50 protein-coding genes (1 of these 50 running past the window's edge) are annotated in these 56,869 nt (G+C 72.3%); 34 read left to right on the top strand and 16 right to left on the bottom strand.

The genetic code is table 11. From position 1 onward, the window contains the following. Positions 1-2,545, bottom strand: the 5' portion of a protein-coding gene (locus J2X63_RS06770; RefSeq protein WP_309975404.1) for a phosphatidylglycerol lysyltransferase domain-containing protein. The gene continues 11 nt to the left of window position 1, outside the view; 2,545 of the gene's 2,556 nt are visible here — the first part of the coding sequence; its start codon is at positions 2,543-2,545; the stop codon falls past the left edge of the window. Beyond that, positions 2,542-3,843, bottom strand: a complete 1,302-nt coding sequence (locus tag J2X63_RS06765) for an alpha/beta hydrolase-fold protein (RefSeq protein ID WP_309975402.1) — start codon at positions 3,841-3,843, stop codon at positions 2,542-2,544. Before J2X63_RS06765 ends, J2X63_RS06770 begins: the two co-directional genes overlap by 4 nt. 174 nt (positions 3,844-4,017) lie before the next feature. Between J2X63_RS06765 and J2X63_RS06760 the strand changes: the two genes are divergently transcribed. Continuing rightward, on the top strand, positions 4,018-5,403 hold the full coding sequence (locus J2X63_RS06760) for a glycine--tRNA ligase (RefSeq protein ID WP_309975400.1): 1,386 nt from the start codon (positions 4,018-4,020) through the stop codon (positions 5,401-5,403). Positions 5,404-5,621: 218 nt separating this feature from the next. Here the strand turns inward: J2X63_RS06760 and J2X63_RS06755 are convergent, their stop codons facing one another. Then, entirely contained in the window at positions 5,622-6,692 is a 1,071-nt protein-coding gene (locus J2X63_RS06755) for a LacI family DNA-binding transcriptional regulator (RefSeq protein ID WP_309975398.1), read from the bottom strand. Positions 6,693-6,899: 207 nt separating this feature from the next. Between J2X63_RS06755 and J2X63_RS06750 the strand changes: the two genes are divergently transcribed. From J2X63_RS06750 to J2X63_RS06730, 5 genes are all read left to right on the top strand, one after another. Next, complete coding sequence (locus J2X63_RS06750; RefSeq protein WP_309975396.1) at positions 6,900-8,186, top strand: extracellular solute-binding protein; 1,287 nt, start codon at positions 6,900-6,902, stop codon at positions 8,184-8,186. 85 nt (positions 8,187-8,271) lie between these two features. Further along, positions 8,272-9,312, top strand: a complete 1,041-nt coding sequence (locus tag J2X63_RS06745; protein ID WP_309975394.1) for a sugar ABC transporter permease — start codon at positions 8,272-8,274, stop codon at positions 9,310-9,312. Continuing rightward, positions 9,309-10,220, top strand: coding sequence for a carbohydrate ABC transporter permease (locus J2X63_RS06740; protein WP_309975392.1), 912 nt, complete (start codon positions 9,309-9,311; stop codon positions 10,218-10,220). Before J2X63_RS06745 ends, J2X63_RS06740 begins: the two co-directional genes overlap by 4 nt. Next, positions 10,217-12,148, top strand: a complete 1,932-nt coding sequence (locus J2X63_RS06735) for a beta-galactosidase (protein WP_309975390.1) — start codon at positions 10,217-10,219, stop codon at positions 12,146-12,148. The genes J2X63_RS06740 and J2X63_RS06735 overlap by 4 nt, the downstream gene beginning before the upstream one ends. Before the next feature lie 61 nt (positions 12,149-12,209). Continuing rightward, complete coding sequence (locus J2X63_RS06730) at positions 12,210-16,574, top strand: endo-alpha-N-acetylgalactosaminidase family protein (protein WP_309975388.1); 4,365 nt, start codon at positions 12,210-12,212, stop codon at positions 16,572-16,574. A 324-nt stretch (positions 16,575-16,898) separates the two neighbouring features. On the opposite strand, the gene J2X63_RS06725 is transcribed toward J2X63_RS06730, so the two are convergent. From J2X63_RS06725 to J2X63_RS06710, 4 genes are all read right to left on the bottom strand, one after another. After that, entirely contained in the window at positions 16,899-17,570 is a 672-nt protein-coding gene (locus J2X63_RS06725; RefSeq protein WP_309975386.1) for a GNAT family protein, read from the bottom strand. Further along, positions 17,567-18,958, bottom strand: coding sequence for a glutamyl-tRNA reductase (locus tag J2X63_RS06720; RefSeq protein WP_309975385.1), 1,392 nt, complete (start codon positions 18,956-18,958; stop codon positions 17,567-17,569). The genes J2X63_RS06725 and J2X63_RS06720 overlap by 4 nt, the downstream gene beginning before the upstream one ends. 63 nt (positions 18,959-19,021) lie before the next feature. Continuing rightward, entirely contained in the window at positions 19,022-19,747 is a 726-nt protein-coding gene (locus J2X63_RS06715; RefSeq protein ID WP_309975383.1) for a hypothetical protein, read from the bottom strand. 235 nt (positions 19,748-19,982) lie between these two features. Then, positions 19,983-20,474 carry a MarR family transcriptional regulator gene (locus tag J2X63_RS06710; RefSeq protein WP_309975381.1) on the bottom strand — a complete coding sequence of 164 codons (492 nt, stop codon included), beginning with the start codon at positions 20,472-20,474 and terminating at the stop codon, positions 19,983-19,985. A 52-nt stretch (positions 20,475-20,526) separates the two neighbouring features. Here J2X63_RS06710 and J2X63_RS06705 point away from each other — a divergent pair, with 52 nt between their 5' ends. The 19 genes from J2X63_RS06705 (at position 20,527) to J2X63_RS06615 (ending at position 38,367) form a co-directional block, all read left to right on the top strand. Further along, a complete protein-coding gene (locus tag J2X63_RS06705) occupies positions 20,527-21,306 on the top strand; it encodes an SDR family NAD(P)-dependent oxidoreductase (protein WP_309975380.1) in 780 nt (259 codons plus the stop codon). Further along, entirely contained in the window at positions 21,303-22,025 is a 723-nt protein-coding gene (locus J2X63_RS06700; RefSeq protein ID WP_309975377.1) for a hypothetical protein, read from the top strand. Before J2X63_RS06705 ends, J2X63_RS06700 begins: the two co-directional genes overlap by 4 nt. Beyond that, positions 22,022-22,849 carry a GDSL-type esterase/lipase family protein gene (locus tag J2X63_RS06695; RefSeq protein WP_309975375.1) on the top strand — a complete coding sequence of 276 codons (828 nt, stop codon included), beginning with the start codon at positions 22,022-22,024 and terminating at the stop codon, positions 22,847-22,849. The genes J2X63_RS06700 and J2X63_RS06695 overlap by 4 nt, the downstream gene beginning before the upstream one ends. An 81-nt stretch (positions 22,850-22,930) precedes the next feature. Then, complete coding sequence (gene hemE, locus J2X63_RS06690; RefSeq protein WP_309975374.1) at positions 22,931-24,079, top strand: uroporphyrinogen decarboxylase; 1,149 nt, start codon at positions 22,931-22,933, stop codon at positions 24,077-24,079. Next, complete coding sequence (locus J2X63_RS06685) at positions 24,076-25,641, top strand: FAD-dependent oxidoreductase (protein ID WP_309975372.1); 1,566 nt, start codon at positions 24,076-24,078, stop codon at positions 25,639-25,641. Before hemE ends, J2X63_RS06685 begins: the two co-directional genes overlap by 4 nt. Positions 25,642-25,740: 99 nt before the next feature. Beyond that, a complete protein-coding gene (locus J2X63_RS06680; protein WP_309975370.1) occupies positions 25,741-26,184 on the top strand; it encodes a hypothetical protein in 444 nt (147 codons plus the stop codon). A gap of 14 nt (positions 26,185-26,198) precedes the next feature. Further along, entirely contained in the window at positions 26,199-26,603 is a 405-nt protein-coding gene (locus tag J2X63_RS06675) for a phage holin family protein (protein WP_309975368.1), read from the top strand. Further along, positions 26,590-26,901, top strand: coding sequence for a DUF3618 domain-containing protein (locus J2X63_RS06670; RefSeq protein ID WP_309975366.1), 312 nt, complete (start codon positions 26,590-26,592; stop codon positions 26,899-26,901). The genes J2X63_RS06675 and J2X63_RS06670 overlap by 14 nt, the downstream gene beginning before the upstream one ends. 21 nt (positions 26,902-26,922) lie before the next feature. Beyond that, entirely contained in the window at positions 26,923-27,564 is a 642-nt protein-coding gene (locus tag J2X63_RS06665) for a GntR family transcriptional regulator (RefSeq protein ID WP_309975364.1), read from the top strand. Between the two features lie 46 nt (positions 27,565-27,610). Then, positions 27,611-28,699 carry a class I SAM-dependent methyltransferase gene (locus J2X63_RS06660; RefSeq protein ID WP_309975362.1) on the top strand — a complete coding sequence of 363 codons (1,089 nt, stop codon included), beginning with the start codon at positions 27,611-27,613 and terminating at the stop codon, positions 28,697-28,699. Positions 28,700-28,775: 76 nt separating this feature from the next. Next, positions 28,776-29,513 carry a hydrogen peroxide-dependent heme synthase gene (hemQ, locus tag J2X63_RS06655; RefSeq protein ID WP_309975359.1) on the top strand — a complete coding sequence of 246 codons (738 nt, stop codon included), beginning with the start codon at positions 28,776-28,778 and terminating at the stop codon, positions 29,511-29,513. Positions 29,514-29,623: 110 nt separating this feature from the next. Next, positions 29,624-30,787 carry a ferrochelatase gene (locus J2X63_RS06650; protein ID WP_309977837.1) on the top strand — a complete coding sequence of 388 codons (1,164 nt, stop codon included), beginning with the start codon at positions 29,624-29,626 and terminating at the stop codon, positions 30,785-30,787. Next, complete coding sequence (gene hemC / locus J2X63_RS06645) at positions 30,784-31,779, top strand: hydroxymethylbilane synthase (protein ID WP_309975357.1); 996 nt, start codon at positions 30,784-30,786, stop codon at positions 31,777-31,779. Before J2X63_RS06650 ends, hemC begins: the two co-directional genes overlap by 4 nt. Next, on the top strand, positions 31,776-32,585 hold the full coding sequence (locus J2X63_RS06640; RefSeq protein WP_309975356.1) for a uroporphyrinogen-III synthase: 810 nt from the start codon (positions 31,776-31,778) through the stop codon (positions 32,583-32,585). Before hemC ends, J2X63_RS06640 begins: the two co-directional genes overlap by 4 nt. Positions 32,586-32,630: 45 nt before the next feature. After that, positions 32,631-33,629 (top strand): porphobilinogen synthase, encoded by a 999-nt coding sequence (hemB, locus tag J2X63_RS06635; protein WP_309975354.1) that lies wholly within the window; start codon positions 32,631-32,633, stop codon positions 33,627-33,629. Then, positions 33,626-34,987, top strand: a complete 1,362-nt coding sequence (gene hemL / locus J2X63_RS06630) for a glutamate-1-semialdehyde 2,1-aminomutase (protein WP_309975351.1) — start codon at positions 33,626-33,628, stop codon at positions 34,985-34,987. Before hemB ends, hemL begins: the two co-directional genes overlap by 4 nt. A 127-nt stretch (positions 34,988-35,114) precedes the next feature. After that, positions 35,115-35,498, top strand: coding sequence for a hypothetical protein (locus J2X63_RS06625; RefSeq protein WP_309975350.1), 384 nt, complete (start codon positions 35,115-35,117; stop codon positions 35,496-35,498). Between the two features lie 594 nt (positions 35,499-36,092). Beyond that, the gene (locus J2X63_RS06620; protein ID WP_309975348.1) at positions 36,093-37,172 is read left to right on the top strand and encodes a glycosyltransferase family 2 protein; all 1,080 of its coding nucleotides are present in this window, start codon (positions 36,093-36,095) and stop codon (positions 37,170-37,172) included. 22 nt (positions 37,173-37,194) lie between these two features. Next, positions 37,195-38,367, top strand: coding sequence for a DegT/DnrJ/EryC1/StrS family aminotransferase (locus J2X63_RS06615; RefSeq protein ID WP_309975345.1), 1,173 nt, complete (start codon positions 37,195-37,197; stop codon positions 38,365-38,367). Positions 38,368-38,817: 450 nt separating this feature from the next. Here the strand turns inward: J2X63_RS06615 and J2X63_RS06610 are convergent, their stop codons facing one another. The 6 genes from J2X63_RS06610 to J2X63_RS06585 all read right to left on the bottom strand — a co-directional run bounded on the left by J2X63_RS06610 (position 38,818) and on the right by J2X63_RS06585 (position 44,295). Beyond that, entirely contained in the window at positions 38,818-39,198 is a 381-nt protein-coding gene (locus J2X63_RS06610) for a DUF1304 domain-containing protein (protein WP_309975344.1), read from the bottom strand. A gap of 34 nt (positions 39,199-39,232) precedes the next feature. After that, the gene (locus J2X63_RS06605) at positions 39,233-40,375 is read right to left on the bottom strand and encodes a winged helix DNA-binding domain-containing protein (protein WP_309975342.1); all 1,143 of its coding nucleotides are present in this window, start codon (positions 40,373-40,375) and stop codon (positions 39,233-39,235) included. Positions 40,376-40,377: 2 nt separating this feature from the next. Continuing rightward, positions 40,378-41,199, bottom strand: coding sequence for an ABC transporter permease (locus J2X63_RS06600; RefSeq protein ID WP_309975341.1), 822 nt, complete (start codon positions 41,197-41,199; stop codon positions 40,378-40,380). Continuing rightward, positions 41,199-42,095, bottom strand: coding sequence for an ATP-binding cassette domain-containing protein (locus tag J2X63_RS06595; RefSeq protein ID WP_309975339.1), 897 nt, complete (start codon positions 42,093-42,095; stop codon positions 41,199-41,201). The genes J2X63_RS06600 and J2X63_RS06595 overlap by 1 nt, the downstream gene beginning before the upstream one ends. Before the next feature lie 144 nt (positions 42,096-42,239). Next, the gene (locus J2X63_RS06590; protein ID WP_309975337.1) at positions 42,240-43,013 is read right to left on the bottom strand and encodes an isocitrate lyase/phosphoenolpyruvate mutase family protein; all 774 of its coding nucleotides are present in this window, start codon (positions 43,011-43,013) and stop codon (positions 42,240-42,242) included. A gap of 70 nt (positions 43,014-43,083) precedes the next feature. After that, positions 43,084-44,295, bottom strand: coding sequence for a cysteine desulfurase-like protein (locus J2X63_RS06585; RefSeq protein ID WP_309975335.1), 1,212 nt, complete (start codon positions 44,293-44,295; stop codon positions 43,084-43,086). Between the two features lie 73 nt (positions 44,296-44,368). Here J2X63_RS06585 and J2X63_RS06580 point away from each other — a divergent pair, with 73 nt between their 5' ends. Both J2X63_RS06580 and J2X63_RS06575 read left to right on the top strand, forming a co-directional pair. Then, the gene (locus J2X63_RS06580; RefSeq protein ID WP_309975334.1) at positions 44,369-45,310 is read left to right on the top strand and encodes an LssY C-terminal domain-containing protein; all 942 of its coding nucleotides are present in this window, start codon (positions 44,369-44,371) and stop codon (positions 45,308-45,310) included. Continuing rightward, on the top strand, positions 45,307-45,840 hold the full coding sequence (locus J2X63_RS06575) for a hypothetical protein (protein WP_309975332.1): 534 nt from the start codon (positions 45,307-45,309) through the stop codon (positions 45,838-45,840). Before J2X63_RS06580 ends, J2X63_RS06575 begins: the two co-directional genes overlap by 4 nt. Before the next feature lie 25 nt (positions 45,841-45,865). Here the strand turns inward: J2X63_RS06575 and J2X63_RS06570 are convergent, their stop codons facing one another. Continuing rightward, positions 45,866-46,480 carry a TetR family transcriptional regulator C-terminal domain-containing protein gene (locus J2X63_RS06570; protein WP_309975330.1) on the bottom strand — a complete coding sequence of 205 codons (615 nt, stop codon included), beginning with the start codon at positions 46,478-46,480 and terminating at the stop codon, positions 45,866-45,868. Between the two features lie 164 nt (positions 46,481-46,644). Here J2X63_RS06570 and J2X63_RS06565 point away from each other — a divergent pair, with 164 nt between their 5' ends. Together J2X63_RS06565 and J2X63_RS06560 are read left to right on the top strand one after the other, a co-directional pair. Beyond that, entirely contained in the window at positions 46,645-48,267 is a 1,623-nt protein-coding gene (locus J2X63_RS06565) for an APC family permease (protein WP_309975328.1), read from the top strand. A gap of 2 nt (positions 48,268-48,269) precedes the next feature. Further along, a complete protein-coding gene (locus tag J2X63_RS06560) occupies positions 48,270-49,151 on the top strand; it encodes a carbon-nitrogen hydrolase family protein (RefSeq protein ID WP_309975326.1) in 882 nt (293 codons plus the stop codon). 81 nt (positions 49,152-49,232) lie between these two features. Here J2X63_RS06560 and J2X63_RS06555 read toward each other — a convergent pair whose 3' ends face one another. Further along, entirely contained in the window at positions 49,233-50,186 is a 954-nt protein-coding gene (locus J2X63_RS06555; RefSeq protein WP_309975323.1) for a rhodanese-related sulfurtransferase, read from the bottom strand. A gap of 199 nt (positions 50,187-50,385) precedes the next feature. On the opposite strand from J2X63_RS06555, the gene J2X63_RS06550 reads away from it, so the two are divergent. From J2X63_RS06550 to J2X63_RS06530, 5 genes are all read left to right on the top strand, one after another. Continuing rightward, positions 50,386-50,922, top strand: a complete 537-nt coding sequence (locus J2X63_RS06550) for a YbhB/YbcL family Raf kinase inhibitor-like protein (protein ID WP_309975320.1) — start codon at positions 50,386-50,388, stop codon at positions 50,920-50,922. Positions 50,923-50,990: 68 nt separating this feature from the next. Continuing rightward, complete coding sequence (locus tag J2X63_RS06545; protein WP_309975318.1) at positions 50,991-51,569, top strand: helix-turn-helix domain-containing protein; 579 nt, start codon at positions 50,991-50,993, stop codon at positions 51,567-51,569. Between the two features lie 188 nt (positions 51,570-51,757). Continuing rightward, positions 51,758-52,765, top strand: a complete 1,008-nt coding sequence (gene speB / locus J2X63_RS06540) for an agmatinase (RefSeq protein WP_309975316.1) — start codon at positions 51,758-51,760, stop codon at positions 52,763-52,765. A gap of 4 nt (positions 52,766-52,769) precedes the next feature. Further along, positions 52,770-54,497 carry a thiamine pyrophosphate-binding protein gene (locus J2X63_RS06535; RefSeq protein WP_309975315.1) on the top strand — a complete coding sequence of 576 codons (1,728 nt, stop codon included), beginning with the start codon at positions 52,770-52,772 and terminating at the stop codon, positions 54,495-54,497. Positions 54,498-54,548: 51 nt separating this feature from the next. Beyond that, positions 54,549-56,084, top strand: a complete 1,536-nt coding sequence (locus J2X63_RS06530; protein ID WP_309975314.1) for a sodium:solute symporter — start codon at positions 54,549-54,551, stop codon at positions 56,082-56,084. Between the two features lie 111 nt (positions 56,085-56,195). On the opposite strand, the gene J2X63_RS06525 is transcribed toward J2X63_RS06530, so the two are convergent. Further along, positions 56,196-56,834 (bottom strand): LysE family translocator, encoded by a 639-nt coding sequence (locus tag J2X63_RS06525; RefSeq protein WP_309975313.1) that lies wholly within the window; start codon positions 56,832-56,834, stop codon positions 56,196-56,198. Positions 56,835-56,869 lie beyond the last annotated feature (35 nt).

The following is a 56,869-nucleotide window of genomic DNA, read 5'->3' as shown; positions in this document are numbered from 1 at the left end:
GGGTGCGCGCGAGCGCCAGTGCCTCCTTCGGCGACACCTCGGGCAGGTACGCCCTGCCGATGGCGACGCCGATCGCAGGCAGCGCGAGCGGGTCGGGATACGCCATCGAGATGGTCTCGTAGTCGGGGTTGAACTTGGCCTTGAATCGGAACAGCGATGAGAAGCCGTAGGCCGGCTCGAGCGTGCGGGCGAGGAACTCCAGGAGGCGGGTCATCCCCGTCGGGTCGGGTGCCATCTCGCCCGGCGCCAACGGCTTCGATGCGAGCGGGGCGCCCGACAGACTCAGCACCTCCGCACCGATGTCCTTCATGTGCAGCGCCGCCGACGCGATCAGGAACTCCATGATCCCGTTCATGCTGTCGTCGGACCGGCGCATGAAGTCGATGGTCCAGCCGACGACCTCGCCGTCGCGGTACACCGGCAGCCAGCTGGTGATGGCCTGCACGCGCCCGTCGGGAGCCATAGCCAGCATCAGGCGCACGTCGGGATCCTTCAGCTCGGCCATCCCGCCGAGGGTGAACCCCATCTCGGGCAGCTCCTTCTCGGAGACCCACTCCTCGGAGATCGCGTTCACCTGCGCGACCGTGGCGAGCGGGAGGGCATCCCACGTGGTCCACACCGTGGTCATGCCCTCCTTGATGCCGCGGTTCAGGGCCTGCCGCACCTTCTGCCACGGCTTGCCCGTCAGTTCGAGCCCGGTGGTGCGCACGAGCGTCTCCTCGCCCACCGACATGTGCTGCCAGCCCAGCTCCTCGAACACGGGCAGCACCCGAGGATGCACGCTGTAGAAGACGGGTACCCAGCTGTTCGCGTCGCAGAACGCGGCGAACTCGCGAACCACCCGCCCCGCGGCATCCGCTGCGCAGATCGGGTCGGAGGTCGTGATCGCGACGCCGTTGATCACGCGATAGGCCACCACCGACTGCCGGTCGTCGCCGAACCAGTAGAGGTTGCCGGGCCACGTCGCCATGAAGCCGAGCGTTCCGCCGCCGTGACGGCGGATGAGCGCCCGAGCGCGGAGACGGTCGGCGAAGCCCATCTCGGCGTCGGCCTGGCGCATCAGGATCACCGCGGCGACGAGGAACACGGCCCAGAAGACGGGGCCGACCGCCTGGTAGAGCACGCTCGTGAGGTCGTGCCCCGGGAGCACGATGGGGTCGACCACGGCGAGGAAGTGGGGCGGCACGAAGCGCTTCACCGTGTCGATGAGCAGGTCTGCCGGTGACGCCGCCGGCCAGTACTCGTCGATGGTGATCAACCCGACCACGTAGTAGACGACGGCGAGCGACAGGAACGTCGCGCCGACCGTCACCACGAACCGGGCGACGGCCGCGCGTGGCGCGCGGATCCGGAAGTGCCGCCGGGTCACGACGAGCATCACGATGATGCCGACCGGCAGGGCGAGCACCGCGAGGGCCCAGACGACGAGCTCGCCGAGGTCGAACACCGTCCAGGTCCCGTCCTCGACGTCGGCCGTCGTGACCGTGACATCGAGCGCCGTGCGCGCGAAGACGATGATCGCCGCGTTCACCGCGATGGCCAGCCACCACGCGAAGCGCCGGCCGTTGTGCAGCCCCCAGGCGGCCAGGAGGAGGAGCAGCACGGGCACGAACGACAGCACGAACATGCCGGGGCCCTGTGCGCTGAGGATCGCGAGCTGCCGCACGCACGCATCGGCCGCCTCCGCCGTCGTCACGGTGCACTGCGAGATCACGGCGTCGAGGTCGACGGCGCCGTCGTCGAAGAGGTAGGAGCCGAACGCGAACGGGGTCAGGTCGCTGCGGTTCACGAATGCGACGACCGGGCCGATCGCCGTCACCGCCACCACGGCCGCCACGAGGGTCCGGGTCTCGGCGTGCGAGCTGCGCCGTGCCCGCAGCGTCGACGCGTCGCCGGTGAGCAGTGCGCCGAGGAACAGCCCGGCGACGGCCGCGATCAGCCGGTACGCGTTCGACGAGTCCCCGTCGTAGAGCACGAACACGAGGATCGCGGAGAACGTCACGATGCGGATGCGCCGACGCCAGAGCACCCCCATGAACGCGGTCGCCGTGATGAGTGCGCCGACGATGCCCGCCAGCGGATCGAGCGTCAGGTCGGCCGCGGTGCCGGCCGCCCACCACTCCCCGGCGAGGGAGCCGACCCACTGCAGGCAGGTGCCCAGTGCGACGCCCACGACGCCCGTCACGGCGAACGCGACGATCGCGCGCCAGGTGCCCATCCTGCGCTCCGCCACCCCGAGCAGCACGATCGACGCGATCACGCCGAAGACCAGCTGGAACGGGTCGAACGGGATGACCAGCGCGGTCGCGACCGTCCACCACCGCCCGCCGTCGAGCGTCGTGGTCACGCCCGCCGCCCACGCCTGCGCCGTGGCATCCGTCGCCGGTCCCGTGGCCGTCCCCGTCGCGATCGCCGTGACGACCAGCACCACCGCGAGCGCGATGCTGAAGGGCACGCGACGGATGAACGCGGCGATCGCCTCGCCCGTGGAGCGCAGGCGTCCTGCCGGCTCGACGTCCGTCGAGTCGTGAGAAGTCCCGGTCACGGCACCGCCAATCCGAGTCGTGGGTACAGCACCTCGAAGCCCGAGTCCAGCCCGCCGAGGAGCCCGCTGACGCCGTGGTCGGCGTCGGGCAGGCTGACGAAGGTGGTCGCCATGCCGGCCGCCGTCGCGGCATCCGCCAATCGCTGCGCGCCGGGGGCGAAGGTGCCGTCGTTCGCGCCGACCGTGAAGACGGCGGTCGTGTCGGGGTACGGCGCCTTCGAGGCCATGATGTTCGCGGGCTTCACCGCGTCGTACGCGGCCTGGTCGCCGCGGAAGATCGAGGTGAGCACCTCGTCGGGGCGCTCGGCGCCCGCGTACTCCACCGGCGAGACGGCGAGCACGTTGCCGAAGGCCTCGGGGTACTTCGCGCCGAAGTACGCCGCGCAGCCGCCGCCGTTGGAGTAGCCGGCGACCGTCGTGTACTTCGCACCCTGCAGCACGTCGAGGTGCTGCCTCGCCCACGGCAGCACGTCCTGCATGACGTACGTCTCCACCTTGCCGAGGTCGGTGTCGAGGCAGAGCGGGTCCTCGGCCGGATCGCCCAGCTGGTCGACGACGAGCGCGATCGGCGCCAGCCCGTTGTTCTTCGCCGCGTACTCGTCGAGCACCTGGCCGATGAATGAGGCGTCGGGATCGCCCGGCTGTCCCATCATCATGATCACGAGCGGCAGGCCCGGGGCGTCGTCGACGAGCGCCGCCGGCGGCAGGTAGAGCTGCGGCGGTCGCGCGTCGAAGCCCGAATTCGTGTTCGGGATGCCACCGGCCGGGGTGCCGATGCGTCCGGCCTCCGGCATGTCCGCCGGCGGCACCCAGGTGCTCGCGATCGGCTCCACCGGGTCGGGGCTCGGGGTCGCCTCAGGATCGTCGAGGTCGATCACGCCCGCCGTCGAGACGCCCATCAGCGAGCCGAGCGTGCGGTTCAGGCCGTACGACGCGTTGATGCCGAGCAGCGCCGTGATGGCGAACACCGGGATCGCGAGCAGCGCGATGAGCTTGCGCCACCACCGCGAGTACCAGAGGTTCCAGATCGCGAGCGTGCACGCGGCGAACGCCCCCGAGACCCACCACCAGGTCGCCTCGTTCACCGGGCCGCCGACCACATCGAGCACGTTCACCGCGGTCCACAGCGCCCCGGCGCCGACGATGGCACCCACGATGAGGAGCACGATCACCGTCAGCACCCACGACCAGCCGGGTCCGCGGCCGAGGAGGTAGAGGAACATCGCCGCGGCCAGCACGTACCACGTGATGAGGAACGGCCCCTCGATCACGTTGATGCGGAGCACGAGATCCCACATCCACGCCCCCTCCGCCCGCGGTCGGTTGCGCCACAGCGTAGCCCCGGCACGGCGGCCCACGCGGGTGCCCCGCTGCATCCGGTCGACGCGGATGCGGCAGGGCCGCGCCCGTAGGATGGAGGCACCGTTCTCGTTCCCGGGCGCTCGCCCGAATCACCGACCATTGGAGCCACCGTGGCCGCACCCAGCCGTCTCGAATCCGTCATCGCCCTCGCCCAGCACCGGGGCTTCGTCTTCCAAGCCGGCGAGATCTACGGCGGTTCGCGATCCGCATGGGACTACGGGCCCCTCGGCGTCGAGCTGAAGGAGAACATCAAGCGCCAGTGGTGGCGCTACATGGTCACGCGCCGCGACGACGTCGTCGGCCTCGACTCGAGCGTCATCCTGCCCAAGCAGGTGTGGGTGGCATCCGGTCACGTCGGCGTGTTCACCGACCCGCTCGTCGAGTGCCTGCACTGCCACAAGCGGTTCCGCGAAGACCACCTGCTCGAGGCGTTCGAGGAGAAGAAGGGCCGCGTGCCAGAGAACGGCATGGGCGACATCGTCTGCCCGAACTGCGGCACCCGCGGCCAGTGGACCCCGCCCCGCGACTTCAACATGATGCTGCAGACCTACCTCGGCCCCGTGCAGGACGAGTCCGGCTTGCACTACCTGCGCCCCGAGACCGCGCAGGGCATCTTCACGAACTTCGCCAACGTGCTGCAGGCCGCGCGCATGAAGCCCCCGTTCGGCATCGGCCAGATCGGCAAGTCGTTCCGCAACGAGATCACGCCCGGCAACTTCATCTTCCGCACGCGCGAGTTCGAGCAGATGGAGCTCGAGTTCTTCGTCGAGCCCGGCACCGACGACGAGTGGTTCCAGTACTGGGTCGACTACCGGTGGAACTGGTACATCGACCTCGGGGTCGACCCCGAGAACCTCCGGCTCTTCGAGCACCCCAAGGAGAAGCTCTCGCACTACTCGAAGCGCACGATCGACATCGAGTACCGCTTCGGCTTCACCGGTGGCGAGTGGGGCGAGCTCGAGGGCGTCGCGAACCGCACGGACTTCGACCTGTCGACGCACTCCGAGCACTCCGGCAAGGACCTGTCGTACTTCGACCAGTCGAAGAACGAGCGCTGGACCCCCTACGTGATCGAGCCCGCGGCGGGCCTCACCCGCTCGCTCATGGCGTTCCTCGTCGACGCGTACCACGTCGAGGAGGTGCCGAACGCGAAGGGCGGCACCGACTCCCGCACCGTGCTCAGGCTCGACCCGCGCCTCGCTCCCGTCAAGGCCGCGGTGCTCCCGCTCAGCCGCAACGAGCGCCTCTCGCCCCTCGCCCGCGAGGTCGCCGCGTCACTGCGCCAGCACTGGAACGTCGACTTCGACGACGCCGGGGCGATCGGCCGCCGCTACCGACGCCAGGACGAGATCGGCACCCCCTACTGCGTCACGGTCGACTTCGACTCGCTCGACGACAACGCCGTCACCGTGCGCGACCGCGACACCATGGGCCAGGAGCGCGTGCCGATCGCCGAGCTCGAGGGCTACCTCGCGTCGCGCCTGATCGGCGCGTAGCCCGCGCCGTCGCAGGTCGCCGGCTCGCGCCGGACGCGCGTTCGCGCCCGCTCCGCTCGCGCGGCATCCGCTCGAGGGCTGCTCAGGCGAACGGGCGCTATTCAGGACGGACGTCGCGATCAGTGCCTGAATCGCGGCCGAATGCCTGAATCGAGCCTGCTGGAGGTGGAGGTCGGCGCGGACAGGCGGGCCCGGACCATCGGCCCGGCTCGGCGACGCTATCGCGGTGCGGACTCGCCGGCCTCTGCGGCAGCGCCCGAGTACCGGGCCGTGCTCGCGCGGACCACCAGCTGGGCGGCGACGTCGGTCGACGTCGGTGCCGCCGTCGGGTCGTCGATGCGGCGGAGCAGGTGCTCGACCGCGAGCGCCGCGATCTCGCCGAACGGCTGCGCCACCGTGGTGAGCGCGGGGCTGCAGTACGCGGCCAGCGCGATGTCGTCGACGCCGACGACCGAGAGGTCCTCGGGCACCCGCCGGCCGAGTTCGTGCAGGGCGCGGATGACGCCGAACGCCATCTCGTCGCTCGCGACGAACACGGCGGTGGCCTCGGGGATGCGGCCGAGCAGCAGGCCGGCCTGGTATCCGGATTCGGGTGACCAGTCGCCGTGCAGCAGGGGCGGCGCATCGCGGCCGGCCGCGTCGAGCGCCGACCGCCATCCGGCGGTACGACCCGTCGAGTCGAGCCATTCGTCGGGGCCGGCGACGTGCCAGACGGTGGGATGGCCGAGCTCGAGCAGGTGCTCGGTCGCGAGGCGGCCGACCTCGAACTGGTCGATGGCGACGACCTCGCTCGAGTCCGTTCGCGAACCGTCGATGGTCACGGTCGGGATGCGGCGGGCGATGGCCTCGACGGCGTCGGTGCCGGTGGGAACGGGGACGACGAGCACGATGCCCTCGACCGACTGCTGCTCGAGACGGGTCATCGCCGCGGCGATCGCGGCCGGATCGGGTGAGCTCGCGGTCGAGATGTTCACGGCGTAGCCGGCGCGGCGGGCGGCCGATTCGACGCCGTGGGTGACGGCCGACCCCGAGTAGTCGATGGTCGGCAGCACGACCACGCCGATCGTGCGGGTGCGACCCGAGGAGAGGGCGCGCGCCGCGCTGTTCATGCGGTAGCCGAGCACGTCGACCGACGCCAGGACGCGGGCCCGGGTCGCGGGCTGCACGTTGGGGTGGCCGCTGAGCACGCGGGAGACCGTTTGCGCCGAGACCGCCGCGTGCGCCGCGACGTCGGCCATGCTCGGAGTGCGCTCGCGACCGGTCGCGTCGAGTCGACGGGTGTTGGACATGTCGATGCCTCCTCTCGCGGTGCTAGCGGAAACATGTTATCGCCATTCACCATTGATGTTGGCGCGGAAATCTTGGCAAGCCGGACTTGTTATCGCTAACAAGGTGTGGCACCATCGGAACGCGCCCCGCAGCCTCTGCACCCGAGACCGCGCCGGGCCTGGTTCGTTGCACGACGCATTCCGCGCTCATTCAAAGGAGAGGCAGCAGTGAAGAAGACAGTCATGCGCACCGTGGGGATCACCGGTGCCCTGGGCATCGGCCTGGCACTCGCCGGATGCTCCGGTGCCGCCGGGTCGGCGGACACCGGCCCGTCCGAGGTCACGTTCTGGGGCTGGGCCCCCGGTTACGCCGATGCGGTCGACGCGTACAACGCCGCCCAGGACGACGTCGTCGTCACCTACGAGGAGGTCTCCCCGGGCAGCCAGGGCGGCTACGACAAGATGCTCAACGCGGTCACCGCCGGCAACGCGCCGTGCCTCGCGCAGGTCGGGTACGAGACGCTCACGAGCTTCGCGGCGCAGGGCGCCCTCGAGGACGTGGCGGAGTTCGCCGCCGACAGCGAGGGCGAGTTCACGCCGGCGACGTGGTCGGCCGTGAGCATCGGCGACGCGGTCTACGGCGCTCCCGTCGACCAGGGTCCGATGGCCCTGTTCTACAACAAGGAGGTGTTCGACTCCCTCGGCATCGCCGTGCCGACCACGTGGTCCGAGTACCAGGCCGCCGGCGAGCAGCTCAAGGCTGCGGGCAAGTACCTCTCGGCGAGTTACCTGAACTACGACTACGCCGGGTTCGACTGGCAGGCCGAGGCGCCCTGGTTCGCGGTCGACGGCGACAGCTGGAACGTCTCGATCGACTCCGACGCGGGTCAGGAGGTCGCCGCCTACTGGCAGGGCCTCACCGACGCCGGCCTCATCAGCCCCGCCCCGATGTGGGACCAGTCCTGGTACACCGGCCTCGGTGACGGCTCCATCGCGACCCACGTCGGCGCGGTCTGGATCGCCGGCGTCCTGAAGGGCAGCGCCGCAGACGGCGCCGGCAAGTGGGCGGTCGCCCCGATGCCGCAGTGGAACGCCGGCGACGACAAGGTCGGCAACGTCGGCGGCTCGGCGACGGCCGTGCTCGAGGGCTGCGACGACCCGGCGGCGGCGTGGGACTTCGCGCACTGGATGAGCACGGATGCCGACGCGTACTCGGGTCTCGTCGAAGCCGCCGCGCTCTACCCGGCCGCGACCGACCTGCTCGACCTGCCGGCGCTGACGGAGCCCGACCCGTACTTCGGCGACCAGGTGATCTTCGACGTGTTCGCCGAGGCCTCCCCGCACGTGACCACCGGCTGGACCTGGGGTCCGAACATGCCCGAGGCGGTCGGCTTCCTCGACGACGGGCTCGGTAAGGCCTGGTCGGGCCAGGGCACGTTCGCCGATGCGCTGACCGGAACCCAGCAGCAGACCGTCGACGCCCTCGAGGCGCAGGGCCTCTCGGTCTCGGAGTAGCCTCCACGATCCTCCCGGGCCGGGGCGACGACCTCGCCGCTCCGGCCCGCACGAACCGCCACCATCCCACCCAGCGCAGGACGACATGGTCACCACATCCACACGGGCGGTCACGACCGCCGACACCGGGTACCGGACCCGCCCGCCCGGGAGCGCCCGCCGCCGTGGTGCGTCGCCCAGCGTTGCGACGCCCGGCGGCGTGACACCGGGCGGCGCGGCCCCCGGCGGCGCGGCTCGCGGGCGGGGCGCAGGCCGCTGGCGCACGCCGATGCTCTTCCTGCTGCCGTTCGGCGTGCTCTTCGTGGCGATGTACCTCGTGCCGATCGCATTCGCCTTCGTGCAGAGCCTGTTCACGCTGCAGCGCTCCGGCCTCGGTCTCGAGGCGCCGACGCTCGAGTTCACGCCGATCGCGAACTACACCCGGCTGCTCGGCGACGGCGAGTTCCTCGCCTCGTTCGGGCGGGTCGCGCTCTTCGGCCTCGTCCAGGTGCCGCTCATGCTCGGCATCGCGCTCGGGCTCGCACTCCTGCTCGACTCCCGCTCCGCCCGGGGCAAGGGCTTCTTCCGGCTCGCCGCGTTCCTGCCCTACGCCGTGCCGGGGGTCATCGCCGCGGTGATGTGGTCGTTCCTCTACTCGCCGGTGACGAGCCCGATCAACACCTTCCTCGAGAACACCTTCGGCGCCTCCATCCCGTTCTTCGCGCCCGAGCTCGTGCTCTGGTCGATCGCGAACATCGTGACGTGGGGATGGACGGGCTACAACATGCTCATCATCTACTCCTCGCTGCAGACCATCCCCGCCGAGACGATCGAGGCCGCCCGCCTCGACGGTGCCGGGCCGATGCGCATCGCGTGGAGCATCAAGATCCCCATGGTGCGACCGGCGCTGGTGCTCACCACCGTCTTCTCGATCATCGGCTCGGCGCAGCTCTACAACGAGCCGACCGTGCTGAAGGCCATCTCGGGCGGCGCCATCAGCAACACGTTCACCCCGCTCATGGCGGCCCAGGCGCAGGTGACAGCACAGAACTACCCGTATGCGGCGGCGCAGTCGGTCGTGCTCGCCCTCGTCGTGGGCGTGATCTCGTTCACGTTCTTCAAGCTCACGAATCGAGGCGAACGATGACCGCTCCGACCCTGGTGTCGGCCGATCGGCCGCCCCGGACGGATCAGGATGCCTCGCGCCAGCGCAGCTCGGACCGCGACGCGAACCTCGCGTCCAGGCTCGGCGTGTTCGCGCTGCTCGGCCTCTCGGCGCTCTACTTCATCGTGCCGATCTGGTGGCTCGTGGTCGCCGCGACGAAGCCGGCCGGCCGCCAGTTCTCGGAGCCGGGCCTCTGGTTCGACGGCTTCGGCCTGTTCGACAACATCGCGCTCGTGTTCGGCTCGGCCGACGGCATCTTCGGCCGGTGGATGCTCAACAGCGTGTTCTACGCGGGCGTCTCGGCGATCGTCGGCACGCTGCTGTCCGCCCTGGCGGGGTACGCCCTGGCGAAGTACGAGTTCCGCGGGCGCGGGGTCGTCTTCGGCGTCATCCTGGCCGCCGTCCTCATCCCGAAGGTGATGTTCACCCTGCCGCTGTTCCTGATGTTCAACCAGGTCGGGCTGCTCAACAACCCGCTCGCGGTGCTGCTGCCGAGTGTGGTGAGCCCCTTCGGCGTGTACCTCGCACGGGTCTTCGCCGCCCAATCGGTGCCCGACGAGCTCATCGAGGCCGGCCGAATCGACGGCGCGGGGGAGTTCCGCATCTTCTTCTCGATCGGCGTGCGAATCATGTCGCCGGCGCTCGTGACGATCTTCCTGTTCCAGTTCGTCGAGGTCTGGAACAACTTCCTGCTCCCGCTGATGGTGCTGAACGACAGCTCCCTGCAGCCGGTCACCGTCGGCCTCGTCACCTGGGCCGGCAGCAACGGCCAGGTGCCCGCCGGCACCGTGGTCGTCGCGGCCCTGCTGTCGGTCGTGCCGCTCATCATCGCCTTCCTCGGCCTGCAGCGGTTCTGGCGCGCGGGCCTCACGGCGGGGGCGGTGAAGTGAGCGAGACGATCGTCGAAGCCACCCCGACGAGCGCCCTGACCGTCGTCGACGGCGGCTTCCTCCGTCACGGCCGTCCCCACCGCATCCTCTCGGGCTCGGTCCACTACTTCCGGGTGCACCCCGACCTCTGGCGCGATCGGCTCGAGCGGCTTGCCGCGCTCGGCCTGAACACCGTCGACACCTACATCGCGTGGAACTTCCACGAGCGGCGCCGCGGCGAGCTCGACTGGACCGGATGGCGCGACCTCGCGCGCTTCCTCGAGATCGCGGCCGAGGTCGGCCTCGACGCGATCGTGCGTCCTGGCCCGTACATCTGCGCCGAGTGGGACAACGGCGGCTTCCCCGCCTGGCTGTCGGGTGCGCCCGGCATGCGGCTGCGGTCGAGCGATCCGGCCTACCTCGCCGCGGTGAGCACCTGGTTCGACCAGCTGCTCCCGCGCCTCGCACCACTGCAGGCGTCGAGCGGCGGGCCCGTCGTGGCCGTGCAGCTCGAGAACGAGTTCGGCAGCTACGGCGACGACGCCGACTACCTCTCGTGGCTGCACGACCGCCTCGTCGCGGGCGGCGTGACCGAGCTGATCTACACGGCCGACGGCCCGACCGACCTCATGCAGGACGGCGGAAGCGTTCCGGGCGTGCTCGCGACGGCGACCTTCGGCTCGCAGGCTCCGCGTGCAGCGGCGCTGCTGCGCGATCGTCGCGCCGGCGAGCCCTTCGTGTGCGCCGAGCTCTGGAACGGATGGTTCGACCACTGGGGCGATCCGCATCACGTGCGCACGCCCGAGGGCTCGGCGGCGGTCGTCTCGGACATCCTCGCCGCGGGCGGCTCGCTCAGCCTCTACATGGCGCACGGGGGCACCAACTTCGGCCTCTGGTCGGGCGCGAACCACGACGGCGCGCGCCTGCAGCCCACGCAGACGAGCTACGACTCGCACGCACCGGTCGCCGAGAACGGTGCGATCACCGAGAAGTTCCGCCGCATCCGCGACGTGCTCGTGCGCGAGACCGGCGCCCTGCCGCCCGCCGCGCCCCCGACTCCGCCGGTCCTCCCGGCCGCGTCCCTGGCGGTCGTGCCCCTCGCCGGACTCCTGCATGCGCTGCGGCGCGGGGGGGACGAGGTGCACGCGGCGCATCCGCCGACCTTCGAGGAGCTCGGCCTCGACGCCGGGCTCGCCCTCTACCGGTCTCGGCCGATCGTGCCGCGCGGTGGGGCCCTGCTCACTGTGCGGGGGCTGCGGGACCGCGCGACCGTGTTCGTCGACGGCATCCGCGTCGCCGTGCTCGACGCCGAGCAGGCGGCCGCCGGCGTGCGGATCCCGGGCGAAGGCGCCGCCGTCGAGCTCGAGCTCCTCGTCGAGAACCAGGGCCGCATCAACTACGGGCCGCTGCTCGGCGAGGGCAAGGGCATCCTCGGCGGGGTGCAGCTCGATCGCCGGCTCGTGCAGCGCTGGTCGACCCGCGCGCTCCCGCTCGACGAGTGGGGCGAGCAGGAGCTCGCACAGCTCGCGCGACGTGACGAGCGCAGGATGTCGCATCCGGCTCAGGACGACCTCGGGGATTCCGTCCTGACGAGCGGGCGTTCGCCTGAATCGGCGATGGGTGGGGGCGTCGGCGCCGGCGAGCACGCCGACACGGGTGCCGACGCATCCGCCGGACTGGCGACCGCGACCCTCGTGATCGACGAGCCCGCCGACACGTTCCTGGCGTTCCCCGGCTTCGGCAAGGGGTTCGCCTGGGTCAACGGGTTCCTCCTGGGCCGCTACTGGGAGATCGGGCCGCAGGCGACCTACTACGTGCCCGCCCCGCTCCTGCGTGCCGGCGAGAACACCATCACCGTGCTCGAGCTCGAGCGACTCGGCGATGCCGTCGAGCTGCGCGAGCGGGCCGAGCTCGGACCGGAGCAGGAGTACATCGAGACCTTCGACTGAACTGCGCCGTCGGCGCAGGTCGAACTGGACGCGTCGCTTCGACGCGGGAATGGAGACGAAGATGCCTTCATCACGCCCCCCGGGCCGCCTCTGGCGACTCGGACTCGCGTGCGCGGTCGCCGGCGGAGTGCTCGTGCCGCTTGCGGCGACGCCGGCCGTCGCGGCACCGGCCACGGCCGACCTGTTCACGACCCCTGCGCCGGGCGCCTCCTTCGGCCTGCGCAGCAGCGACCTCGCGGTCACGGCCGACGCCGCGTTCCCCCAGGTGGCGACGTACACCGACCGCGACTCCGGCTCGGTCATGCACGGCAACGACGTCACGATCTCGACGGTGACGATCAACGGCACCTCGCAGCCGGTCGACGTCGTCTCGCGCGCCGACGGCGACGGCGCCGCCGAGTACGTGCTGACGCCGACGGGCCTCGAGGGCGTGTCGATCGAGGTGCGGCTCTCGGTCGAGGGCAACGTCGTCACGATCGGGGTGACGAGGATCGTCGACCCCGACGGCGTCGTGAAGACGCTCCAGATCCCCGATCATCGACTCGTCACGGTCTCGTCGACCGAGGCCGGCGCGGCGGTCGCGGCGGCGAACCTCTCGGTCGACCGCAATGTGTCGGGCGACGTCTTCCTGCCCGTCACACCCGAGACGGCGGTCGACGCGGCTCCCAGGGGATCCAACGCGATCATCGCGAACACCGGCGAGCTCGCCGCGGCCTTCGCGACGAACGCGCTCTACGACGACTCGTCGGGGCCGAGCTCGAAGGACGCCGGCAACTTCTGGCGGCAGGCCGTCTCCGACGGCGACGGCGGGGTCGAGGTCGGCATCGCGAGCGGTCCCTGGCTCTACCGGGCGGCGCGGTCGGATGTCACCGAGGAGCTGCCCTGGGTCAAGGTGGCGATCACGGCCGACGCCAACGACGACGACCTCGTCGACTGGCAGGACGGCGCGATCGCGATGCGGGAGATCCGCGTCGCCCCCAACAAGGGCGACCAGACCCCCGAGAACGTCATCACGCACATCCCCTTCAACTTCGCGTCGCAGGCGACGCATCCGTTCCTGCACACCCTCGACGACGTGAAGCGCATCGCGCTGAACACCGACGGACTCGGCCAGGTCGCCATGCTCAAGGGGTTCACGAGCGAGGGCCACGACTCGGCCAACACCGACTACGGCGACAACTTCAACGAGCGCGCCGGGGGACTCGACGAGCTGAACGCGGCCGTGAAGGCGGGGAAGAAGTGGAACGCCTCGTTCGGCGTGCACCTGAATGCGACCGAGATCTACCCCGAGGCGAACGCGTTCAGCGACGAGCTCGCCGACGAGAAGGCCAAGGGCTGGAACTGGCTCGACCAGTCGTACTACATGGACCAGCGCTACGACGTGGTCTCGGGTGAGCTCGACCGGCGCATCGGCGAACTGGCCGACGCGACCGACGACAACCTCGACTTCGCGTACATCGACGTCTACTACCAGTACGGCTGGCTCGCGCAGCGCCTGCAGGACTCGCTCGTGGACCACGGATTCCGTGTCGGCTCCGAGTGGGCCGACAAGCTGTCCGAGAACAACACGTGGTCGCACTGGGCCAACGACGAGAACTACGGCGGCGCGACGAACAAGGGCGTGAACTCGCAGATCCTGCGGTTCGTGAACAACACGCAGGCCGACGTCTGGAACCCCGACGCCAGGCTCGGCACGAGCCACATCGTCGAGTTCGAAGGCTGGACCGGGCAGAACGACTTCCCGGCGTTCCTCGAGAACGTGTGGGTCGCCAACGTGCCGACCAAGTTCCTGCAGCACCACGAGATCCTGAGGTGGACGGCTGACCGCATCGACCTCGAGGACGGGGTGAGCGTCAGCGGCACCAGCGCCGAGGACCGGTCGATCACGGTCGACGGCACCGAGGTGCTGCGCGGCGGCGCCTACCTGCTGCCGTGGTCGTCGAAGCCGGGCAAGGACGCCGACAAGCTGTACCACTTCAACCCCGCGGGCGGGCAGACCACCTGGCACCTCACGGGCGACTTCGCCGAGGCGAGCAGCCTGCAGCTCTTCTCGCTCGGCGACGCCGGACGCACCAAGGTCGCCGACCTCCCGGTCGTCGACGGCGCCGTGACCATCGACGCCGCGGCCGGCCTGCCGTACGTGCTCGTCGCCGGGAAGAAGGCCACCACCGCCTCCGTGCTGCCCCAGAAGGCGTCGTTCGGCCAGGGCACGCCCGTGGTCGATCCCGGCTTCAACGCGACCGACCTGGGCGCGTGGAACCCCGACGGCGCGGCCACGATCGAACGCGACGACCTCGGCCGCCGAGCGGCGGTGCTCGGCGCGGGCGCGGCATCGATCAGCCAGCGCCTCGGCGAGCTCCAGCCCGGCACCTACGCCGTCTCGGCCGACATCGGCATCGCCTCTGGGGCGACGCGTGCGACGACCATCTCGGTCGACGTGCGCGGAGATGCCGGCGAGGATGCCGCGACGAGCGTCGACAGCTCGGGTGCGGCCAACCTCGTGGCATCCGACCCGTGGCACGGAACCAACCTGCAGCGGCTGCGCGCCTACGTCACGGTCACCGGGAACACCCGACCGACGGTCACGATCGCCGCGGGCGACGGCGATGCCGCGGTGCGCGTCGACAACGTGCGCGTGGTCGCGACCGACGACCCGGTCCCGGGCGACGGCGTGCTCGTCGACGAGGACTTCGAACAGGTCGACCAGGGCTGGGGGCCGTTCTTCAAGGGCGACGCCGGCGGATCGACCGACCCGCGCACCCACATCGCCAAGCGCAACGAGCCGTACACGCAGCAGGGCTGGAACGGCCGGGCGTTCGACATGGTGCTCGACGGCGACTTCTCGCTCATGGCGCACGAGGAGAACCGCGGGCTGGTCTACCGCACGTCCGAGTACACCGTGCCGTTCGAGGCGGGGCACCGCTACCGCGTCTCGTTCGACTACCAGAGCGGCGTGGCGGGTGCGTACTCCTTCGTGGCGGGCGTCGACCAGGCCGCCGACGGGGCGTCGAAGACCGTGGACCTCACCGCTGCCGAGTTCGGCGCCGTGCACGAGACGACCGAGTTCGCGCACGAGTTCGACGCCCCCGCGTGCGGCGACCCGTTCATCGGCATCCGCCGGAACGCGGTCGGCGGCACCGGCGCCGACCTCATCCTCGACGACCTCCGCATCGTCGACCTGGGCGAGGCCGAGACCCCGGGCGCGTGCGCCCGGCTCACGCTCGCGGCGCCGGCGAGCGGACTCGTCCCTGGCGAGGCGAACACGTTCACCACCAGCTTCACGAACCACGAGGGGGAGGCCGCGACCGGGGTCGAGACCACGCTCGCGGCGCCCGACGGGTGGACGGTCGCGCCGGTCGGTGCCGCCGGGTTCGAGTCGGTCGCGCCCGGCGCCACCGTCAAGACCACGTGGCGGGTCTCGGCACCCGCGGACATCGAGCAGGGCACGTACGACCTCTCGGCCGCGGCGGGATACGCGGTGGCCGACGGGACGCGTTCCGTCGAGGCATCCGTCGCCGTGCCGACCCTTCCCGCGGGGCTGATCCCGCAGTCGCGGCTCTCGATCGCGGGCGTCAGCGACAGCGAGCCGGGCACCGGCGACGGCAGCCCGCTGGCGGCGATCGACGGCAACGCGGCGACCATGTGGCACTCGGCCTGGTCGCAGGTGAACCCCGACACGCCCTACCCGCACTGGATCGCGCTCGACCTCGGCGACAGCTACGCCGTCGACGGGTTCGACTACCAGGTGCGGCGCGGCAACGGCTCCATCAAGCGGTACGAGCTGTACCTGAGCGCCGACGGCAGCAGCTGGGGCACCCCGGTGAAGGCCGGCGAGTTCGCGAGCACCACCGAGGTGCAGCACCTGTCGTTCGAGGCGACGGAAGCGCGGTACGTGAAGCTCGTCGGGCTCAGCGCGATCAACGGGGCCGCGTTCGCGGGCGCCAACGAGCTCAACGTGTGGGGCACCCGCCAGGCCGCCCCGACGCCGCTGCCGAAGGGAGCGATGTCGGTCGTCGACGTCGACTCCGAGGAGCTCGAGGGCGAGGACGGCGCGGCCGCCAACGTCATCGACGGCGACTCGTCGACCTGCTGGCACAGCGAGTGGCTCAACGACTCCCCGGCGTATCCGCACCACGTCTCGGTGGACCTCGGCGGGTCGCACGAGTTGCGCGGCATCTCGATCCAGCAGCGCCCGGGCTCGGAGCCCAACGGACGGATCAAGGGCTACGAGGTCTACGTGAGTGCCGATGGGTCCGACTGGGGTTCGCCGGTGGCCACGGGCGAACTCGGCGCCGGGACCGCCCCGCAGCCGGTCATGTTCGACGCGCCGATCACGGCGGGCTTCGTCAAGCTCGTCGCGACGAGCTCGCACAACGGCCGGCCGTGGGCCTCCGTCGCCGAGCTGGAGTTCTTCGGCACCGAATGACCGTTCGCGCAGGGACGGGCGGCCGCCCCGGCGCGAACACCCCGGATGCCCCCGCGATCCTCACCGCGGGGGCATCCGCCTGCCGGGAGGGGTCTCGGAATGCCGCACTCAGAGGCCGTCCCGGTCGTGCCAGTGCTCATGCCAGCGCCAGTCGATCGGCTCGGACGCCGCATCCGCTCGGCCGCCGCTGAGGCGATCGTGCTCGATTCAGGACGAGATCCGTGACTCCCGCCTGAATCGCGGCCGAACGCCTGAATCGAGCCTGCCGGAGATGGAGGTCAGCGCGGACAGGCGCGCCCGCACCATCGGCCCGGCCCGGGCGGATCAGCCCGCGCGCCGGGCCGCCCACTCGCGGCGGAGCACGCCGTAGATCGCGGTGTCCTGCCACTCGCCGTCGTTGTACTGCTCCTCGAGGATCGTCGCCTCGCGGCGCATCCCGAGGCGCTCGCAGAGGGCCGCGGATGCCGCGTTGCGGGCGTCGAGGAACGCCTGCACGCGGTGCGGCTGCAGCGTCTCGAACACGAAGTCGCGCACGGCCGCGGCCGCCTCGAGCGCATAGCCCCGGCCCTGGAAGTCGGGGTGCAGCACCCATCCGAGCTCGAGCTGGGCGTGCGTCGCGTTCGAGACGCGCACCATGAAGTCGCCGATCACCCGGTCGCGCGCCGGGTCATCGATCGAGGGCGTGCCGGGCAGGGTCGCCGCGAAGACGACGAAGTCGCCATCGGCCGCGAGCATGCGCCCGGCGGCGCGCTTCGCCGTGTGCTCTGCGGCCTCGGTGCGGTCGCGCTCGGGCCAGGGCAGGTAGCGGATCACCTCGGGCAGGCGCTGGTACTCGAAGACGTCGGCGGCGTCGGATGCCTCGAGCGGCCGCAGGACGAGCCGCTCAGTGCGGAGCGGGGTGACGGTGAGCGGGCGGGCGTCGTAGGGGAACCGGAGGGCGGGCGGCCCGTCCACCGCCGCGGCTGCAGCGCGCTCGGTCGCCGCGGAGTCGGTCACGAGGCGTCGGCCGCCGAGGCGCGGCGGGTGGCCTCCGTGCCCGAAGCCGCGCTCGCGGCATCCGTCGCCTGTGCGTCGCGCACCGCCTGGGCGGCCGCGTCGGGACGCACGCCGAACAGCGCTTCGAGTCCGTCGATCCACGCGGCCTGCTCGCCTGCACGGGCGAGCTCGCGGGACCGCACCATCGGCGTGTGCAACAGCACGCCGGCCATGTGGCGCAGCGCCCGCTCGGTCCGGCCGTCGTCGTCGCCACGGGACCGGGCGCGCTCGATCTCGCCGTCGAGGATGTCGTAGACATGCGTGCGCAGGGCGACGACCGCGGGTGCGAGGTCGCGCTCCTCGGTGGTGGCCCCGAACGCGCGCGCGTCGCGGGTCACGATCTCGCGCGCCGCATCCGTGGCCCCGAGCTCTTCGAGCGGGGCGTGGATCTTGATGGTCTCGAGGTCGAGCAGCTCGACGCCGGGCACGTCGACCACGTCGGGCGCGACGTTGCGGGGCAGGCCCAGGTCGATGACGAGCTGTCGCACGCGGGCGGCCTCGGGCGCCGGCGTGCCGGAGATGGTGACGACGGATGCCGCGAGCGACTCGCGCCCGACCGACAGGAGTGCGCGGTCGACCACGTGGTGCTCGGCGGTGGTGCAGGTGACGATGATGTCGACGTCGGCGGCGACGGCCGCGTACTCGCCCTGCGGCACGGAGGCGATGCCATGGTTGTGCGCGAACTTCGTGCCGCGGCCCGAGGGGGAGTAGACCCGCACGTCGGTGACGCCGCGGTCGCGCAGGGCGGCGAGCGACGCGCCGGCGAAACGGCCGGTGCCGACGAGGAGCACCCGGGTCTGCGCCCAGTCGGTGATGCGGCTCTCGGCGAGGTCGAGGGCGAGGCGCACGAGCGAGCGGCCCTCGCCGCCGATGCCGGTCTCGTTCTTGACCCGGCGCGAGGTCTGCGAGGCGCGCTGGAAGAGGCGCTCGAGCTCGGGGGTGGTGGTGCCGTCGGCGCGGGCCTGCTCGAGCGAGCGCCGCACCTGGCCGGCGATCTCGCCCTCGCCGACGACGACGGATTCGAGACCGGATGCCACGGAGAACAGGTGTCCGGCGACGGCATTGCCGTGCACGAAGCCGAAGGTGCTGCGCAGCTCGTCGGGCTCGAGGCCGGCGACGGAGCCCACGGCGCGGATCGCCTCGTGCACCGCGGTCACCGGCGAGGAGCCCTCGGGCGCCTCGAGGTCGAGGTAGGCCTCGAACCGGTTGCACGTGGCCACGACGACCGCGCCGTGCACGGCGTCATGCCCGTCGAGGATGCGAGGCGCCGCCTGTTCCGCGTTCGCCGAAAGACGCTCGAGCATGTCGAACCCGGCGTTCTTGTGACTCGCGGTGAGGCAGATGAGCACCAGAAGATTCTACCCGCCGTCGAATGGGCGTCCGCCCACCTCAGGACGACGGGCTCCCGGGCGTCAGCTGCGACGCGCGGCGGCGGCCATCTCGCGCGTGATGACGGGGATCGGGGCGGTCAGCGGGGGCAGCTCGAGGCCCTCGGCGGCGAGCGCGTCGCGGTGCTTCGCCTTCCAGCTGCGCACGACCGCGAAGAACGGGGCATCCGCCATCGCGAAGCGCACGGGTCGGCCCGACGACAGGATGATGGGCAGCTCGACGCTCGCGCCGCCGCGCCGCACGCGCAACACGATCAGGGGCACGACCGATCCGCCGACGACGGTCGCGTCGGCGCGGATGTTCCGCACCTCGCGCCAGGGGAAGTGCGCCGCACGGCGAGGCCGCCGACCGCCGGTCCAGAATGCGATGCCGAGCTCGTCGACCACGATGGAGTAGCGCGGCCCGAGCCGCACGTGCGCTGTACCGTCGGCGGCGAGCTCGTCGAGGCGCTGCGCGAGCAGTCGGCTCCGGATGCCGCAGCTCAGCTCTCCGCGCACGGTCGCCGTCAGTGCGGCACGCCGCGCGCGGGTGCGCGCGGCCCGACTGAGCTGGGCGATGCCCCAGACGGCGGCGACGAGCGCGCCGAGGGCGGCGAACCCGATCGCCATGCCCGTGGTGGGCATCGCCGGCAGGCGCGGCATGAGCCGTTCGAGCGCGGGGGAGCCCGCGAGGAGGCCGGCCACCACGAGCGTCGCGGCCAGCGCGACGAGCAGGGTGAGCTTGGTGCGGTGCTCTGCGGTCGGGTTCATCGGGCGGCTCCGACGCAGGCGCACATGCGGCAGCAGTGCGTCATCGGGGCAGGCTGAACGGCAGGTGGGGTGTTCGAAACGATCGGGGACACGTCGTCTTCTTCTTCTCCGTGGGGGCGGAGGCGCGCCACCGTCGGCGCGTCGTCGTGGGGGGACACGACGGGTCCGACCTTAGCGTGCGCGCGCTCTCACGCACCAGAGGACTGGGACATCCGACCCAGATCAACCGCCGCGGTCAGCCCCGCATCGACCGGTACCCGGGATGCACGTCGGGCTCGAGGCCGTGCTCGTCTGCGACCTTGGCGAGGAGCCCCGCGAGCGTGCGGCGCTCGTCGTCGCTGAGCCCTCGCACGAGGTCGCGTTCGTGGGCCGAGCCGATGCGACGCATCTCGCCCATGACGGTGCGCCCGCGTTCGGAGAGGTGCAGCTCGGAGACGCGGCGGTCGCGGGTGCTGCGGGTGCGCTCCACGAGCTGCTTCGCCTCGAGCGCGTCGACGAGGGCCACGACCCGGCTCGGGGCGACGCCGAGCCGGGTCGCGAGCGCCTGCTGGCTGAGGCCCGGGTCGACGGCGATGAGGCGGAGGAGGCCGAGGTCGCTCGGTTGCAGGCCGAGCTCGGCGACGCGTTCGGCGAAGCGCGCGGCGGCGTAGGCGCCGAGTTGCGAGAGCAGGAACCCGACGCGCTCGGCCGGCGGGCGGAAGCCCGTGAGGGGTGCGTCGGCGTTCATGTCCTCGACTCTAACAGTTGCGCTGTAATCATTCTGTGCTATGAATGATTACATGAACGTAACGAATGAGCGCATGCCGCAGTCAGCCGACCTCGACGGCCGGGTCGCCCTCGTCACGGGCGCCTCGGGCTCCATCGGGGCGGAGGTCGCCCGCCGCCTCGCCGCCCGAGGCGCCGCGGTCGTGGTGCACGGACGCGACGCGGGGCGGCTCGAGGCCGTGGCCTCGGCCATCCGCGCGGAGGGCGGCGTGGTGGCCGTCCACGCGGGCGACGTCCGCGACGAGCACCACCTCGACGAGGTGGTCGCCGCGGCGGCCCGGGAGCTCGGGCCCGTCTCCATCGCGGTCACGCTCGCCGGCGGCGACGGCGCCCCCGTGGGATCCGACGCCCTCACCGCCGACCGCTGGCGCGAGGTCGTCGACACCGACCTCACCTCGACGTTCCTCACGATCCACGCGGTGCTGCCGGGCATGCTTGCCCTCGGCGACGGGCGCATCGTCACGGTGGCCTCGAGTGCCGGCCGACGTGCGTCGCGCGCCAACGCCGCCTACGCCGCGGCCAAGGCCGGCGTGGTGATGCTCACGCAGCACCTCGCGCTCGAGTTCGCGCCACGCGGCATCCGCGTCAACTGCGTCGCCCCTTCGATGGTCGAGACCGAGAAGCTGCGCAACCGGATGCCGGGGCCCCAGCTCGAGGCCATCGCCGCGCACGTGCCCCTCGGCCGGATCGGCCGGCCCGCGGATGTCGCGGACGCCATCCTGCACCTCGCCTCGGACGAGTCGTCGTGGACGACCGGAATCACCCTCGACCTCACGGGAGGAATGACGCTATGACCGCCATCGACCCTCGGAGCGCCGCGACCGCGCCGCGCCGCATCCAGCCCGGCCCGCCCCTGCCGCCCCTCGCCATCGCCGTGGTCGCGGTCTTCCTGGCCTCCCTCGTGCTGCCCGCGCTGCTCGCCGGCGGCGCCATTTACCCGTCGCCGTACGGCGACGGCGAGGCGATCGTGTCCTACTTCCGCGACCACCAGGGGGCCGTGCTCCTCACCGCGCTGCTGCAGTTCGCGGCCGCGGTGCCGCTCGCGATCTTCGCCGCGACGGCGTCGACGCGCGCCAGGCAGCTCGGGGTGACGGCGCCGGGCCCGATGATCGGCCTCGCCGGCGGCCTCATCGCCTCGGTGGCGATGACGATCTCGGCCTGCATGACCTGGACGCTCTCGCGCCCCGAGGTGCTCGCGAGCCCGGACCTCGTGCGCCTCGTGCACGACCTCGCGTTCATCTTCGGCGGCCCCGGGTTCGTCGTGCCGTTCGGCCTGCTCATCGCCGGCCTCGCGGTGCCCGGCCTGCTCGCCGGCCTGCTGCCGCGCTGGTTCGCCTGGGCGGGCCTCGTGCTCGCCGGACTCGCCATGCTCGCGACGCTCACCGTGGCACTGCCGTGGCTCACCCCACTGCTGCCCATCGTGCGGTTCCCGTCGCTGGCGTGGTTCGTGGCGTGCGCGTTCCTCCTTCCGCGAACCCGGGCGAGCGTCCGGCCGCGACGGAGCACCCGATGAGCGCCGACCCGCTCGTCGCGAAACTCGTGCGCTTCGAGCGCCCCGAGCGCTCCCTCCCGTATGCCTGGAACCTCGACGACGCCACGCGCGCGGCGATCCTCGGCACCGACGCCGAGGGCTATGCCGCGGCGCTCGCCGACCTCGAGCGGCAGCGCACAGACGCCGTCGCCGCCCTCGCGGCCCGGCCGGTGGTGCAGCGGGCGCTCGATCGGATGCCGTTCTTCGCGGGGGAGCGACTGCTCGCGATCGGCGAGAGCACGACGGCCGACCGGCTCTCGTGGTTCGAGGTGCTCGCGGCGCTGTTCGCCGCCGAGCGCCCCGAACTCGGCGTGCGCTTCGACAACGCGGCGGTGTCGGGAGCGACCACCTCCGAGACGCTCGGTCGTCTGCAGGCGCTGCGGCGGCATCCCGCCGATCGGGTGTTCTGCATGCTCGGCGCCAACGACGCCCGGCGGTTCGGCGCCGACGGGCCGCGCCTCGTGAGCGCCGAGGAGACGACGCGCAACCTGCGGGTGCTGCGGGCGGATTCCGCGTTCGCCGGCGCCGCCTGGACCTGGGTGGTGCCGACGCCCGTCGACGAGACGGCGGTGGCGGCGTTCCCCTACTTCGGCGGCGCGGGGCTGGCTTGGACGAACCGGGACGTGCGCGAGACCGCCGCGGCGATCGGGGGCCTCGCGGCATCCGGCGACCTCGTCGTCGACCCGGCGGACGCCCCCGACGGCATCGCCCTCGGCGACGACGGCGTGCACCCCGACCCGGCCGGCCAGCTCGCCCTCGCCGAGCTCGTGCTGCTGCGGCTCGCCGGGGTCGACCCGCCGTCGTAGCGGCCGGCCTCGGCCACCCTGCGCAGCGCCTGGGCGCGACCGCCGTCCCTCACAGCAGCGCGCCCAGCCCGATACGGGACAATGTCACGCGTGATCCTCTCCGAGCAGCATCCCCTGTCCGCCGGCCTCACTGGCGACTCGCGCCTGGTGCGCGCCTATCGAGGGGAGCGCAGCGACACGACGCCGGTGTGGTTCATGCGCCAGGCGGGGCGCTCGCTGCCCGAGTACCGGGACCTGCGCGTGGGCACTCGCATGCTCGACGCCTGCCTCGACCCCGCCATGGCGAGCGAGATCACCCTGCAGCCCGTGCGCCGCCACCGGGTCGACGCGGGCATCTTCTTCAGCGACATCGTGGTGCCGTTGAAGCTCGTCGGCGTCGACGTCGAGATCCAGCCGGGCCGCGGTCCCGTCTTCGGCCGCGGATATGCGGATGCCGCGGGCGTGGCCGAGCTGACGGCGGTCGACCCCGCCGGCCTCGACGCGGCATCCGGCCCCATCGCCGAGGCCGTGCAGCGCACGATCGCCGAGCTGAACACGACCGACAACGGGTCGGGCACCGCCACCCCCCTCATCGGCTTCGCGGGCGCGCCGTTCACCCTCGCGGCGTACCTCGCCGAGGGAGGCCCGTCGAAGGACCACCTCGCCGCCCGCACGCTCATGCACGCCGACCCGGGCGCCTGGCGGGCGCTCATGGAGTGGACGGCCGAGCTCACCGGTCGGTTCCTGCGCACGCAGGTGCTGGCCGGGGCATCCGCCGCGCAGCTGTTCGACTCGTGGGCCGGCGCCCTCTCGCTCGCCGACTACGAGACGCACGTGGCGCCCGCGTCGGCGAAGGCGCTCGCCCACGTGCACGACCTCTCCTACGAGGTGACGGATGCCGCGGGGGAGACGTCGACCCGCGCCGTGCCCGTCGTGCACTTCGGCGTGGGCACGGGGGAGCTGCTCGGCGCCATGCACGGCATCGGCGTCGACACCGTGGGCGTGGACTACCGCGTGCCGCTCGACGTGGCCTCCGAGCGCGTGGGCGCCGACGTGCCGCTGCAGGGAAACCTCGATCCCGCCCTGCTCGCCGCGCCGTGGCCGGTGCTCGAGGCCGCCGTGCGCGACGTGCTCGCCCGGGGTGCCGTCGCGCCCGCGCACGTCTTCAACCTCGGCCACGGCGTGCCGCCGGAGGCCGACCCCACCGTGCTCACCCGGGTGGTCGAGCTCGTGCACGAGGCGGGCGCGTGACCGGCGGCTCGCCCCGAGCCGGCGCGTCGGTCGGCGACCACCGCACGGCGGACGTCGTCGTGGTGGGTGCGGGCGTGGGCGGCCTCGTCGCCGCGCTGGAGTGCGCCAGGGTCGGCCTCCGCGTCACGGTGCTGGAGCGGCGCGCGACGATCGGCGGATGCGTCGGCCGCATCGAGCTCGACGGGCTGACGCTCGACAGCGGAGCCGAGTCGTTCGCGACGCGCGGCGGCACCGTCGCCGAGCTCGTGGAGCAGCTCGGCCTCGCCGACGAGGTCGTGACGCCGAACCCCGCCGGCGCCTGGCTCGTGATGCCCGGCGCAACGGGCGGCATCGACGCCGCGCCGATGCCCCGCACCGGCGTGCTCGGGATTCCCGCGAACCCGCTCGGCGAGGACGTGCGCCGCATCATCGGCTGGCGCGGCGCCATCCGCGCCTACCGCGACCGGGTCACCCCGATCCTGAAGATCGGACGCGCGCACAGCCTCGGCAAGCTCGTGCGACAGCGCATGGGCGACGCCGTGGCCGACCGGCTCGTCACGCCGATCTCCGCGGGCGTGTACTCCGCCGATCCCGACGACCTCGACCTCGACGTCGTGGCGCCGGGCCTGAACGAGGCGATGACGCGCGCCGGCTCGCTGTCGGGAGGCGTCGGGCAGCTCCTCGAGGCGCGCAAGGCCGGCACCGCCGTGCTCGGGCTCGGCGGTGGCATGCACCGGCTGGTCGACGCGCTCGCGGTGCAGCTCGACCGGTTCGGCGTCGAGGTGGTCACGGGCGCCGAGGTCACGGGCCTCGAGCGCCGGGTCGCCGACGGTGCAGCGGATGCCGCGGGGGCGCCGGGCTGGCGCGTGCAGGCGCTGCTGGCTCCCGTCTCGGGCACCGCGTCGGCCGTCGCCGCAGCAGCCACCCCCGCGGACTCGGCGCCCGCCGCGCTCCAGGTCGACGCCCCCTACGTCATCCTCGCCTCGCCGGCCGACGCCTCGCGCCGCCTGCTCGAGGCCGCGTCGCTCGGCTGGGCGGATGCCTCGGCGTGGCCGGCCGCGGCATCCGTCGAGCTCGTGACGCTCGTGCTCGATGCCCCCGCGCTCGCCGCAGCGCCCCGCGGCACCGGCGTGCTCGTCGCGGTCGGAACGCCCGGCGTGACCGCGAAGGCCCTCACGCACTCCACGGCGAAGTGGCCGTGGCTGGCCGAGGCGGCGGGCGCACGGGAGGTCGTTCGGCTCTCGTACGGCCGCGCGGGCGAGCCGAACCCGCTCGACGGCCGCAGCGACGCCGAGGTCGAGGCGCTGGCCCTCGCCGATGCGAGCGCGTTGCTCGGCACGCCGCTCGACGCGTCGATGCTGCGCGCCTCCGGCCGGAGCGCCTGGCGCGACGCGCTGTCACAGGCGACGATCGGCCAGCGCGACCGGATCCGTGCGCTCGAGGAGGTGCTCGCGGCCGAGCCCGGCATCGAGGCGACCGGCTCGTGGGTCGCGGGCACCGGGCTGGCGTCCGTCATCCCGCACGCGCAGGAGGCCGCACGGCGCATCCGTCACCTGGCGATCACGCCGGGCGAGGTTGCATAGCCGCAGCGGAATACTTTTCCCGCAACCCCCTTGCGCCCCATTGCACGGGGTCTACGCTGGAAACGTCGTGGTGGCGATCCACAGGGAGATGGGGTGCACATGAAGGGCAAGATCCTCTTCGTCGTCGGAGTCGGCGTCGGATACGTGCTCGGCACGCGTGCCGGCCGTGAGCGCTACGAGCAGATCCGCGCGGCGGCCGAGAAGGTGTGGAACCAGCCGTCGGTGCAGCAGGGCGTGGGCACGGTGAAGGACTTCGCGTCCGCCCGGGTCGGCGACCTGGGCGACACGGTGCTCGACGGGGTGAAGAACCTCATCGGCAGTGCCACCAAGGGCTCGGGCGCGACGAAGTCCGACGTGAACCGCGCCGCGCGCGACGCGAAGGCGAACATCTCCAAGGCCGCCGACGCCGCGAAGTCGGCCGTCGACGATGCTGCCGCGAAGCTCGACGACGCGGTCGGCGATGCCGCCGACGTGGCGTCGCAATCGGCGTCGAAGCCGGCCGCGCGCACCAAGCCCGTCCCGGGCTCGGCGTCCGCATCCTGACCGCGGAGGCGAACATGGTCGCACCGTCGAACGACGAACGCTCGCTGTTCACGCTGGTCGGAGAGCTTCCCGACCGCGTCTCGGACCTCATCAAGGCCGAGATCGACCAGATCAAGGCCGAGATCAGCTACAAGATCAAGCACTTCGGCATCGGCTCGGGGCTCGTCGCGGGCGCCGCAGTGGTGGCCGTGTTCCTGCTCTTCACGCTCATCACGGCCGCCATCTTCGCGCTGGCGCTGGTGATGCCGGCGTGGGCGGCGGCGCTCACCGTCTCGGGCATCCTGATCGTCATCATCGCGATCCTCGTCTGGATCGCGATGATCAACTTCAAGCGCGGCAGCGAGCCGCTCGAATCGATCGAGAGCCTTCGCAAGGACCTCGACGTGGTGAAGGGAACGGGCGAGTATGACCGCGACTGACGCCGGACGGCAGCTCAGCAAGCGCGACGCCAAGACGCATCAGCGCAACCTGACCAGGCTCGAGGCCAAGGCGAACTCCGAACGGGCCCGCCGCCAGTTCGCGGGCACCCTCGACGCCCTCGAAGACAAGCTCAACGTCCCGAAGCAGGTGCAGCGCAAGACCGCCGAGGCCAGGCTGCGCTGGCGCCGCTTCGCGAACGAGCAGCCGGGGGCCGCCGTCGCCGCAGCAGCCGGGGTCGCGGTGGGCGTCGGGCTCGTCGTGTGGCTCGTGGTGCGCGCCGCCGTCGACGGCAAGTAGCCGCACCGGCGGGAGGCCGCGATGACTCCGCTCGACTCCGGTGGGCCGTCGCCGACCGCCGTCGACCGCGTCGCCGATGCCGTGCGCGCCGAGATCCTCACCGGCGCGCTCCCGGCCGACGCGCCGCTGCGCGAGGAGGCGGCATCCGAGCGGTACGGGGTCTCCCGACACACCGTGCGCGCCGCGTTCCAGCGGCTCGTCGCCGAGCGGCTCGCGGTCGCGGTGCCCTACCGCGGGGTCCGCGTCACGAGCTTCGACCGCGCGACGATCATCGCCCTGCAGCAGCTGCGCGCGGCGCTCGAGGTCGAGGCCGTGCGCATCGCGGGGGAGCGGTTCGGCGAGGTGTGGCCGGATGCCGCGGTCGCGCCCGCGCGCGAGGCGCTCGAGCAGCTCGCGGCATCCGTCGACTGGCTCGAGGCCGAGCGGGTGCACGCCGAGTTCCATCACGCCCTCGTGGCGGCATCCGGCAGCAGCCGCATCGTCGAGGCGCACGCGGCCCTGGGCGGCGAGCTGCTCCTGTTCCTGCTGCACGTGCGGCCCCATTACACGCTCGAATCGCTCGTCGCCGAGCACGGGGCGCTGCTGGACGACGTGCAGTCGCGCGGGCCCGACGCGATCCGCGAGCACCTCGCGCACTCGACCCGCCTGCTCGTGGGCGAGTGAGCGGGCGCGTGGGCGGGCACGGGCCACGCGACGAAGGGAGTCGACGATGACGACGGATGAGCAGCAGGAGGCGGGGACCGACTTCGCGGAGCATGTGGTCGACGCGGCCGTCGCCACGTTCGAGCTGCTGAGCATCTACGTGGGCGACCGGCTCGGCTGGTATCGCACGCTCGCCGACTCGGGTCCACTCGATGCGCCGACGCTCGCCGAGCGCACCGGCACCCACGAACGCTACGCCCGGGAGTGGCTCGAGCAGCAGGCGGTGTACGGCATCCTCGCCGTCGAAGACGTGGATGCCGCGGCATCCGCTCGCCGTTTCACGTTGCCGGCCGGACACGCCGAGGCGCTCACGAACCCCGACTCGCTCGACTACGTCGCGCCGCTCGGGCGGTTCGCGGCGGCAATCGGCGCGCAACTCGCACCACTGCTCGAGGCGTACCGCGCCGGGGGCGGCGTGGCGTGGGCCGACTTGGGCGAGGACGCGCGCGATGCCCAGGGCGACCTCAACCGCCCGTGGTTCCTGCAGCGGCTCGGTGACGCGCTCGCGGGCGTGGCGCCGCTGCACGAGGTGCTCTCCCGGCCCGGCGCGCGCGTCGCCGACGTCGGCAGCGGACACGGCTGGTCGTCGATCGCCCTCGCCCGGGCCTACCCGAGCGCTCGCATCGAGGGCTTCGACGTCGACGCGGCATCGGTCGTCGCAGCGCGGCGCCACGCCGAGGAGGCCGGCGTCGCGGAGCGCGTGCGCTTCCACCACGTCGCCGCGGAGGGGCTCGCCCAGGACGGCGCGTTCGATGCCGCGTTCGTCTTCGAGGCACTGCACGACATGCCGTTCCCCGTCGACGTGCTGGCCGCGATCCGGCGGGCCGTGAAGCCCGACGGGGAGGTCGTGATCATGGATGAGGCGGTGGCACCCGCGTTCGCGCCCGACGGTGACGGCGTGGAGCGGATGATGTACGGCTACAGCATCTTCGTGTGCCTGCCCGACAGCCTCTCCGCGCCGGGCTCGGTCGGCACGGGAACCGTGATGCGGCAGGCGACGCTCGAGCAGTACGCCCGGACGGCCGGCTTCTCGGGCATCGAGGAGCTGCCCATCGACGGCTTCGCCTCGTTCCGCTTCACGCGCCTCGTCCGCTGACGACGTGAACGGGGTCGGCGGTCCCGACCACCATGACGCTTTTGGCCGATCACGCGGAAAGGGGGAGACTGGAGGCATGTCTTCCCCCGCTGCCGAAGCGGCAGCCGACGCGCTCCACACTGAATCCGACGCCGAGCAGTCTCCCGAGGGCTACACGGTGTTCGCCGTGTTCCGAAAGGACCCGGCGCGACCCGACGACCTCGACGGACACGATGTGCCCCGTTTCGTGCGCGAGCTCGACGACATGATCGGCCTCGTCGAGGACGAATCCGTCACCGTGCGCGGGATCTACGACGTGTCGGGCCTGCGCGCCGACGCCGACGTGATGCTCTGGCTGCACGGCCCGACCGCCGAGGGGCTGCAGTGGGCGCTCCGCGAGCTGCGGCGGGCGCGACTGTTCCGCGCACTGCTGCCGACGTGGAACGCGATGGGCGTGCACCGCGACGCCGAGTTCAACAAGTCGCACGTGCCCGGGTTCCTGCGCGGCATCGAGCCCAAGGCCTGGCTCACCGTTTACCCCTTCGTACGCAGCTACGACTGGTACCTGCTCGCGCCCGAGGAGCGCGGGCGCATGCTCGCCGAGCACGGCCGCAAGGGCGCCGCGTTCCGCGGGGTCATCGCCAACACCGTCTCGTCGTTCGCGCTCGGCGACTACGAGTGGCTGCTGCCCCTCGAGTCCGACGAGCTCACCGACCTCGTCGACCTCATGCGCGACCTGCGCGCCACCGACGCCCGACGCCACGTGCGCGAAGAGGTCCCCTTCTACACGGGCCGCCGCATCTCGACGGCCGAGCTCGTCGAGGTGGTGCAGTAGTGGCCGCCGTGAACCTCGGCTCGTCCGGTGCGACGGATGCCCCGGGCACCGCGCATCGCGGACACAAGCCCGCCCCCGCGGCATCCGCCCCCTGTGCCCCCGGCGCGATCGTGCCCGGCGCGACGTCCGCGGCCCAGCAGGGCCCGGCGCATGTCGAGGAGCCCGTCGCGTACGACGCGATCCTGCTCGCCGGGTTCGGCGGCCCTGAGGGCCAGGACGACGTGATCCCGTTCCTCCGCAACGTGACGAGCGGCCGCGGCATCCCCGACGAGCGCCTCGAGGAGGTCGCCCACCACTACCGCCACTTCGGCGGGATCAGCCCGATCAACGAGCAGAACCGCCGGCTGAAGGCCGCCCTCGAGGCCGAGCTCGCGAGCCGCGGCATCGACCTGCCCGTGCTCTGGGGCAACCGCAACTGGGACCCGTACCTCAACGACGCGCTCGACGAGGCGAAAGCCGCCGGCCACACGAAGCTCCTGGCCATCGCAACCAGCGCCTACAGCTCCTACTCCAGCTGCCGGCAGTACCGCGAGGACTTCGCCGACGCGCTCGCCGACACCGGGCTCGGCGACGGCGACCACGCCATCCAGATCGACAAGGTGCGCCAGTTCTTCGACCACCCCGGGTTCGTGCAGCCGTTCATCGAGGGCGTGCAGGACGGGATCGCCCAGCTCGAGGCATCCGTGTCCGGGCTCGACCGCACCACCCAGGTCGAGGTGCTGTTCGCGACGCACTCGATTCCGTCGACGGATGCCGCGAAGTCGGGCCCGGCCGAGCGCGGGTTCGGCGAGGGTGGCGCGTACGCCGCCCAGCACCGCGCGGTCGCCGAGGTCGTCATGCGGGAGGCGGGCGCGGGCGACGTGCCGTGGCAGCTGGTGTACCAGTCCCGCTCGGGGCCGCCCTCGATGCCGTGGCTCGAGCCCGATGTCAACGACGCGATCGAGGCACTGCCCGCTGCCGGCCGCAAGGCCGTCGTCATCGTGCCGCTGGGCTTCGTGAGCGACCACATGGAAGTGATGTGGGACCTCGACAACGAGGCGCTCGAGACCGCCGAGCAGCACGGCCTCGCCGCCGTGCGCGTGCCGACGCCGGGCACCCATCCCGCGTACGTCGCCGGCCTCGTCGACCTCGTGCTCGAGCGCGTGAACGGCACTCCCGCATCCGAGCGACCGGCCGTGACGTCGCTGGGTCCGTGGTACGACGTGTGCCGCCCCGGATGCTGCGAGAACGTGCGCCTCGGGTTCCGCCCGGCACTGGCGGGGATCGCGCCATGAGCGGGTCGACGGCTCGTTCCGGCGCGGGATCGGCCGGCTCAGGGGGCGTCATCCGAGTCGGCACCCGCGCGAGCGCGCTCGCCATGGCGCAGACCACGCAGATCGCCGAGCGCCTCGCCAAGGCCGCGAAGGCCGAGATCGAGCTCGTGCCCGTGACGACGGAGGGCGACACGTCGCGCGCCTCGCTTGCGTCCCTGGGCGGCACCGGCGTCTTCGCCGCCGCCCTGCGTGAGGCGCTCCTGCGCGGCGAGTGCGACCTCGTCGTGCACTCGCTGAAGGACCTGCCGACCTCCGAGCACGAGGGGCTGCGCCTGGGCGCCGTGCCGAAGCGCGCCGACGCCCGCGACGCACTCTGCGCCCGTGACGGCCTCACGCTCGCGACCCTCCCCGAGGGGGCCCGCGTCGGCACCGGCTCGCCGCGCCGCATCGCCCAGCTGCGCGCCGCCCGTCCCGACGTCATCGCGGTCGACCTCCGCGGCAACGTCGACACGCGGCTCGGCAAGGTGGCCTCGGGCGAGCTCGACGCGGTGCTGCTGGCCGCCGCCGGCCTCGGCCGCCTCGGGCGAGCGGATGCCGCGACCGACCTGCTTCCGCTCGACGAGTGGCCCACGGCCGCCGGGCAGGGCGCGCTCGCGATCGAGGTGCGTCGCGAGCGCGGCGACCGTGCGCTGGAGCGCGCGCTCGAGGCGGTCGACCACAGCCTCACCCGCTCCACGGTGCTCGCCGAGCGGCTCGTGCTCGCCGGACTCGAGGCGGGCTGCGCGGCACCGGTCGGCGTCACGGCCTTCATCGACGACGAACTTCTGTTCCTCACGGCGAGCGTGTACAGTGCCGACGGGACGCAGCGGTTGACGAGTTCGCACGCCGCGACCCCCGAGAGCCGCTCGGCTGCCGACCTGGCGGATGCGGCTCGTGACGTCGCCGACCGCGTCGTCACGGAACTCCTCGGCAACGGTGCCGCCGATCTTGCACCTCGTGAGGAGTCGCAGTGAGCGAATTCGAATCGTTGACCGGTGCGATCGGCCTGCCCTTCCACGGCAAGCCGCTCGCCGGATGGCGCGTGCTCGTGCCCCGCGGCGGGCCGTGGGGCGACGGCGTGGCCGCCGCGCTCCGCGCGCGTGGCGCATCCCCCATCGTGGCCCCGATGATCAACTTCGCGCCCACCGACGATCAGCCGGCCCTCGAGGCCGCCCTCGCGAAGCTCGCGGCGGGCGGATTCGACTGGCTCACCGTCACGAGCGCCACCACGGTCGACGTGCTCTCGTCGTACAACGCGGTGATCCCCGAGACGACGAAGGTCGCAGCGGTCGGCGAGACCACCGCTGCCGCCCTCGTCGCCGCCGGGTACCACGCCGACATCGTCCCGTCGGAGGACAATTCCGCGCGCGGCCTCCTCGAGGAGTGGGAGGCCGCGACCGAGGGCCAGAAGGGCCTGCGCGTCCTCGCGCTGCGCTCCGCGATCGCCAAGCAGGTGCTGTCGATCGGCCTCGCCCGCGCGGGCCATCATGTCGAGGCCGTCGTCGCCTACCGCACGGTGGGCGTGCCCGTCTCGCCCAAGGTCGCCGAGGACGTCCGATCCGGGCGGGTCAACGCTGTGCTCGTGACCTCGGGCAGCGTCGCGGAACAGGTGCAGGAGCAGCTCGGTCCCATCCCCGAGACCACGCTCGTCGCGGCCATCGGCCCGCAGACCAAGACGGATGCCGCGCAGATCGGCCTCCGCGTCGACGTCGTCGCGCGCGAGCGCACGGCCGAGTCGCTCATCGACGCGGTCGTCGAAGCGGCCACCGCTCACGCCTGACGCCTGACCGGCGGGCACCCAGCCGGCGCGACGTAGGCTGGACGGGTGAGTTCCACGCCCGTTCCCCGCGTCCGCCCACGTCGTCTGCGAGAGGCCCCGGCCATGCGCCGCCTCGTCTCCGAGACGCGCATGCACCCCGCCGACCTGGTGCTGCCGCTGTTCGTGCGCGAGGGCATCACCGCCCCGCTGCCGATCGCGTCGATGCCGGGCGTCGTGCAGCACTCCCTCGAGTCCCTGCCGCAGGCGGTGTCGGATGCCGCGGCCGCGGGCCTCGGCGGCGTGATGCTGTTCGGCGTGCCGGAGGTGCGCGACGCGCGCGGCTCGGGGGCCACGGACCCCGACGGGATCCTGAACGTGGCCACGCGCGTCGCCGTCGAGGCATCCGCCGGCCGGCTCGTGGTGCAGACCGACCTCTGCCTCGACGAGTTCACCGACCATGGGCACTGCGGCGTGCTCGACGACCGCGGACGCGTCGACAACGACGCGACGCTCGAGCGCTACACCGCGATGGCGCTCGAGCAGGCCCGCGCCGGCTCGCAGCTGCTGGGCCTGAGCGGCATGATGGACGGCCAGGTGGCCGCGGTGCGCGAGGCGCTCGACGAGGCCGGGCACGCCGATACGGCGATCCTCGCCTACTCGGCGAAGTACGCGAGCGCGTTCTACGGGCCGTTCCGCGACGCCGTGGAGTCGACCCTCGAGGGCGACCGCCGGTCGTACCAGCTCGACCCGGGCAACCGGCGTGAGGGCCTCCGTGAGGCGATGATCGACATCGACGAGGGCGCCGACATCGTCATGGTCAAGCCCGCCGGCAGCTACCTCGACGTGCTCGCCGATGTCGCCGCGGCATCCGAGGTGCCCGTGTGGGCCTACCAGGTGTCGGGCGAGTACGCGATGATCGAGGCCGCCGCCGCCCACGGCTGGATCGACCGCAGGCGCGCCGTGATCGAGTCGGTGCGCGCCATCCGCCGGGCCGGCGCCGACGCCGTGCTCACGTACTGGGCCGTCGAGCTCGCCGACTGGATCCGAGACGGAGACCTCGCATGAACACCCCTGCCGACACGACCACTGCCGACACGGTTGCTGCCGACACGACCAACGCCGGGCTCTTCGCTCGGGCGCAGGCCGCCATCCCCGGCGGCGTGAACTCGCCGGTGCGCGCGTTCCGCTCGGTGGGCGGCACGCCGCGGTTCCTCGTGAGCGCCCGCGGCGCGTACGTGACCGACGTCGAGGGTCGCGAGTACGTCGACCTCGTCGCCGGGTGGGGTCCCGCGATCCTCGGGCACGCCGATCCGCGGGTGATCGAGGCGGTGACGGATGCCGCGAGCCGTGGTCTCTCGTTCGGCTCGTCGACGCCCGCCGAGACCGAGCTCGCCGAGCTCGTCGAGGCCCGGATCGCGCCGGTCGAGCAGCTGCGCCTCGTGTCGACCGGCACCGAGGCGACCATGAGCGCCATCCGCCTCGCCCGTGGATTCACCGGACGCGACCTGCTCGTGAAGTTCTCGGGCCATTACCACGGGCACTCCGACGGCTTGCTCGCCGAGGCAGGATCCGGACTCGCCACCTTCGCGCTGCCCGGCTCGGCCGGCGTCCCCGCCGACATCGCGGCGCTCACCCTCGTGCTGCCCTACAACGACCTCGATGCCGTGCGGGCGGCGTTCGCCGAGCACGGCGACCGCATCGCCGCGGTCATCGTCGAGGCGGCCGCCGCGAACATGGGCGTCGTCCCGCCGCGGCCCGGCTTCAACCGCGCGCTCGTGGACCTCGCGCACGCCAACGGCTCGCTCGTCATCAGCGACGAGGTGCTCACCGGCTTCCGGGTGTCGGAGGCCGGCTGGTGGGGCGTCGAGCGGGGCGGCGAGGGCGAGTACACTCCCGACCTCCTCACGTTCGGCAAGGTCATCGGCGGTGGCATGCCCGTCGCCGCGCTCGGCGGTCGCGCCGACGTGATGCAGTACCTCGCGCCCGTGGGCCCGGTGTACCAGGCGGGCACCCTCTCGGGGAACCCGGTCGCGGTGGCCGCCGGCGTCGCCACGCTCCGGGCCGCGGATGCCGCGGTGTACTCGCGTCTCGACGTCACCGCCGAGACGATCAGCGCAGCCGTGTCCGACGCGCTCACCGCGGAGGGCGTGGCGCACGGGGTGCAGCGTGCCGGCAACCTGTTCAGCTTCGTGTTCGGCGAGGACGTGGCATCCGGCGTGCACGACTACGCCGGCGTGCAGCGCCAGGAGGCGTGGCGGTACCCCGCGTTCTTCCACGCGATGCTCGACGCGGGCGTCTCGCTGCCGCCGTCGGTCTTCGAGGCGTGGTTCGTCACGGCCGCCCACGACGACGAGGCCATCGGCCGCATCGTCGACGCGCTGCCCGCGGCCGCCCGCGCCGCGGCATCCGCTCGCCCGGCCTGAGGCCGCTCGCTGCGGGAGCCCGCCGCCGGCGGGACGGACGGCGCGACAGGCCTGACGCGGCGAAACCGTTATTCCATTGTGGGGTGGCGACGCGACGGCTGTCGCCGGCCTCGGGCAGGATGGAACCATGGCCAACCTTCGCGTGCATCCCGATCGGATCGAGGTTCACCTCACCCCGGCCGAGAAGGCGCTCGCGCTGCGTGCCGACGACATCGTGGTGCAGCGCGACGACATCCGCTCGGCGACCGTCACCGACGACCCGTGGGTGTGGATCCGCGGCATCCGCAAGCGGGGCAGCGAGGTGCCGCTCGTCGTGGCGGTCGGTGTGTGGAAGTACCACGGCGGCACCGACTTCGTCATCGTGAAGGGCAAGCGGCAGGCCGTGGTGCTCGAGCTGGCCGACGGCGAGTTCACCCGCCTCATCCTGAGCACCAACCACTCGGCCACGCTCATCGACCGGCTGAAGCTCAACGAGCCGCCGTCGGTGGCCGACGGGCATCCCGCCGAGTAGGGCGCTTCGACGCCGAGGTGCGTCGACGGCGAATCGGTGCGCGAGGCGTCCGATGCTCGGCTGTTCTGGGCTGCCATCCGACCGTTTCCGGGTCAATGCCCCGAACGGGGGGAAGACTGCGGTCACCGCGAGGCGTAGAACTGACTTCACCCGAGAAACATGAGGCGATCTCGAAACTGACCTCGTCGCGCGTTTTCACCCAGACCTCCCCTGGTCTGAGCACAAGCCCGATAGCACGCCGATGCGCATCCCCTTGCGTCCCGGCGTGGCGTATTACGACTCTCGTCCCCAAGGGTCTTCCCGTGTCCCACCCTGCCTGGCTCTCGACGTCGTCGGCCCTTCCGCGGCCACCGTCATCGGACCGCCCGTCTCCGCCCCTCAGGGCGGCGGGCAGGTCGCGGCGTGCGCCATCCCACAGACACGCGACAGGCTCATCGATCCGGCCACCGGGCCGCCCAGACGTCGGGGCGGGGGAGCGGATATCAGCCCAGTTGTCCGCCTCCCCCGTCACGACACCATCCAGCGCGCGTGCGGGGCACGGCAGCGCAGTCGCAGCACCGAGCGGGTGGGTGGCACCGCGACCGAGGAGTCGGCGTGAGGGTGCGGTTCCCCGCTCCGACTGACGCGCGCCCCGCCGTCACCGTGGTGATCCCGTGCTACCGGCAGGGGCAGTACCTGGATGCCGCGGTCGGCGCAGTGCTCGCGCAGGACGACGTCGACCCACGGGTCGTCATCGTCGACGACGCCTCACCGGACGGTTCGCTTGCCGCGGGTCGACGGCTGGCCGCCGACGAGCGCGTGCAGGTCATCGCGCACGACGAGCACGCCGGCCGCATCGCGTCCTGCAACGACGGCCTCGCGGTCGTGACGACGGAGTTCGTCGCCGTCGTGTCCGCCGACGACCTCGTCGCCCCCGGTGCCCTTGGACGAGCGGCACGGCTCATGCTCGCTGAGCCCACGGTCGGGATGGTGTACGGCAGGCCGCTCGAACTCGACGACGAATCGGATGCCGCCGGTGTCGGCGCAGGCGCTCGTCGGGTCACCTGGACCGTGTGGCACGGCCACGAATGGATCCGCCTCGCCTGCTGGCGCGGTCGGAGCTTCATCCTCTCGCCCGAGGTCGTCGTGCGCATGGAGGCGGTGCGTCAGGTCGGGCCCTACGACGCACGCCTGCCCCACTCCGACGAGCTCGAGTTCCCGCTCCGCATGGCGGCCCGCTGGGACGTCGCGCGGGTGAACGGACCGCTGCAGGCCATGCACCGCGTGCACGCCGACGACACGAGGGTCAGCGCGTTCGACGGGATGGCTGAGCATCTTCGCGAGCGGGCCGCGGCGTTCCGCACGATCGCGGCGCCCGGCACGCGCGAGGCGGTCCCGAGGTACGACCTCCTGCTCAGCCGGGCTGAACGGGCGGTCGCGCGGGAGGCATTGCTGCTGGCGCAACGCGAGCTCGACGGCGGCGGCGACGCGGACGTCGCATCCGACCTCTATCGCGTGGCCGGCGAGGTGCGCCGCTCGTCGCTGCGGCGACGTCGGGGTCGTGCCGTCGTGCGCGGCCTCCGTCGTGCGTACGCAGGAGGTTCGCCGCGACTGGCGCAGCGGTGCATCGAGGCCTGCCGCCGCCAGTTGGATCGGCTTCGATGGTCGTTCTGGAGACACGTGGGGATCTCGTGACCGACGAGCAGGAGGTGGCCGGATGACCGTGCCGTTCACGGATCTCGCCGCGCAGCAGCACGAGGTGGACGACGAGGTGCTGCCACGGCTGCGTGCCGCCTTGGCGTCGGGAGTGTTCGTCGGCGGACCCGAGGTCGATGCGTTCGAGCGTGAGTACGCGGCCTACACCGGCGCCCGGCACTGCGTCGGCATGGGCAGCGGAACGGACGCCCTCGAGGCGGCGCTTCGCGCCGTCGGCGTCGGCCAGGGCGTCGAGGTCATCCTCCCCGCCAATACGTTCATCGCCACGGCTGAGGCCGTCATCCGCGCCGGCGGCATCCCGGTCCTCGTCGACGTCGACGCGACTTCGCTGCTCATCGATCCCGACGCGGTCGAGGCGGCGTCGAGCACGGCGACGCGCGTCATCGTCGCCGTGCACCTCCATGGCCAGGCCGCGCCGGTCGAGGACCTGGTGCCCATCGCGCGCCGCATCGGCGCGGTGCTGGTGGAGGATGCCGCCCAGTCGCACGGCGCGAGGCGGCATGGCGAGGTGTCGGGCAGCCTCGGGCGCATCGCGGCGACCAGCTTCGCCCCCGGCACCAACCTCGGCGCCGCGGGCGACGGCGGCGCGGTCACGACCGACGACCCCTCACTCGCGCGGGCAGTGCGCATGATCGGCTCGCACGGCAGCGAGGACGGCGACGAGCATTCGCTGCTGGGCTTCACCTCCCGGCTCGATGCGGTGCAGGCCATCGTGCTCTCGGCGAAGCTCAAGCGCCTGGAGGACTGGAACGCCAGGCGACGCGCCGTGGCCTCCGTCTATTCGGCGCTCCTCCACGACATCGACGAGGTGGTCCTCCCGCAGGTCGCGAATGGCAACGAGCATGTCTGGCACCACTACGTGGTCAGGGTCGCGAACCGGGAGCACGTGGCCGCGCAACTCGCCGCCGCCGGGGTCGCCACCGGCATCCACTATCCGGTCCCGCTGCACCGTTCTCGTGCCCTGGCCGACCAGCGCATTCGGCGGACCGACTGCCCGGTGGCGGATGCCGCCGCGGACGAGCTCCTCAGCCTGCCGATCTTCCCGCACATGACGGCCCGGCAGGTCGTGCGGGTCACCCGTGCGATGCGCGAGGCGTTCGGCCTCAGGCCCGAGGGCGACCCGTTCGTGCGTGAGCGCGAGGTCGACGTGACGGGGGCGTGGCCCGCCGCGTGAGCCCGCTGGCCCGAGTCGGCGCTTGGTGACACACGGCCGACGCGTCTTGGGGGCAAGAGGCAGGGACGCGCCGGCCGCGGTCGTCTAGGGGGCTGCGGCCCGGAGCGCGACGACGAGGCGGCGGAGCGTGCGCAGCAGTGGCGGCGCTTCCGGCATCGCGGTCGTACGGCGTTCGGGGGACGCGACCATGAGGGAGCCTCGGGGACAGCCCAGGGGAGGGCGAGCGTTCAACGCGGAACGGGGCCGATCGATGCCGGCTCGTCAGTGGCCCAGTCGCGACGCCGGAGCGTCGCGCCTCTCGCACGCTGACACGTGCGATTCACTCGCGCCCGCCGAACCGAGCGACCCGGAAGTCGCGATCGACGGGAGTGCTCTGAAAGCTACGCCTGCGCGCGAACAGCGCATAGGACCCCATTCGGGGGAGGGCGGGAGGGAGCCCGACCCGGCGGCTCACGCCAGGGCGAACAGCACGAACCCGATGAGCGGCAGGGTGCCCTGGATCAGCGCGGGCCGCAGGTAGCCGCGGCCGGTCGTCGTCAGCACGAGGGCCGCGAGCACCATGCAGGCGGTGGTGAACAGCACGAGGGCCTTGCCGACGTCGACGGCGCCCGCCCAGTACATCACCAGCCCGAGCGCGGCTCCGATCCCGAGGAACAGGTTGTAGAAGCCCTGGTTGTAGGCCATCGGCCGGGTGGTGTCGGCGGAGGCCTGGTCGGGAACGCCGAACCGCTTCCACGTCGACGGGCGGGTCCACCACACGCTCTCCATGAGGAAGATGTAGCCGTGCAGGAGCGCGGCGAGGGCGACGAAGATGCTCGCGATGACGGCCATGTCGCGATCGTATCGGTCGGGCGCGCCGGGGCGGTCAGGGCGCGGCGGTCGGCTGCGGGTCCACGGACATCGTGACGGGCACGCCGAGGAAGCGCTCCAGGTCGGCGACGGATGCCGCGAGCGCGCGTTCCTCGGGCGCCGAGAACGCGCGCCACGGCACCACCCTGGCGGTCGCGCGCTTCGCCTGCACGACCGGCGCCCAGCGCCCCGCCATGACGCCGTCGACCATGAGCGCGTGCAGGGGGAACTCGGCGTGCACCGCATCGCGGTCGGCGGGAAGCAGGTAGGTGCGGGGCGCGGCGTAGCCCATGATGTACTCGTCGTACGCCTGCAGCAGGTCGACCACGGGTCCGTCGGCGGGCGGGGATGATGCACCGTCGACGGATGCTGCGCCGACGGATGCCGCGTCGACGACGTGCCGCGTGCCCTCGACGTCGATCCACTCGAAGCGGCCGGAGCCGGCCCGCTCCGCGGCATCCGCGAACGCCTGCCGGGTGTCGCCGAGCGTGAAGCCCGACCAGGTCGCGAAGTCCCGGTCGGTCACCGGTCCGCGCGAGGCGATGAAGCGGGCGGCCAGGTCGGCGAGCGCCTCGTCGCGCGGCCGGGGCGCCGACGGCGGCACACGCTCGTCGAAGGCGGCGTACGTGCGCTGCTTGCCGGCGTTCGCCCCGCTGATCGCGACGCGTTCCAGCTCGGCCGTCATCATGACGTAGACGAAGCTGAGGCCCGTGCCCTCGATCCCGCCCGCGTCGAGCGCCGCGGCGAGCTCGGCCCGGGTGCGATGCCCGCCCGCCAGTGACGCGGCGACGAGGTCCAGCGCGCGGGCGGCGACCTCGCCCTCGATCCCGGTGCGGCGGTAGTGGGTGCCGTTGGCGCGGTGCACCCGTTCCGCCGAGAGCTCCATGATCCAGCGCGCGTCGTCGGGGTGGAGGAAGTGCCACGTGGGTCGCAGCACGTGCGTGCGGAGGATCTCGCCCGTGTCGAGCGCCGCGGCGACGGATGCGGCATCCGGTCGCCGCTCGACCGGCACGCGCGCGGCGAGCCCCCACTGCGCCGGCACGAACTCCTGCGCCTGCACCGCCGCGAACCGCCGCACGACCTCGGGAGCCGAGGCGTCGAACGGGGCGCGCAGTCCCTGCACGCGCAGGCGCAGTTCCCGCAGGCCGGCCAGGTCCACCGCTACTGCACGTCCCGGCGCCACGTCGTCGCGCCGCCGATGAGCGTCGCCAGCACGCCGATCGCGAGCAGCACGAGCCCGCCCTGCCACCAGTCGAGCGTCTGCGTTCCACCCGCCGAGGCGATGCTGTAGAACGAGGCGCCGACGAGCGCGTCGCTCGCAGCCCCCGGCAGGAACTGGCCGATCGATGCGGTGACCTCGTTCAGCGACGCCGCCAGGCGCAGGATCGGCTCGACGAACTGGGTGAACGCGATCACGATGACGATGGCGGCGACCTGGTTGGGCACGAGCGAGCCGAGCCCGACGCCGATGGTCGCCCAGAGCGCCATCGCGAGGATGCCGCGGCCGACGAGCGCCCACGTGTCGCTGTCGTCCAGGCCGCTGTCGAGGCCGAACAGGGCGAGCGCCCCGGCACCCGCGGCGACCGACGTGGCGAACGCGATCACCCCGAAGCCGGCGCCCATCACGAGCTCCGAGACGAACTTCGCGCTGAGCACCACCGACCGGTGCGGCTGGGCGAGGAACGTGGGCGTGAGCGTCTTGTGCCGGAACTCCCCGGTGACCGCGAGCGCACCGAGCAGCACGGGGAACACGTAGCCCACCGACGAGGCGAAGCTGTAGAGCAGCGGAGCGAGCTGGGCCCCGGGAGGCAGCTGCGTGCTGCCGCCGGCCCGCGACGCGGCATCCGGATTCTCGATCGCCCAGCCGAAGAACGCACCGAGGCCGCCAGCGAGGAAGGCGACGTAGGCGACGAGCAGGATGGCGAGCAGCCACCACATGCGCGTCGTGAAGACCTTCTGGAACTCCGAGCCGATCGCGCGCATCAGTGCACCTCCTCGCCGACGAGTGCGAGGAACGACTCCTCGAGTCCGGATTTCAGCCGGTGCAGGGCGCTGAGCTCGACGCCGCCGACGAAGGCCGCGTGCCCGACGAGTCCGGGGTCGGGCTCATCGACGATGAAGCCGCTGCGACCCTCGGTGAACTCCAGCCCGGCCTGCTCGAGCGCCGCGGCGAGGCTCGGCCGGTCGGGGGAGTCGACGATGGTGCGCGGTGCGGCGTCGAGCTCGAGGCTCGACAGCGTGCCGGTCTTCACGAGCCGGCCGCGCGAGATGATCACCACGTCGTCGACGCTCTGCTGCACCTCGCTGAGCAGGTGCGAGCTCACGAGCACCGTTCGCCCCTCGCGGGCGAGGCCCTGCAGGAACCCGCGGATCCACTTGATGCCCTCGGGGTCGAGGCCGTTGATGGGTTCGTCGAGCACGAACACGGCCGGATCGCCGAGCAGGGTGTAGGCCAGCGAGAGCCGCTGGCGCATGCCGAGGGAGTAGCCGCCCACGCGCCGGTCGGCGAACTCGTCGAGGCCGACCTGCTCGAGCACGGCCGGCACGCGGGTGCCAGGGATGCCCGCCGCCGTGGCGTAGACGCGCAGGTGGTTGCGGGCCGTGCGGCCGGGGTGGAAGTTCGCGTCGAGCGCGGCGCCCACCGTCGTGAGGGGGCGCGGCAGGTCGCGGTAGGCGGTGCCGCCGAAGGTGGCCGTGCCCGTGCTGGGCCGAACGAGTCCGAGGAGCACCCGCAGGGTCGTCGTCTTGCCCGCGCCGTTCGGGCCGAGGAACCCGGTGACCCGGCCGGGTTCCACCGTGAAGCTGAGGTCGTCGACCGCGGTCACGTGGCCGAACTGCTTGCTGAGCCCCGAGATCTCGATGGGGATGCCGCTCTCCATGCGCTCTCCTCACGTGCGGGGACGTCAGGACCCGCGATGGGCCGGCCCCCGCACGGCCCCGGACGGTCGAACCGCCACAGGGCCACCCTAGCGACGGACCGGCGCGCGGGGCATCCGTCGGGCGGGGGATTCGCGGAGTGGGCGCTAGTTGAGCGGTCGGATGCCGGCGGGCAGCACGCCCCCGTCGTAGAGGTAGCTCGCCAGGTCCTGCAGCTCGGCGAGCACGACGCGCTGGCTGTACGGGCCGTAGGAGAGGCGCGCGACGCCGAGCTCCTGGAGGCGCGTGGGCGTGGGCACGTCGGGGAGCCCGATGAGGCTGACCCGCTGCTCGCCGAGGCCGGCGACGAGCTCGACGACGACGTCCTCGCCGAAGTTGCCGGGCACGAAGACGCAGGTGGCGCCGGCCTCGAGGTAGGCGCGCCCGCGCTCGATCGCGTCGGCGACGTTCGTGTCGCGCTCGCGATCGCGACCGCGGAGGAACGCGTCCGTGCGCGCATTGAGCACGAACGGCACGCCCTCGGCCTCGCCGGCGGCCACGGCGGCCTCGACGGCGGCGACGGACTCGGCGAGGGGCTTCAGCTGGTCCTCGAGGTTCGCGCCGACGACGCCCACGCCGATCGCGCGGCGGATCGTCTCGCCCGGGTCGCCGTAGCCGGCCTCGAGGTCGGCGGTGACGGGAACGTCGACGGCGGCCGCGATGCGCCCCACCATGTCGAGCATGAGGTCCACGGGGATCTGCTCGCCGTCGGGGTACCCGAACGTGGCGGCGATGGAGTGGCTGGCCGTCGCGATCGCGCGGGTGGCGTGCAGCGCGGCCACGGCCTTGGCGCTCACGACGTCCCACACGTTCACCACCTGCAGCAGTTCGGGGTCGGTGTGCAGGCGGCGGAGTTCGGCAGCGGTCTCGGCGAGGGTCATCCGCTCAGCCTACGGACCGGGGCGGCGGCGCGACACCCGGGGCGTCAGCGCAGCGTCCCGGCGGAGGCCGTCAGCGCAGCGCCCAGGCGAGGCCCTCGAGCAACCGGTCCACGTCGGCGTCGTCGGTGTAGGGCGCGAGACCCATTCGCAGGCCACCAGCATCGCCGAGGCCGAGGTGCCGCGACGCCTCGAGCGCATAGAAGTTGCCCGACGGCGCGAGCACCTTCCCCTCGGCGAGCGACCGGGTGAGGTCGGCCGCCACGCGGCCGTCGAACGTGGCGAGCAGGGTGGGCGTCCGCCGCGCCGCGCGTGACCGGATCGACGCACCCGGCAGCGCGGCCAGCCCCTCCTCGAGCCGGTCGAGCAGCCGCGCCTCGTGCTCGTGCAGCGCGGCGTACGACGCGGTGAGGCGCTCCCGGCGCGACTCCGCCGCCTCGGCCGCGTCGGGGTCGAGCCCTGCCAGCACGTCGACGGCGGCCGTGACCCCCGCCAGCAGCTCGTAGGGGAGTGTGCCGAACTCGAACCGCTCGGGCACCACGTTGGTCGCCGGCAGCAGCTTGTCGGGCAGGATCCGCTCGAGCAGCTCGGGCCGGGCCGCGAGCACGCCGCAGTGCGGGCCGAGGAACTTGTAGGGCGAGCACACGTAGAAGTCAGCGCCGAGTGCACCCATCGCCGGCAGCTCGTGCGCGGTGAGGTGCACGCCGTCGACGAACACGAGCGCGCCGGCGTCGTGCGCCGCGGCGGCGATCCCGGCGACGTCGGGCTTCGTGCCCAGCAGGTTCGACGCCCCCGTCACCGCGACGACGCGGGTGCGGTCTGAGAGCGCCGCGGCCGCGGCATCCGTCGACAGCTCTGCGGTGTCGGGGTCGAAGTCGACCCAGCGCACCGTCGCGCCCGTGTGCTCGGCCGCCTGCACCCACGGCCGCACGTTCGCGTCGTGGTCGAGGCGGGTGACCACCACCTCGTCGCCGGGACCCCACTCGCGTGAGAGATGCCGTGAGAAGTCGTAAGTCAGCTGCGTCGCGCTGCGGCCGTGCACGATGCCGCGGGGGTGCGCGTCGAGCAGGTCGGCCATCGCCAGCCGGAACCGGTGCACCGCGGCCTCGGCGCGCTCCTCCGACTCGCCGATCGTGCCGCGGTTGGAGAGCGGCCCGGTGAGCACGGATGCCACGGCGTCGCCGACCGCGCGCGGCGTCTGCGTTCCGCCCGGACCGTCGAAGTGCGCCCACCCGCTCTCCAGCGAGGGGAACAGCGAACGGATGCGCGCGACGTCGTAGGCCATGCGGGCAGCCTAATCACGGCGGGGCGGTGGCACGAGGGGCCGTCGGCGTGGTCCCGCGGACTAGCATGCAGTCATGGGCGGGGTGGGCGCCGAGGCATCCGGTGCGGCAGGCGAGGCGCCACGGCGCGGGTTCTCGTTCAGCGCGCTGCTCGACGGCTTCTTCTTCGTCTTCGCCGGGCTCGCGGCCATCTGGCTCGCCTACCTGCTGTTCACCGAGTCGTTCTCGTTCGGCTGGTGGGGCATCCTCGGCTTCGTCCTGTTCTGGGCACTGCTCGCCTACCTCGTGCTGCCACGGCTGCACCGCATCCTCACCACCATCTACGTGCCCGACTACTTCATCGGTCGCGCCCGCACGAGCGACGGACTCCTCGGCGACCCCGTGAACCTCGCGGTGCTCGGCGACGAGGCACAGCTGCACGCCGCGATGCTCGCCGCCGGGTGGACGCGCGCCGACGAGGTCACCCTCGGCTCCAGCTGGCGCATCGTCACGTCCACCGTGACCCGGCGCAGCTACGACGAGGCTCCGGTGAGCCCGCTCTTCCTGTTCGGGCGGCAGCAGGACTCCGCGTACCAGCAGGAGGTGGCCGGCAATCCCGCGAAGCGCCACCACGTGCGCTTCTGGCGCTGCCCCGACGGCTGGCTGCTGCCCGGCGGCTCGCGCGTCGACTGGCTCGCCGCGGGCACGTTCGACCGGGCGGTGGGCTTCTCGCTCTTCACCCTGCAGGTCACGCACAAGATCGACGCCGACACCGACGTCGAACGCGACCACATCGTCACCACGGTGCGCGACGCGCACCCCGCCGTGCGCGTCGAGGTGCTGCGCGACTTCGCGACCGGCTACCACTCCCGCAACGGCGGCGGCGACTCGATCATCACCGACGGCGACCTACCGGTGATCGACGTGCGTGGCGTCACGGTGGCGGATGCCGGGTCGGTTCCGGATGCCGCGGCGGCCGCGTCGGTTCCGGATGCCGCGCCCGGGGCATCCGCGCTCCCGGCAGGCGGTGACGCATGACCGCCGTCGAGAAGCGCCCGGCGTTCGAGCCGCCGGCCGTGCTCGTCGCGCCCGTCGCAGGTCCGCCCGCCATGCGCCGGCCCATCTCGACCACCGTCGGCGCGGCACTCGTGCTGCTGCGGGTGCTGGCGGGTGCCGTCTGGCTGGGCGCGCTCTCGCTCCAGTGGGACCAGGTCTTCACTGAGGCGGTCGACGAGGTCGGCGACCCGATCACCGGCGACGCGTTCGCGGCGACATCGCAGGCCGTCTACACGTTCACCGTTATCCTGATCGGCGTCGTGCTGCTCATCGACCTCGTGCTCGGCGTGCTGACGTGGCTCGGGCTCAACTGGCCGCGCATCGTGGTGATGGTCATCTCCACCATCAGCATCAGCTCGTCGTTCGTGACCTGGTGGGTCGGCGACCAGGAGATCACGCTGCAGACCACGTTCGTGACGCTCGCCCTCGACATCCTGGTGATGCTCGCCCTGTCGAGCCGCTCGGCCCGGGCCTACGCCCGCCGCCCGCGGCCGCCCGGCCGCGCGCGCTGACCGCCGCCGCGCGCGAAGGCCGCCGTCAGGCGTCGCCTCCTGGCGCGGGCAGCGACACGTCGAGCAGCGCCGCGGCGACCGACCGGATGAGCGCGGTGACCTCGCCGTGGGTCTTGGTGCCCGCGAGGATGTCCATCACGAGGCCGTCCTCCAGCGCGACGAGTGCCCAGGCCACCTCGGTGACCTGGATGCGCGGATGGAAGACGCCGGCAGCCACGCCGTCGTCGAGGATCCCGACGTAGATCTCGACCTGGCGACGGTCGAGGGCGTGGTCGGCGTCGTTCAGCGACTCGTCGCGCAGGCCGGCCGGCCAGAACTCGTAGAGGATGCGCGACTCGTCACCCTCGAGCCCGCCGGTGCTGCCGGCCTCGATGGCGGCGGTGAGCCGCTGGCCGGGTGTGCTCGCCTCTGCGACCGCCCGGCTGATGGTGTCGATGAACCGGTCGCTCGCCGCGTAGACGAGCTCACGCACGATCTCGCTGAGCCCCGTGAAGTAGTAGAGCACCGCCGAAGGCTCCATGTCGGCGGCGGTCGCGACGGCGCGCAGCGTGGTGCCCTCGGCGCCTTCGCGTACGGCCACGCGACGGGCGGCGTCGAGGATGGCGAGGCGTCGCTCGGCCTTGCGGTTGGGACGGGGCACGCGCTCATTCTGCCGTGATCCGGGGCCAGGGCGCGTCCCGCGCGCACCGTTTTCTGAATCTCGTACGGAAAACACTTGACGCGCGACCATGTCGTTGTTTGAATGCCATTCAACTGAGTTGTCTGAAGATCATTCAGACAACGATCGCAGTCGAAGGAGACTCGATGAGCCCGACACCTCTCACCCCGGCGTCGTCGCCCACAGCGGGCGCACCCGACAAGGGCCTCCAACGCGACGCGCTCGGCCTCGGCCGTATCGTGGCACTCGGCCTCGCCGCCGTCGCGCCGGCGTACAGCCTCGCGGTCACGCTCGGGTACGTCGTCGGGGCCGTCGGCGTGCAGACCCCGGCCGCCTTCCTGCTCGGCTTCGTGCCGATCCTCTTCACCGCGTTCGCGTTCCGCGACCTGAACCGCGCCATGCCCGACTGCGGCGGCGTCTTCGTCTGGATCTCGCGGGCGCTCGGCCCGTTCGCGGGATGGTTCTTCGGAGGATGGGTGCCGCAGGTCGCGACGTTCATCGCCACGGCTGCGCTCGCCGAGGTCGCCACGGTCTACCTCCTCGACGCCGTCGGACTCGGGTTCGTCGCCGACGATCCCGTCGCGACGATCGCGATCGCGATCGGCCTCATCGCGCTCAGCGCCGCGGTCGCCGTGCGAGGGATCGAGCTCGCGGCCTGGATCCAGTACGCCCTCATCGCGCTGCAGATCGTGGCGATCGGCGGATTCTGCGTGGCCGCGTTCTCGGCGATGGCCGCCGGCACGGCGCCCTCGACCGGCGAGCCGGTGAGCCTCAGCTGGTTCAACCCGTTGGCCGTCGGCGATCCCGCCGGACTGGTCGCGGGCGTCATCCTGTGCCTGTTCATCTACTGGGGCTGGGACGCGCTCATCTCCGTCAACGAGGAGACGACGGAGCGTTCCCGTACGCCGGGTCGTGCCGTGATCATCTCGACGGTCATCCTGCTGGTGCTCTACTGCGGCGCCTCGGTCGCCGCGATCGGCTACGGCGGGGTCGACCTGATCACGTCGGATGCCGCGATCGACGACGTGCTCTCGGTGCTCGGCCCGCTCGCCACAGGCGAGGTCTTCGGCCGGGTGATCACCCTGGCGATCGGGTTGTCCGCACTTGCGGCGCTCTTCACGGTGGCCGTGAGCACCCCCCGCACCTGGCTCAGCATGGCCACATACCGCGCACTTCCGGCGAGCGTCGGCCGGGTGCATCGCGTGCACCGCACCCCCCATCTCGCCACTTACTGGTGGGCCGGACTCAGCGTCGCCACGATCGTCGTGCTCACGCTGGTCTCGAGCGACTTCATCGGCCTCGCGATCCTCGCGATCGGCGTGATGGTCGCCGCCTACTACGCCGTCACCGCGATCGCGGCGATCGTCTATTTCGCTTCCGACCTGCGTCGCGGGCCCCGGTCCTTCATCGTCGCCGGTGTCCTCCCCGCGCTCGGCGCCCTGCTCATGATCGTGGCATTCATCGTGAGCGCGATCGACATGGCCCGGCCCGACTACGTCGGGGACTCCGTCCTCGGCGTCGGCACCGTGTTCTGGATCGGCGTGGGCGCCCTGGCGCTCGGCCTCATCGTCACGCTCCTGGTCCGGCCCGTGTTCCCCGAGTTCTTCGCCCGACGCGTCATTCCCGTCGGCACGGTCCACGACCACGACTTCGTGATCGCCGACCCAGCGGATGCCCCGCCGACCGCCATTCCGGATGCCGCTCCCGCCGCCATCCCGGATGCGGTGCCCGCCGTTCCGCCCACCGAATCGACCCGAGAGGAGCGCTGATCGTGCGCACCCTGTCCATTGCAGCCATCCAGACCACCGCCGTGGCGCGTGACCTCGACGCCACGTGGCAGCGGTTCGCCGGCCAGGTGCGCGCTGCGGTCGCGATGCGGCCGCACGTCGACCTGGTCGTCGTGCCCGAGCTGCTGCTGGCGGCGCCCGGCCCGCTCCTCGTCGCCGACCCGCAGTTCGACGAGCGCGCCGCGACGAGCATCCCCGGCCCACTCACCGACCGGCTCGGCGACCTCGCCCGCGAGCTCGGCGTCTGGCTCGTTCCCGGATCCCTCGTCGAGCGCGACGAGGACGGACGGCTCTTCAACACGGCCGTCGCGATCTCACCCGAGGGCGAGATCGTCGCCCGCTACCGCAAGCTCTTCCCATGGCGGCCGTACGAGGCGCTGGAGCCGGGCAGCGACTTCGTCACGTTCGACATCCCGGGCAAGGGCCGGGTCGGGCTCGCGATCTGCTTCGACGGCAGCTTCCCCGAGGTGGCCCGGCAGCTCGCGTGGCTCGGCGCCGACGTGATCATCCAGCCGACGCTGACCACCACTCGCGACCGCGAGATGGAGGTCGTGATGTCGCGTGCGAACGCCTTCGCGAATCAGGTCTTCGTCGTCAACGTCAACAGCGCCTCGCCCGCCGGCGTGGGGGCGAGCGTGCTCGTCGATCCCGAGGGCACGATCATGCAGCAGGCCGGCGAGGGCGAGGAGGTGCTGTTCGGGGTGCTCGACCTCGACCGTGTGCGACTCGTGCGGGAGCACGGCACGTTCGGGCTGAACCGCCCGTGGGCCCAGCTCGCCGACCAGTGCGCGCTCGTGCGGTACCCGATGTACGGCGGGGCGACCTTCCAGCCCCCGGCCTGGGCGGTCGATCCCGCCCTCGCGTGACCGCCGCCCCGGCAGACCCGCGAGCAGGCCGCGCGAGGTGACGCGAATCGACCTTCCCGAGCGCCGGAAGGCCGATTCGCGTCATCCCGGCAGCTGCGTGCCCGCGTGCGGCGCGGCGGATGCCGCGTGCTGGGCGGATGCCGCGGCGCCGGCGTGCGCGGGGCAGGCGACGGCGTCGCACGACGCGCACACGACGAGCTGCGTGCGGCACGCGGCATCCGTGCAGTTGACGGTGCGGTTCGTGGCCGCGCCGCACACCGTGCAGGTGCCGATCACGGCGGCGTGGTCGCTGAAGTCGACCGAGCCGCGCCCGTCGAAGACGTAGAGCGAGCCGTCCCACAGCCCGTCGTCGCCGTAGCGCTCGCCGTAGCGCACGATGCCGCCCTCGAGCTGGTAGACCTCGCCGAAGCCGCGGCTCGCCATCAGGCTCGACAGCACCTCGCAGCGGATGCCGCCGGTGCAGTAGGTCACGACGGGGCGGCCCTTGAGCTCGTCGTACTTCCCCGAGTCGAGCTCCTCGACGAAGTCCCGCGTGGTCTCGACGTCGGGCACGACCGCCCCGCGGAAGCGCCCGATCGCCGCCTCGAGCGCGTTGCGTCCGTCGAAGAACACCACGTCGTCGCCGCGTTCGGCCACGAGCTCGTGCAGCGCCTCCGGGGTCAGCCGGGTGCCGCCGCCCACCACGCCCGCGTCGTCGACGCGCAGCTCGCCCGGCGCCCCGAACGACACGATCTCGTCGCGCACCTTCACCACGAGCTTCGGGAAGTCGAGGCTCGCGCCCGCCTCGTCGAGCCCGGTGCCCTCGCTCCATTTGAAGTCGATGTGCTTGAACGCCGGGTAGTCGCGGGTCTTGCGCACGTAGCGCTTGAGCGCCCGCAGCTCGCCGCCGAGCGTGCCGTTCAGGCCGTCCTTCGAGATGAGGATGCGCCCGCGCAGCCCGAGCGACTCGGCGAGGTCGCGCTGCCAGAGGCGCACGGCGTCGGGGTCGGCGAGCGGGGTGAAGACGTAGTAGAGGAGGATCTTGGCGACGGCCACCCCGAGATCATACGGTCGGATGCCGCGAGCCGGCCGAGCGGGTCGGCACCTCCCGGGCGCCCGCCCGCCGCCCGCTCCACGGTGCGCCGCCCGACCCGCGGGCCCGACTCTCCGACCCGCCCGTCAAGGGGGTCGCCCCGGCGCCCCCGCCGCATAGGCTGGCGGCGACCGCAGACGACCACTCCCGAGGAGGATCGCGATGCTCGACGTCGACCCGTACCAGGCACTGCAGGGCTTGCGGCCCGTGGACTCGTTCACCGTGACGAGCGCCGACTTCGAGGAGGGCGGGCCGCTCGGCCGCCCCCAGTGGAGTTCGGCCGCGGGCGGCGTCGACCGCTCGCCGCAGCTGTCGTGGTCGGGCTTCCCGGCGGCGACCCGCAGCTTCGCTGTGACCTGCCTCGACCCCGACGCGCCGAGCGGCTCCGGCTGGTGGCACTGGTCGCTCGCGAACCTGCCGGCGTCGGTGACGAGCCTCGAGGCGGGTGCGGGCAGTGCCGGCGGCCCGCCGCTGCCCGACGGCGCGTTGGTGCTGCGCAACGAGGAGGGCTCGCGCGGGTTCATCGGCGCGGCGCCCCCGCGGGGCACGGGCGTGCACCGGTACCTCTTCGTCGTGCACGCGCTCGACGTGCCGGGCCTCGAGCTCGACGCAGACGCCTCGCCGGCGATCCTGGGCGCTCGGTGCTTCTTCCACGCGATCGCGCGCGGCATCCTGACGGGCACGGCGACGCGCGACTGACCCCGTTCGGCCGGGCGCTCATCCGCGTCCGCGGCAGGCGGAGGCCCATCGGGTAGCGTGTGTGCATCATGCGCCCGATGCCGTTGGAGCCGAACAGTCGCCGTGTCGCCATCGGCTCCCGCCTGCGCGCCGCCCGCCAGGCCCAGCAGCTCACCATCGACGAGGTCGCGCGCATCACGGGGCTGACCAAGGGCTTCCTCTCCCGGGTCGAGCGCGACATGACCTCGCCCAGCGTCTCGTCGTTGATCACCCTGTGCGAGGTGCTCTCCATCTCGGTCGGCTCCCTGTTCGAGGCGCCCGACGTGCAGTTCGTCCCCTCGGGCACCGGGCCGCGCATCAACCTCGGCGGCGTCGACACCGAGGAGCGCCTGCTCTCGCCGCGCTCGGAGTCGCGCGTGCAGGTGATCCGGTCGGTGATCGAGCCGGGCGGTCACGGCGGCAAGGAGCTCTATGCGGTCGCCGCCGACGTCGACGTGCTGCATGTGCTGCAGGGCTCGGTCGTCGTGCGCTTCTCCGACCAGGACTGGGAGCTCGGCCCCGGCGACAGCATCACCTTCAACGGTCACGAGCCGCACAGCTGGCAGGTCGCCGGCGACGGTGGCGCCGAGGTGATCTGGGTGCTCGTGCCGGCGCTCTGGAGCTCCTGACCGCGAGCCCCTCCGGCTCGAGCGCGCGCACGGCTGACCATGGCGGACGTCGCGTGCGCGCGGCATCCGTCTCGATCCGGTCTTGACGCGCGCCCGCATCAGGGCTACTTTGTGTGCAGTCGTAGTTGCCCATGTAGCAACAAAAGATTCACACAAAGCAACAAGCCAAGCAACAAGGAGGTTGCGAGATGACGCAGCCGATCGGTCCCATCGACAGCTCCAAGACCCCTCGCTACGCGGGCCCCGCCGGGTTCGCGCGGCTGCCCCGCCTCGACCAGGTCGAGCATGCCGACATCGTCGTCGCCGGCGTGCCGTTCGACAGCGGCGTGTCCTACCGGCCCGGCGCGCGCTTCGGCCCGACGCACATCCGTGAGGCCTCGCGCCTGCTGCGTCCCTACAATCCGGCGCTCGACGTGTCGCCGTTCGAGATCGCCCAGGTCGCCGACGCGGGCGACATCGTCGCGAACCCGTTCCACATCGGCGAGGCGATCGACGCCATCCAGGCCGCCGCCCTCGACCTCACCGCGAACGGCACGCGCCTCGTCACGCTCGGCGGCGACCACACCATCGCGCTCCCGCTGCTCCGCGCCGCGGCCGAGCGGCACGGGCCCGTCGCGCTGCTCCACTTCGACGCGCACCTCGACACGTGGGACACCTACTTCGGCGCCGAGTACACGCACGGCACCCCGTTCCGGCGGGCGTTCGAGGAGGGCATCATCGACACCGAGGCGCTGAGCCACGTCGGCACGCGCGGCCCGCTCTACGGCAAGAAGGACCTCGAGGACGACCGCCGCTTCGGCTTCGGCATCGTCACGAGCGCCGACGTCTACCGCCAGGGCGTCGACGAGGTCGTCGCGAAGCTCCGCGATCGCATCGGCGACCGCCCCCTCTACATCTCCATCGACGTCGACGTCATGGACCCCGCGCACGCGCCCGGCACCGGCACTCCCGAGGCGGGCGGCATCACGAGCCGCGAGCTCCTCGAGATCCTCCGCGGGTTCCGCGGCCTCAACCTCATCGGCGCCGACGTCGTCGAGGTCGCCCCGGCCTACGACCACGCCGAGATCACCGGCGTCGCCGCCTCGCACCTGGCGTACGACCTGGTCTCGCTGCTCGCGATCCAGCACGAGGCGACGGATGCCGCGGGCAGCGCGCCCTCGGCCGAGCAGCTCCTGCGCGAGGCATCCGTTGTCTGAGTCGATGATCGACGCGCGCGCGGCCGAGTCGGCGGGCACGGCCGACCCGACGGACGCCGCCCCGACCCCCGACGCCCACGTCCGCAACGGCGGCGACGTCGTGGTCGAATCGCTGGCGGCGCTCGGCGTCACCCACGTCTTCGGCATCCCGGGCCAGCACGCGCTCGGCCTGTTCGACGCGATCCGCCGCAGTGAGCTCGAGTTCGTGAGCTCGCGCGTCGAGAACAACTCGGCGTTCGGCGCCGACGGCTACGCACGCGCGACGGGTGAGGTCGGCGTGCTGTTCCTCTCGACCGGCCCGGGCGCGCTCACCGCGCTCGGCGCACTGCAGGAGGCGTATGCCACCGGCGTCCCGGTGCTCGTCATCACGAGCCAGATCCCCCGCCGCGGACTCGGCGGCGCCCGCAAGGGCCTGTTGCACCAGCTCGACGACCAGCAGCAGAGCGCGCGCAACGTCACCAAGTCGACCGCGCTCGTCCGTGAGGCCGCGCACATCCCGTCGGCCCTCGCCGACGCGTGGTCGCTCGCCCAGGCGGCTCCGGCCGGTCCCACGTGGGTCGAGATCCCCGAGGACGTGCTCCTCGAGGCCACCGACGTGCCGCCGGTGCAGTCGGCGATCACGTCGATCCCCGAGCGGATGCCGCGGCCCGAGCTCGTCGACGAGGCCGCCGCGCTGCTCGCGGGCGCCGAGCGCCCGGTCATCCTCGCCGGCGGGGGAGTGCGGCGCTCGCAGGGCGGCCGCGCCGCGCTCGTGCGGCTCGCCGAGGCCCTGGACGCGCCCGTCGTCTCGACCGTCGGCGGCAAGGGCGCGATCCCATTCGACCACCCGCTGTCGGCGGCATCGTGGATCGAGGACCGGTACACGACCGACCTGCTCGAGCAGGCCGACGTGCTCCTCGCCGTCGGCACCGCCATCGGCGAGGTCACGAGCAACTACTTCACGTTCGCGCCGCGCGGCCGGCTCATCCAGGTCGACGCCGAGCCCCGCGTGCTGGGCTCGAACTTCCGGGGCCTCGGCATCCACGCCGACGCCGCACTCGCCCTGTCGGCCATCGCCGACCGGCTTCCGTCACGGCCGACCGAGCACGAGTCGCAGCGACCGGCTGGCACGGCCGACCGCCACGCGTCCGGCGCTCGGGTCGCCGCACGCCTCCGCGCCGACGTCGAGGCCCGCCTCGCCGCGCAGGACCTCGCCGCCGAGCGCGGCCTGCTCGCCGACCTCCGCGCCGCCGTGCCCGCCGACGCCCACACCTTCTGGGACATGACGATCGCCGGTTACTGGGCCTGGTCGGCCTGGGATCCAGAGCGGGGCGAGTTCCACTCCGCCCAGGGCTCGGGCGGCCTCGGCTTCGCGTTCCCCGCAGCGCTCGCCGCGGCGATCGGCTCCGGCCGGCGCACCCTCGCCGTCTCGGGCGACGGCGGCGCGATGTACTCGATCGCCGAACTCGCGACCGCCCGCCAGCACGACGCCGACGTGACCTGGCTCATCGTCGACGACGGCGGCTACGGCATCCTCCGCGAGTACATGACGGAGCAGTTCGGCCAGGCCACGGCCACCGAGCTCGCCGGCCCCGACTTCGCCGCGCTCGCCAGGGCGTTCGGCGTGACCGCCCATGAGGCGACCCTCGAGACCGTGGGCGAGACCATCGCCCGCACCTTCCGCGAGCCCGGCCCCGTTGTCGTGGTCGTGCCCGCCGTGTTGCGCATGTTCGCGCCGACACACCTGCAGTAACCCGACGCACCACCCGACCCTCGACCGAGACCTGACGCAAAGGATCCAACGATGGATATCGCGATCATCATCATCTACCTCGCCGCCATGCTGCTGTTCGGCTGGTGGGGCAAGTCCCGCACCAAGAACTCGAGCGACTTCCTCGTCGCCGGCCGGCGCCTCGGCCCGACGCTCTACACCGGCACCATGGCGGCCGTCGTGCTCGGCGGTGCCTCGACCGTCGGCGGCGTCGGCCTCGGCTACAAGTTCGGCATCTCGGGCATGTGGCTCGTCGTCGCGATCGCCGTGGGCCTCTTCCTCCTCAGCATCCTGTTCGCGAGCCGCATCGCGAAGCTGAAGGTCTACACCGTCGCGCAGATGCTGAAGCTCCGCTACGGCGTGAACGCCACGAGCGCCTCGGGCTTCGTCATGATGGCCTACACGCTCATGCTCTCGGTGACGTCGACGATCGCCTACGCGACGATCTTCAACGTGCTGTTCGACACCGACCGCACGCTCTCGGTGATCATCGGCGGCGTGATCGTGATGCTCTACTCCTCGATCGGCGGCATGTGGTCGATCACCCTCACCGACATGGTGCAGTTCGTCCTGAAGACCATCGGCGTCTTCTTCCTGCTGCTGCCCTTCGCCTGGATCCACGCGGGCGGCTACGAGGGCATCGTCGACCGGCTCGGCGAGGCGGCGTTCGACTTCACGGCGATCGGCGTCGACACGATCATCACGTTCTTCGTCATCTACACGTTCGGCATGCTCATCGGCCAGGACATCTGGCAGCGGGTCTTCACGGCGCGCTCCCCGAAGGTCGCGAAGTGGGGCGGCACCGCGGCATCCGTCTACTGCCTGCTCTACGGCGTCGCCGGCGCACTCATCGGCACCGCCGCCGCCTCGTTCATGCCGGGCATCGAGGCGAAGGACGACGTGTACGCCGCCGTCACCCAGCAGATCCTGCCGATCGGCCTCAGCGGCATCGTGCTCGCGGCCGCCGTCGCCGCGATGATGTCGACCGCCTCGGGCGCGCTCATCGCCACGGCCACGGTCGCCCGCGCCGACGTCATGCCCATCGTGAAGCGGCTCTTCGGTCGTAGCGCAGCGGATGCCGCGGCGAACTCGAATCCCGAGCACGACATCCGCTCCAACCGCCTCTACGTCGTGGTGCTCGGGGTCGCGGTCATCGTCATCGCCGCCATGCTCAACGACGTGGTCGCCGCACTGACGGTCGCCTACGACATCCTGGTCGGCGGTCTCCTCGTCGCCATCCTCGGCGGCTTCGTATGGAAGCGCGCGACCGGGGCCGGGGCGCTCTGGTCGATGGGGGTCGGCACGGTCGTGACGCTCGGCACGATGTTCGTCGTGCCCGGCGGCGTCATGGCGAACGAGCCGATCTACTTCGGCCTCGCCGCCAGCCTCGCGGCGTACGTCATCGCCAGCCTGCTCACCCCGCGCACGCCGGCGTCGGTGCTGCAGATCTGGAACGACCGGCTCGCCGGCCGCGCCGAGCCCGAGGCGGATGCCGCTGAGCCCGACGCCGCGGTCCCGGCAGCGAGCCACGGCGAGCCCATCGCCGCGACGCGGCCCGCAGCGGAATAGGCCGGCGGCCGCACCGAGACGGGAACGGCGGATGCCTCGTGGGGGCGAGGCATCCGCCGTTCCGCCTGTCCGAGCGCCTGTCCCAGCGCGCGCTGCAGGGCGTGTGCTCCGTCAGTGCTTGTTGCCCGTGAGGGCGAGCACCCCGCCGAGGCCGATCATCATGACGCCGCCGGTCGCGGCGAGGTGGGCCGCACGCTTGGGCGAGCGCGCGAACCAGTCGCGGGCCGCGCTCGCCGCGAGCGCCCAGACCGAGTCGCAGAGCAGCGCGAGCACGATGAACACGACGCCGAGCTCGAAGAGCTGCAGGGGAATCGAGCCGGCCGTGAAGTCGACGAACTGGGGCAGCACGGCGACGAAGAAGGCGATGGTCTTGGGGTTGGTGACGCCCACGACGAAGCCCTCGCCGAGCTGGCGCCAGTGCGAGCGGGGGGCGACCTCGCCGTTGACGGCGGCCGCGGCATCCGCTCGGTGCCGAATCGCCTGGATGCCGAGGTAGACGAGGTACAGGGCGCCGGCGAACTTGATGATCGTGAAGATCACGACCGACTGGGCGACCAGCGCACCGACGCCGAGGGCGACCGCCGCCACGAGCGGGATCATGCCGATGGCGTTGCCGAGCACGCTGAGCAGGCCGCCGACGCGGCCGAGCGCGAGCGACCGCCCGATCACGAACAGCACGCTCGGACCGGGGATCACGATCAGCACGATCGACGTGAGCACGAACGCCCACAGGTTCTCCAAGGGGACCACCCGTGCATGCTACTCCGCGGGTGCCGCTGCGCCGG

The organism is Agromyces sp. 3263 (assembly GCF_031456545.1).
GTDB lineage: Bacteria > Actinomycetota > Actinomycetes > Actinomycetales > Microbacteriaceae > Agromyces.
Note: the sequence above shows the minus strand (reverse complement) of the source record. Positions and strands in the feature narration are given on the sequence as shown.

What these genes read in the sequence shown, in the direction of transcription:
- J2X63_RS06765 (WP_309975402.1), bottom strand. Translation starts at nt 3,843, where the DNA reads ATGTGGGATCTCGTGCTCCGCATCAACGTGATCGAGGGGCCGTTCCTC.
- J2X63_RS06755 (WP_309975398.1), bottom strand. Translation starts at nt 6,692, where the DNA reads ATGTCCAACACCCGTCGACTCGACGCGACCGGTCGCGAGCGCACTCCG.
- J2X63_RS06745 (WP_309975394.1), top strand. Translation starts at nt 8,272, where the DNA reads ATGGTCACCACATCCACACGGGCGGTCACGACCGCCGACACCGGGTAC.
- J2X63_RS06740 (WP_309975392.1), top strand. Translation starts at nt 9,309, where the DNA reads ATGACCGCTCCGACCCTGGTGTCGGCCGATCGGCCGCCCCGGACGGAT.
- J2X63_RS06730 (WP_309975388.1), top strand. Translation starts at nt 12,210, where the DNA reads ATGCCTTCATCACGCCCCCCGGGCCGCCTCTGGCGACTCGGACTCGCG.
- J2X63_RS06715 (WP_309975383.1), bottom strand. Translation starts at nt 19,747, where the DNA reads ATGAACCCGACCGCAGAGCACCGCACCAAGCTCACCCTGCTCGTCGCG.
- J2X63_RS06710 (WP_309975381.1), bottom strand. Translation starts at nt 20,474, where the DNA reads ATGAACGCCGACGCACCCCTCACGGGCTTCCGCCCGCCGGCCGAGCGC.
- J2X63_RS06705 (WP_309975380.1), top strand. Translation starts at nt 20,527, where the DNA reads ATGAACGTAACGAATGAGCGCATGCCGCAGTCAGCCGACCTCGACGGC.
- J2X63_RS06700 (WP_309975377.1), top strand. Translation starts at nt 21,303, where the DNA reads ATGACCGCCATCGACCCTCGGAGCGCCGCGACCGCGCCGCGCCGCATC.
- J2X63_RS06695 (WP_309975375.1), top strand. Translation starts at nt 22,022, where the DNA reads ATGAGCGCCGACCCGCTCGTCGCGAAACTCGTGCGCTTCGAGCGCCCC.
- hemE (WP_309975374.1), top strand. Translation starts at nt 22,931, where the DNA reads ATGTCACGCGTGATCCTCTCCGAGCAGCATCCCCTGTCCGCCGGCCTC.
- J2X63_RS06680 (WP_309975370.1), top strand. Translation starts at nt 25,741, where the DNA reads ATGAAGGGCAAGATCCTCTTCGTCGTCGGAGTCGGCGTCGGATACGTG.
- J2X63_RS06675 (WP_309975368.1), top strand. Translation starts at nt 26,199, where the DNA reads ATGGTCGCACCGTCGAACGACGAACGCTCGCTGTTCACGCTGGTCGGA.
- J2X63_RS06670 (WP_309975366.1), top strand. Translation starts at nt 26,590, where the DNA reads ATGACCGCGACTGACGCCGGACGGCAGCTCAGCAAGCGCGACGCCAAG.
- J2X63_RS06665 (WP_309975364.1), top strand. Translation starts at nt 26,923, where the DNA reads ATGACTCCGCTCGACTCCGGTGGGCCGTCGCCGACCGCCGTCGACCGC.
- J2X63_RS06660 (WP_309975362.1), top strand. Translation starts at nt 27,611, where the DNA reads ATGACGACGGATGAGCAGCAGGAGGCGGGGACCGACTTCGCGGAGCAT.
- hemQ (WP_309975359.1), top strand. Translation starts at nt 28,776, where the DNA reads ATGTCTTCCCCCGCTGCCGAAGCGGCAGCCGACGCGCTCCACACTGAA.
- hemC (WP_309975357.1), top strand. Translation starts at nt 30,784, where the DNA reads ATGAGCGGGTCGACGGCTCGTTCCGGCGCGGGATCGGCCGGCTCAGGG.
- hemL (WP_309975351.1), top strand. Translation starts at nt 33,626, where the DNA reads ATGAACACCCCTGCCGACACGACCACTGCCGACACGGTTGCTGCCGAC.
- J2X63_RS06625 (WP_309975350.1), top strand. Translation starts at nt 35,115, where the DNA reads ATGGCCAACCTTCGCGTGCATCCCGATCGGATCGAGGTTCACCTCACC.
- J2X63_RS06615 (WP_309975345.1), top strand. Translation starts at nt 37,195, where the DNA reads ATGACCGTGCCGTTCACGGATCTCGCCGCGCAGCAGCACGAGGTGGAC.
- J2X63_RS06610 (WP_309975344.1), bottom strand. Translation starts at nt 39,198, where the DNA reads ATGGCCGTCATCGCGAGCATCTTCGTCGCCCTCGCCGCGCTCCTGCAC.
- J2X63_RS06600 (WP_309975341.1), bottom strand. Translation starts at nt 41,199, where the DNA reads ATGCGCGCGATCGGCTCGGAGTTCCAGAAGGTCTTCACGACGCGCATG.
- J2X63_RS06595 (WP_309975339.1), bottom strand. Translation starts at nt 42,095, where the DNA reads ATGGAGAGCGGCATCCCCATCGAGATCTCGGGGCTCAGCAAGCAGTTC.
- J2X63_RS06590 (WP_309975337.1), bottom strand. Translation starts at nt 43,013, where the DNA reads ATGACCCTCGCCGAGACCGCTGCCGAACTCCGCCGCCTGCACACCGAC.
- J2X63_RS06585 (WP_309975335.1), bottom strand. Translation starts at nt 44,295, where the DNA reads ATGGCCTACGACGTCGCGCGCATCCGTTCGCTGTTCCCCTCGCTGGAG.
- J2X63_RS06580 (WP_309975334.1), top strand. Translation starts at nt 44,369, where the DNA reads ATGGGCGGGGTGGGCGCCGAGGCATCCGGTGCGGCAGGCGAGGCGCCA.
- J2X63_RS06575 (WP_309975332.1), top strand. Translation starts at nt 45,307, where the DNA reads ATGACCGCCGTCGAGAAGCGCCCGGCGTTCGAGCCGCCGGCCGTGCTC.
- J2X63_RS06565 (WP_309975328.1), top strand. Translation starts at nt 46,645, where the DNA reads ATGAGCCCGACACCTCTCACCCCGGCGTCGTCGCCCACAGCGGGCGCA.
- J2X63_RS06550 (WP_309975320.1), top strand. Translation starts at nt 50,386, where the DNA reads ATGCTCGACGTCGACCCGTACCAGGCACTGCAGGGCTTGCGGCCCGTG.
- J2X63_RS06545 (WP_309975318.1), top strand. Translation starts at nt 50,991, where the DNA reads ATGCGCCCGATGCCGTTGGAGCCGAACAGTCGCCGTGTCGCCATCGGC.
- speB (WP_309975316.1), top strand. Translation starts at nt 51,758, where the DNA reads ATGACGCAGCCGATCGGTCCCATCGACAGCTCCAAGACCCCTCGCTAC.
- J2X63_RS06535 (WP_309975315.1), top strand. Translation starts at nt 52,770, where the DNA reads ATGATCGACGCGCGCGCGGCCGAGTCGGCGGGCACGGCCGACCCGACG.
- J2X63_RS06530 (WP_309975314.1), top strand. Translation starts at nt 54,549, where the DNA reads ATGGATATCGCGATCATCATCATCTACCTCGCCGCCATGCTGCTGTTC.